This is a genomic window from Winogradskyella marina, from assembly GCF_015645385.1.
Taxonomy (GTDB): Bacteria; Bacteroidota; Bacteroidia; order Flavobacteriales; family Flavobacteriaceae; genus Winogradskyella; species Winogradskyella marina.
Genome location: NZ_JADOET010000020.1, coordinates 1 through 49406, shown reverse-complemented (window position 1 = coordinate 49406; position 49406 = coordinate 1). Strand labels below are relative to the sequence as shown.

Genomic DNA, 49406 nt, shown 5'->3' with positions numbered 1-49406 from the left:
AAAAAAAAAAAAAACTCTGAATATAACAAAAAAAGAGGCTGTCTAAAAAAGTTAATTCTATTGTCAATTTGAGCGTAGTCTAAAAACCTAATGCTCTAGATTTAAAGACATTTCGACGGCGCTCAATGTGACAAAAAGTAGTTTTTTAACTTTTTAGACAGCCTCTTTAACTATATAAAGGAAACTTATTTGTTATTTATCACTAACCTAAAGCCTTCTCCATGAATGTTTAAAATTTCAACATTTGGGTCTGGTTTTAAGTATTTACGTAATTTAGCAATATACACGTCCATACTTCGCGATGTAAAATAGTTGTCATCTCTCCATATTTTTGTTAATGCTAATTCTCTTGGCATTAAATCATTTTCGTGTAGTGCCAATAAACGCAATAATTCATTTTCTTTAGGTGATAATTTAGAAGGTTCTTCACCATCAAATTTAAGGAAACGCAGTTTAGAATTCAGATCGAAACGACCAATCTTAAATTCAAATTGTTTGCTATCTGCAACGGTATCTTTGGCTTTACGCTGCATAATCGCTTTTATTTTCATTAACAAAACTTCGCTATCAAAAGGTTTGTTGAGGTAATCGTCTGCTCCTACTTTATAACCTTTTAATACATCCTCTTTCATGGCTTTAGCCGTTAAGAATATAATTGGCACGTCTTCATTTTTTTCTCTGATCTCCTTAGCTAAAGTAAAACCATCTTTATAAGGCATCATGACATCTAAAATACATAGATCGAAGTCGTCCTTTTTGAACTTTTCAAAACCTTCCATCCCATTTTTAGCATGGACAACGTCGTAATCGTTCATCATTAAATAATCTTTTAAAACAGTTCCAAAATTTGGATCGTCTTCTACTAAAAGAATTTTTTTGTTTTGTTCTTCCATAATTCGTTTTTATGATATTAACGGCATCTTTATAATAAAAGTACTGCCTTTTCCTTTTTCACTTTCTACTGATATATGACCTTGATGGTCTTCTACTATTCTTTTTACATAAGCCAAACCTAGCCCATGACCTTTAACATTGTGTACGTTTCCAGTGTGTTCTCTATAAAATTTCTCGAACACCCTCTTGGCAACTGCCTTTGTCATTCCATTACCTTGATCTACCACTTTTATAAGAATATTGTTTCCTACGTTTTCGGTGTGTACATCTATTTTAGGTGCACCATCCGAGTATTTAATGGCATTATCTAATATGTTGACTATTACATTTGTAAAGTGCGTGTCGTTAGCTAAAATTGATGTTCTATCAGCATTTAAATGTGTTTTAACATACCCTTGTCTGTCTTCAACTATAAGTTCTACATGCGTTATGGCATCTTCTACCAAATCGTTTGTATCTAAGCGCTCTTTACTAATATTTAATTCGTTCTTTTCTAATTTTGAAATACGCAATACATTTTCTACTTGCGCATGCATACGTTTATTTTCATCTTTTATCATTCCTAAATAACGCAACACTTTCTCTTTATCGTTGATTATTTTTGGGTTTTTAATAGAATCTAAAGCCAAATTAATCGTCGCAATTGGTGTTTTAAATTCGTGCGTCATATTATTGATAAAATCCGTCTTAATTTGTGAAATTTGACGTTGTCTTATTAACTGATAAATGGCACTAGCATAAGCAATAATTATAATACCTGTAAAGATGATAGACAAAATTATCATCCATAAAACAGATTCTAACAAGAACTTTTTTCTATCAATAAAATCGATATAAAGTTTGTAACTGCTCTCGTTGTTATTATCTAAAAACACATAGACACCATAAGCTGTTTCATCTACTAATTCAAAATTCTCTGATCTTATTTTAGTTGCCAAATCATCATCGTAAATAGCAAATTCAAAATTAAGATCTATTCCTTCAGATCTGAGTTCTCGTCTAAGTAAGGTTTCAACTTGCTTTGCTGTAACACGTTTATAAACGGGTTTATCTTTTAACAATGTTTGAAATGTATCTTCATACGCCTGCCTATCTAAAGCAGATAAAGAAGAATACTCTCGCAATCGTGTTTCTGGATCCATACGTCTAATACCATCAATGCTGGTATTATTATAGGTTTCAGTAACGCGTTCGCTAGATAGTTTACTAATGTTAAAACTGTCTGCATCAATTTCAAAGAACAATGATGGCACTTTAAAACGCTCTTCTAAAATCGTGTTTCGGTGTATTATGGTTTTATCATTATCTTCTTCAGTAGCTATAAATAACTGTTTTATAATAGCAGAATCGGCCTTATTATCTTTTCTTAAATAAGGTTGAAGTTTCATAAAATAATCGCGATACTCGTAATCTTCAATAGCTTGAGATACTAAGCTTAGCGATCGTTTTACACTAAATGTAAAATTCTTCTTCTCGTTTTCTAAACTATTGTTTATAAAGAATAATTGTACAAAAATAATACCTATAAGAGATAAACTCATTAGTATTACCAATAACACGAATAGCTTTTTGCCCATCAGTCAAATTTAACATTTTAACATTTAGTATAAATTAGGTTTAACCTAACGTTAACAAAACAATGTCTATAATTAGTGTTTTAACTTTTTAAGTAGTGTATTGTGAATTTTAAGCGCTTGTTTTTTAGCATCTTCTAAATCATTATTAACAATAACAAAGTCAGATTGTTCTACCTTGTCGGCATCAGACCATTGATTATTAATTATAGACTTTACTTTTTCTTTTGAAACGTTATCGCGTTTCATAACGCGTTGAATTCGTAAGTCTTCATCTGCAACTACTGTGATTATATAGTCGTATTGGCTTTGAAGATTGTTTTCAAAAATAATCGCCACTTCTTTTATAACATATGCTGCATCTTGCTTATTTAACCAGCGTTTAAAATGTGATGCGACTTTTGGATGCACAATGGCATTCATTTTAGCAAGTAAGGTTTTATCACTAAAGATTTTAGACGATAAATAAGGCCTATTTAACACATTGTTTTCATAGGCTTTCTCACCAAACAAATGAATTAACTTACGTTTAATTACTTTAGAGCGATTCATTAAAGCTTTTGCTTCGTCATCAGCTATATACACAGGGATTCCGTATGACTTAAAGCACTTTAAAATAGTGGATTTACCACTTCCTATTCCGCCTGTTAAACCTATTACCATATTACAATTCGATAAAGTCTATTTGTTTTTGCCTGATATATATATGCTTTACAAATTCTGGCTTATTAACCACTTTTGGTACTAAAAACGTTTGATTTTCCTCCAATTCTGCATAGTTACATTCTACTCTAAAATCTATAGCTTTTACAGCGTTATAATTTTCTAAATCTACATAATACGAAAGCGCAACCGTTTTAGGAAAGTAATTAATTTCAACATTTTCTGGTTGATTCACAATAATAATTGGCACCTCAATTGTCCCTTCTGTAAAGCGAACAACATCTCCTGATACTTCTATTGTTTTAGGAAAAACATCAATATTGTCGTAAGCTGAGACATCTAATTTTACTGTATTTTTTATGTCACTATTTATGTCGTTTAAAACCAATTCCTTTGTGGATATCGAATTAATTTTGTTTACTTCCTCTTCGGAACCTACAACTTTTACACTATCAACATTAAGACTAAATTCTTCTTTTAAATCGTAACCTACGGCATAATTAACAGCACTTTTTAGCGTCACCGGAACTGACTTTGACGCTCTTTTAGAGTACGCAATTAAAAGCGTATCTGGCAGTATTGAAATTAAATCATATGCATTTCCCAGCTGATCCTCTATAAGGTATTGATGTTTTAAGACATCGAAAACAAAGCTATTTGGTGTTATAGTTACTTCATTTTGTGCGTTTACTTGAAGTTCCTTAGAATTGTTGAATACAAATGGAATTAATGAAAACCCTTTAGCTTCTACATAAGCTTGAAGATAGTTTGCCGAATCGTTTTTTATTAAAATTTCATCATCAATATTAACTAAGTTAACTTTTAAGTTTATAGTTTGTTTATAGTCATTAGAAAATTTAGAAAAAATTAAAAACACAAATGCTATTATAATGAATAGCATAAACCGCTTAACGTTTTTCTTTTTTAAATGGTCTAGTATGTTTAAATTCTTCTTTTGATTCATTTAAAATTTAAAAAAATAGTTGTGGAAATGCCTCTTCAGGATGCTTCCTTAGGATAACTAAATTAAATGTCGATTTTAAAAAGCCGTAACCATAGCCAAAAAACTGGATTACAATAGCCAATAACGCTTGAAACGCAACACTAAGACTTCGATTTGCTATTAAAGCTATTATAAAAGCTACAGCAAAATACAATCCGTAAACATATAATAATAAATTAATTTGAAAAACGGCTAATAGTATTGAAACAATACAACCTAAGCTAAATAATGTAGGAAACCAATACACTAAACTTTTTGAATTTGGATGCCATTGGTTAAGAATAGGCCTGACCATTCCAAATTTATGGACTTGCATATAAAATTTAGACCAAGAAATACGTCGTTTGTGATACACAATAGCATTTTGAATTAACGCTGTTTTAAAACCTAAATTTTGCAACCTTAAGGATAAATCGGGATCTTCACCAGGATGAATCTTACCAAATCCACCAGAAGCTTTAAAAGCTTTTTTAGATAAACCCATATTAAAACTTCTAGGTTGAAAGTCTTCTACCTTTTGTTTTCCACCTCGTATACCACCTGTGGTAATAAAAGACGTCATTGCAAAATTAATCGCTTTTTGAAGGTTTGAAAATGACCTATGTGCTGCATCTGGACCTCCAAAACAATCATAATATGACGTTGCTAAAAACCTGTTGACTTCTATCAAGTAATTTGAAGGTAGCAACACATCTGAATCTAAAATAATAAAGTAATTCCCTTTAGCCTTTTGCATGCCATAATTGCGAGAATCTCCAGGTCCAGAGTTTGGTTTAAAGTAATACGAAATATCTAATTGATTGTTAAATTGAGTAATAACTGCTTCAGATGTTTGGGTTGAACCATCTTCTACAATTACAATTTCATACGCGTGTTCCCCTTCAAAATTTAAAAAACTTTCTAATAGCTCTTTAATCTCGTCTGGTCTATTATAAACAGGGATAATAAATGAAAAATCAATGGCCTTCATATACCACAAAGGTAATTAAACCAATTACAACTTTTATAGAAACTATGGCTTATATAGATTCTGCAAAAAAATCCAATAGATGTTTACGTCGTCTTATTATTCATTTCAAATTAAAGCATAAAAAAAGCCGCTATAATTAGCGGCTTTTCTGTAATTAAAAAGTGTCTAAGATCTATTGCTTAATCACTCGTATTGTTTTAGTCACATTTGCAATAGTTACTTTAACAAAGTAAGTACCATTTTGTAAATGAGACATATCTAAATCACTATCAACAGTATTAGGAGTTGCTCTTAATACTTCTTGACCTAGCATATTATACATTGCCACTTGCTCTATAGTGTTTTGAGCATTTAACGATAATGTATTTTTCACTGGGTTTGGATAGTACGTAAAAGTAGCGTCGTTTTCAACATTACCTACGCTTAAAGTCACTTGATCAAAAACTTCAATACCAAATGTTCCTTCAGCAGCTGATCCCCATCTATCTACTTGAATATAATAGGTCTCTCCTTCGGTTAAATCAGTTAAAGATAAAACAGATAAAAAGTTACCAACAACTCCACCGTCTTGGTCACATCCTAACTCTGCTCCTATTGTGGTTGCATCTGCACAATCCGTTGGTGCTTCATAAACTGCTATCTCTGTATCCGTATGCGTACCACCTGCAATATCTGTACTTACTTGAACCTCACCAGAAGCTGGTGCTACAAAGGTAAACCATACTGAAGTATCAATACCTCCATTAAAACAACTTCCTTCTACTTCATCCAACTCACCTGTTGCTCCAATAGTAGTATAAGCATCACCTGTTGAACTAGCATCTACAGTTAAAGCAATAGCATCACAAATATCATCATTTGCAGGAGGACACGCTTCTTGTGTTATAGCATCACTTGTTTGCTCACAAGTTGCATCATTATCATCTGAAATTGTTATCATAACTTCCGTACCATTTACATAAGGGCCAAAAGTTAAAGTTGTCGCTTCCGTCGCTGCTTGAGCATCACTACCTTGATCATCAGTAATTGTAATATCTGTAGCTGTTCCCATATCTGTAATATCTACTTCAATGTTAAATCCACCACTAGTTTCACAATCACTAACGACACTGTATGTTGCCGTTGCATTAGTACATGTTGGAGGTGCCTCACAAGTAATTGCTAATTCAAATGTACCAGTACTAGTTAAATTATAACCTTCAACAGCAATATAATATTGCGTACCTGCTACTGAAGTAAAAGTAGTTTCTGCCTCGAAATCCAAAAAACCACCACACTCATCATAACCTGCAGCAACTGCATTTAAACTTCCAGAAGTTCCAGTAAACACAAATAATTCTGTATCAAAGTCTGTATTCATACAAGTAGACACAGTTACAATATCTCCTGTACCCATAAAACTATACCACACATTTGGTGAATCTATATCTGCATCCGTATCTATTTCAACATTAGCATCACCTTCATCCATAGTAGCATATGTCGTATCACCGCTAACAGTATCACCACATACTATAGCAATAGCGTTTGCAAAATCATCATTTGCCGGTGGCAAAGGAGCAGTGACTGTTAATACACCAGAAATGTTTGTAGTTCCATCCCAGGCACCACCATTACTTCCATCAGCCAAAATACCGCCATACATATATGGACCAGCATTTAAACTGAAGCGACTTGCATAATAATAGGTACCTTCCGATAAACCAAGATCAACCATGTTTACAGCATATTCGTCATTATTTCCTACTTCTGCTTCAAATGTCGCAACCTCCCAAGTCCAATCTTCTGTAGATGGATCTGTATCTGTAGTACTGTAACCAATCCAAACGTCTATACCTGCTGCAGCCTCTCCAACTGTGGTGTCAGTTAAACCCGCTTCGTAAGCTTGAGCATAAACCATCTGATCTGCCGCTTCAGTTTCAGCAAATGTTAACGTCGCTGGCCATTGTAAGTTGTAATAATCTAATGTATTTGCTGCATTAGGGCAAAAATCTAAAACTGAGTCTAACACTACATCACACGTATCTTCACTTTCATTTTCCAATGTTAAAACTACTGGTGTTCCTGTTGGAAATGGCCCAACAGTAACTTCCCCTGTAGCTGTAACTGTTGTAGAAGCAACACCTGCATCATTGGTAATTTCAAGATTAACAGAACTTCCTAAGTCGGTTACATCTACTAAAATTGAAAATTGTGAATTGTCACAATCGTCAACGGCAACTGCACTATCTATTTCAGCTGCATAACAAGACGGAATTGCATCATTTACAAACTCATCTACTGCGAGGTAAAATCTATCAGTATCAGTAGCAACTATAGCTACATAAATATCAGAACCAACATATGCAGACAAATCGTATTCATAAAACGTGTAGTCTCCACCTGCTGCTGAAGTTGCAGCCGTTTCACTAGCAATTAAATCAGTAAAGTCTGCAGCTGCAGTACCTGTCGTAGACACCTTTACTTCAAAAGTTTCTGTGAAGAAAGTACCATCGCTTCCTGCATAAAAACTAACGCGATCACTGATGCCACTTGTTACTGTAAACTGTGGAGTGATTAAATAATCTTCATGAGCTGCAGATTCCCAATGAATTCTTGCATGTCCCGCTCCTGCTTGTGGATAACTAGTTACATGTTCCCAAGTATAAGAACCACCATCTTCATTTAATACTGTCCATGTAGCTGGAATTTCTGTATCAAAGCTTTCGGTAAATTGCGCATTAGATTGCCAGCAAAAAGCAACCAATGCAAATAACATTAATGTAATTTTTTTCATAAAAAATATAATTTAGGTTAGTAATTCTTTAAAAATATGTTAATTCTATAGAAGATAGTGAGGTTTAACCCTCAAATCGCTGAAACGTATATAATGTCGACAAATAACAACAAATTTCCAATTTGTAAGAAAACCTAAACAAATTCTAAAGTTAAAACAGACAAAAGCCATTAAACAAACTGCTTAATGGCTTTTTGATAAGGTGATATTATGATTAACTATTGGTTATCTACGAAGGCTTCCAAAACTCCCTCACTGACTCCCATGTTGCTAAACCCTCCATCATTATATAAATTCTGTAATGTTACACGTTTGGTTAAATCACTAAATAAAGTGATTGTATAATTAGCACAGTCCATTGCCGTTGCATTTCCTAAAGGAGACATTTTTTCTGAATATGCTATGAAACCGTCAAACCCTTTAACTCCGCTACCAGCTGTTGTTGGCGTCGGTGATTGTGAAATGGTATTTACACGTACTTTTTTGTCTCTTCCAAAGAAATATCCAAAACTTCGTGCAATGCTTTCTAAATAGGCTTTGTTTTCTGCCATATCGTTATAATCCGGAAATACACGTTGTGCCGCCATATATGTTAAAGCTACAATACTTCCCCATTCATTCATAGCATCTGCTTTATAAAGGGTTTGCATCACTTTATGAAAAGACATGGCCGAAACATCTGTTCCTTTTTGAGTCCATGCATAATTTTGATCCGTATAGTGTTTTCCTTTTCTAACATTTATGGACATACCTATAGAATGTAACACAAAATCTATTTTACCTCCTAAAATCTCCATTGATTGTTCTACTAGCTTTTTAAGATCATCTTCTGAAGTTGCATCTGCAGGAATAATTTGAGAACCCGTTTTTTCTGCTAGTTCATCAATTTGTCCCATACGTATAGATACTGGTGCATTGGTTAAAACAAAGGTGCCTCCTTCTTCATGTACACGTAGTGCTGTTTTCCACGCAATAGAATTTTCATCTAAAGCTCCAAATATTATTCCTCTCTTTCCTTTTAGTAAATTATAAGACATATGGTTGTTGTTAGGTGTTAGTTATTAATTGTTAAAATTTAATTTTATTTTCTAGTGCTTCGATAATTTGATTTTTATCATTGATCCAGTGTCCGTTTCTGTACGAGATTATACCATAAACCTTATGGTAAAAGGTGTCTCCGTTTTTAGGAGCTACAGAATTGGGGTCCGGAAAAATATACGTTGGTACACATTCATCATTAACAATAATATGATCTACATCACATGGATCTTCCTTTTCTGCACAAGCTAGAATCAAAAAACTCCCTAAAATAAATACGATTACAATGTATGATTTCACCTTTTAAAATTAAACAATTAAATCAATTTAGCAATTGTTTAGCATGAGCCATAGCAGAATCTGTAATGTCTAAACCTCCAAGCATTTGAGCGATTTCTACAATACGCTCATCTTCTTTTAATTTTTTGAGTTGTGTATGTGTAACATCCTCTGCATCTATTTTAAATACCTTAAAATGTGAATTTCCTTTTGCTGCAATTTGCGGCAAATGGGTAATAGTAAACACTTGCATACTCTGACTCATTTGCTTCATAATTTCTCCCATTTTGTTAGAGATTTCACCAGAAACACCTGTATCTATCTCATCGAACATTATTGAAGGTAACTGAATGTATTCTGCCAAAATAGATTTTATTGCTAACATAATTCGCGATAATTCTCCACCTGAAGCAGATTTTTTAAGCTCATTAAAACTAGAGCCTTTATTCGCCATAAATAAAAACTGTAAGCCATCTTTTCCATTTTTAACAAATTGGTCTAAAGACTCTAATTCCACTTTAAATTTGGCATTTGGCATACCTAATTCTGATAAAAGTGTTTCTAGTTTTGAAACAAACGTCGGAATTATTTTTTTTCTTTTCTTATGAATTTTTAAGGCGGTTTGATTTAACTTTTCTATTGCCTTTTCAATCTCTTCCTCTTTATCAATAATACTTTGGTCTAAGCTTTCGGTATTATCAATCTTTAGTTTTAAATCGTTTTTAATTTGAATTAAATCTTCAATTTCTGAAACAGAATGTTTTTGGAACAAATTATTTACAACTTGAAGCGTGTTATTAATACGCTCTAATTCTTGCGGATCTGTGGTTAGATTTTCTTCAAGGTTATCTAGTTCTATAAGAATATCATCTAACTCAATTCCTATACTGACCATACGCTCTTTCAAGGATTCATATGGTTTTCCGAAATTTGCGATTTTAGACAGTTCTTGTTTTGTAGCATTAATTTGGTCTACCACACCAAGTTCTTCTGCGTTTAAAATGGCTTTGGTGCTACTTAGTTTCTCACCAATAATCTCAACATTATTTAGTTCTTCGTATTGCGTTTCTAGATCTTCAAGGTTAATCTTTTCTAAATTAACTTCATTTAATTCATTAGATAAAAAGAGATTGTAATCGTACTCTTTTATTAATTCGGCTTTAGACAATTTTAAACTTTCTAAAGCTTTTTGAAGTGTTTTAAATGTCGATAATTCTTTAGAAAAAGTCTCTAAATTTGATTTATTTTCTGCTAAGGCATCAATAACTTTAAACTGGTAATCGTCTTGTGTTAACTGCTGCGTTTGGTGTTGTGAATGAATATCTATAAGATAACCACTCAACGCTACTAAACTCTCTAAGGTTACAGGGGTATCGTTAATAAAGGCTCTAGATTTTCCGGAAGGTAAAATTTCTCTTCTAATAATGGTTTGCACATCATAATCTAAATCTAAGGTTACAAACAGTGATTTTAAATCGTAATTGGCAATATCAAAAATAGCTTCAATTATACATTTTTCGCCTGTATTTTTCACCTGACTTAAATCGGCTCGTTTCCCTAAAACTAAAGACAAACCACCTAGTAAGATGGATTTTCCAGCTCCTGTTTCACCAGTAATAATCGTTAAACCATTATTAAATGCAACGTTTAACTCATCGATGAGTGCGTAATTTTTTATGTAAAGAGATGTTAACAAGTGCTTATAATTATGTATTACAAAATTAAGATTTTAAGCCAAGTAGAGCGTCATTATTTTTTGAAATATATTAAAGCAACTAAAGAATGTCTACTTGTAGCATTATTCTTTTAAAAACCAGACAACTGAAAAAAGTCTAATACGTAATAGTCCTCCACTTTTGAGAGTGCATTGGAGCCACTCTGTTTAATATATCTACAGCGTTGGTAATATTAATCTTTGGTCCACCAGAAAGAATATCTAATATTTCATCGGCTTTGGCATCAAAAAACACACGCATTAAAAAAGAGTTTGGTCTAGCTCTGTGCACATTTTGCAAATCATCTAATACAGAAATTATTTGCGCCTTTCCGTTTTTTGTATCTGTATTCATAATATCTAAGGCATCTATGTGATATTTGTACAACGCTAACCTCATGTCTTTAAATGTTGGCGACATTAAATTATCAATTAAAGCAAAGCGCGATTGTAATCCATCTTCTAATTTCCAACCTTGACCATTAAGATGTTGAGAATAGCTAGCGATTGTTTGTGCTTGTTTAAAATACTGATCACCTCCATTAAGCTCAAAAGTATCCGCATCCATTCCTAAAATCATATATACATGAAACGCTAACACGGAAATTAAGTTAGATTCGAACTGGCTTTCGTTAAAAACCAAATTTTGAAATTCTAAATATTCAAAATTAAAATTCCTATCGTTATAATTATACACAGGCGAACTATATGTAGAATTAAAAATAGGCCTAGAAGAAGACACTTGTAGCGATGCTGAAATCATATTATTACTATGCTGAGACACATTAATAACCATACTACAATTAATACGCTCTTGCGGACTAAACGTTTGTCTTGTCCATTCTGTATTATTTACAAACTCAGTAAGTTGTTTTTCTAATGTTCTATATACAACATCATTTTCGTTTCCTGTTTGTTGTGCTATAACATTGACTGTACAGTTTAACTCTTGTGAAAACGATACAGCGGTCAATAAAAAAGCAAGTATAAATAATAGGTTACGCATGAGTTTGTTTTAAAATAAGGTGCATTAAATCTTGAGCAACGTCTGCTTTTGATTTTAATTCATTTTCTATAATATCGTTAGAAGACGTTATAAATGTAACTTTATTTGTTGACACACCAAAACCTGCTCCTTTATCTTGTAAAGAATTTAGCACAATAAGGTCTAAATTCTTAGACTTTAATTTGCCTTTAGCATGTTCTAATTCATTATTAGTTTCTAGAGCAAAACCAACTAAGAACTGATTTTTTTTAATCGCGCCTAACGACTTTAAAATATCTTTCGTTTTTTCTAACTCAATAGTTAACGTCGTTTCTTTCTTTTTTATTTTCTGAGTCGCTACATTCTTAGGTCTATAATCTGAAACTGCAGCAGAAAGAATAGCAATATCTGAAGTATTAAAATGCTTATGAACTTCGGTATACATATCTTCTGCACTGACTACAGATTTTACTGAAATAAAATTACTAGAGACGCTTTGCTGTGTTGGACCCGTAACTAAAATGACCTCAGCTCCTAATTTTGATGCTGCTTTGGCTATTGCAAAACCCATTTTTCCGCTAGAGTGATTTCCTATAAAACGTACAGGATCTATTGCTTCATAGGTTGGGCCAGCAGTAATTAAGACGCGTTTACCTCGCAATGGTAACTGCTCTAAAACATCATTTTGAATAAAAGCAACGATGTCTTCTGGTTCTGCCATTCGACCTTCACCGACTAATCCGCTAGCGAGTTCACCTGTTCCTGCAGGAATCATTTTATTGCCAAATGACGCTAACTTTTTAAATGACGTTGTGGTAGACTCATGCTTATACATATCTAAATCCATTGCTGGTGCAAAATACACTGGACATTTTGCAGAAAGATAAGTTGCTAAAAGCATGTTATCGCAAACACCATTTGCCATTTTAGCCATTGTATTGGCAGTGGCTGGAGCAATCACAAAGATATCTGCCCAAAGGCCTAAATCGACATGGTTATTCCATACTTGGTTATCATCTTCCTCGTCAACGAAAGAGGAATATACCGGATTTTTTGATAATGTAGAAAGCGTAAGTGGAGTTATAAACTCTTTAGAAGCAGGCGTCATAACGACTTTAACGTTAGCGCCTGCTTTTATAAATAATCTGACTAAGTTAGCAGATTTATATGCGGCAATGCCAGCAGTAATGCCCAATAAAATATTCTTATCCTTTAGAATAGACATCTAAGGCGTTTTGTTTATGGCTGAGGATCCTCAGTATTTCTGTGATAAATCTTATTATCTAACCACTCTTTTACTGCTAAAGCGTGTGGTTTTGGTAATTTTTCGTAAAACTTAGACACTTCAATTTGTTCTTTGTTTTCAAAAATTTCCTCAAGACTATCGTTATAAGTAGCAAACTCTTCTAGTTTGTCTATTAACTCGCGTCTAATGTCGGTATTAATTTGTTCTGCACGTCTAGAAATAACAGAGATTGCTTCATAGATATTATCTGTTGGAGCATCGATTTCGTTTCTGTTGTAAGTTACTGTACTTACTGGTGCGTCTGTCTTTTTTAAATCCATCGTTTAATGTTTAACTTTTAGTAGTAAACGTATTTAATTGTTGTTGTAATTCTTCTTCCATTAAATTAGCTGCTTCCAAATATTCTGAATTTGGATATGCTTTCTTTAAAGCATTATAATATCCTATAGCATCATTTAATCGGTCTTCTTTTAAGTACTCTACACTTAACACAGCTAAGTTGTAAGCTGAATCAAATCTGTAATAAAAAGCATCATTTCTTAAGGTTGCTCCTGGAAACTCAAGTAAAAAATTATTGAACGCTTTTATTGATGCTTTATACTCGTATATTTTGTTGTACTGCTTAGCTATTTCGTAAGCCTTCTTCTCCAATTTAAAGTCTAACTCTTTAACGAGTTGGTTAGCCTCACCTAAATATGATGATTCTGGATACTGGTTTACAAATAATTGTAATTTTTCTATAGCTTCAATCGTTTCTTTCTGTTCTTTAGAATACACTGGAGAGTTAAAATAATAACCTTTAGCCGCTAAAAATGCTGCTTCTTCAGCTTTCTCACTTTGCGGATAAATATCTGTAAATTTATCAAAGTGAAAACTAGCTTCATAATAACTTCCTAACTTATAAGAACACATCGCATGCATAAAGGTTAACTTTTCCGCTTGCGGTTTCCCTCTGTATTTCTGAAGGATTTGATCTAACAGTCTATATGACTTGTTCCACTTTTCAGCTTCAAACAATTCATTCGCCATTTCAAATTTTGCAGCAGTATCTTCGGACTTCAACGTTTTCTGAAAGTCACTACAAGAAACCAATAAGATGCTAATTAATAATATGTAAATTCCTCTTTTCATAATTTTAAACAGAATGCAAAAGTAAGCATTATTAACGGATTTAAAAAACAATTATTATCCGCTAAAATAAAGGTTGTATCTAAGCTGAATACCTATTTATATAAAGTTTAACTTTTTTCTAAAATTTCTATTTCAGATTTGATAGCTGCTTTTAAGCCATCAGTCGCTTCTACAAGAGGCAAACGCACATGCGATTTTGATATGTTTAAGGTATCTAAAACGGCTTTAACACCTGTTGGATTGTTTTCGGAAAAAATGAGTCTTGTAATAGGCATTAGTTTAAAATGAATATCGTAAGCCTCTTTTGCTTTACGTGCAATTCCAAGTCTAATCATTTCTGAAAACGCTTTAGGTAAAGCTTGTCCTAATACAGAGATAACACCAGAGCCTCCAGCTAATAAAACACCTAAAACTAAATCGTCATCTCCAGATAGTACTAAAAAATCTTTTGGCTTAGAACGCAATAATTCTAAATACTGATGCACATTGTTTCCGGCTTCTTTAACCGCAACAATGTTTGCAAAGTCTCTAGCTAATCGCAATGTCGTCTCTGGAGTCATATTTGTAGCTGTTCTTCCTGGGACATTGTATAAGATAATAGGTTTTGGAGACACTTCAGAAACAGCTTTAAAGTGCTGATAAATACCTTCTTGTGTCGGCTTACTATAATAAGGACATACCGACAATATACCGTCGATGGCAGAGAGATCAGTTGCTTTAATTTCAGCTACAACATTTGTAGTGTTATTACCTCCTATTCCTAAAACTAAAGGAATTCTACCATTATTTATTTTAACTATAAAGTTTATTAACTGCTTCTTCTCTTCTGGTGTAACTGTTGCGCTTTCACCAGTTGTACCACTGATCACTAAGTAATCGGTGCCATTGGCAATATTATACTCCACCAAACGCTCTAAAGCATCAAAATCAATGGTTAAATCTGCGTTAAAAGGTGTAATTAATGCAACACCAGTTCCTATAAATTTGGTCATTATAATTTATTTAAAATATTTAAGTATTTTTTTAATTCTTGTTTAAAAATATTGATATCCTTTAAGCTTACATCGATTATTAAATCGTAAAAACGTTCATCAATTCTAGATATTCCAACTTTAAATTTTGCTTTAGAAGCTGCAGCCATCATATTTAATTGTAAAACCTCGTTTTTATAAAAACAAATCAACATATCATAAGGTTCATCTATAAAAGCTTGTAAATCCTGATTTTTTATAGTGCCTTTCCACCCAAAGTCTTTTGGACTGAAATGCGTATTCCATTTATTATGTTCTAATTTATCGTCTAAGGTAAATGCTACTATTTTATGTTTTGGAGATGTTAAATTTAACTCTTTAAAATACACTCTAAACACTTCAAATTCATGAAATTCACTAGCATTTAAAAGCACTGCTACAGTTTTTATTTTATCATTATTAACGGCAGCCTGACGTGTTGCCAGTAAATTATTGACATATTTTCGATTAGATTTTTCTTTAAATGCTTTTAAAATCATTTACCTTTAGCCTTTGTGCAAATTTAATAAAAGCACTCACATTTTATTATAAACTTCTTATAAGTTATTCAATGACTATTAAACATATTTTAAAACTCTGTTTATTGTTGCTCATTTTTTCTTGTGCATCAACTCACATTTCTAAAATTGAAGGCAAACGAATAGATATCAATGACAGCTTAGCAACCAGTCAAACGATTGAAGATTTTATTTCTCCATATAGGACACATATCAATAAAAATATGGATAGTATAATTTCTTATGCTCCAAAAACCTATTCAAAAATGGATGGAGATTTAAATACAGCTATCGGTAATTTAATGGCAGATGCTGTATTTAGCGAATCAAATCCTGTATTTAATAAACGAACTCAAAAAAACATTGATTTTACACTACTCAATCATGGTGGTATTCGATCTATTATTTCAAAAGGAGATGTGACCATTAGATCTGCTTTTGGAGTGATGCCTTTTGAAAACTCTGTTGTAGTTGTGGCTATAAAAGGAACTCAGGTTAATGAAATGATGGAGTATCTCTCTAAAGCAAAACGCGCACATCCAATTTCTCATCAATTACAATTGACTTTAGATAAAAATTCTGCTGTTAGTTCAGCAAAGGTGCATGGGGAACCTATTGACGTTAATAGAACGTACTATATTGCAACCAACGACTACCTTTATAATGGTGGTGATGGAATGACGTTTTTTCGTCCCAACGAAGGAAAGTATGTTTTAAATTATAAAATTAGAGATGTATTAATTGATAATTTTAAAAAGAAGGACACCTTAAACCCTAAAATCGATCAACGTTTTATAAAATTAGAAGATTAAACTATGAAAAGAAGACATTTTATACAAAAATCTACAGCCGCAACCGTTTTAGCTAGTGTTGGCGGTCTTGGTTTGCAATCTTTTAGTCCTGCTAAAACGAAAAAAATCACCATTCTTCATACAAATGATGTGCATAGCCATATTGATCCCTTTGGACCAGAAGACGGAAGAAACGCCAACAAAGGTGGTGTTGCTAGACGCGCCTCTTTAATTGAATCTATTAGACAAGAAAACCCAAACACCTTATTATTAGACGCCGGAGATATCTTTCAAGGCACACCATATTTTAATTATTATGGAGGTGAATTAGAATTTAAGCTAATGAGTATGCTAAAGTATGATGTAGCTACTATTGGTAATCACGATTTTGATAATGGTATTGATGGATTATATGCACAGATTCCGCATGCAAAGTTTGAGTTTGTTTCCGCTAACTATGATTTTTCTAATACAGTTATGGATACACATGTAAACCCTTACAAAATCATTGTTAGGGACGGCATTAAAATCGGCATTTTTGGATTGGGAATTCAATTAGACGGTTTAGTTAACAAGGACATGTATAAGGAAACTGTATACCATGATCCTATTGAGATTGCACAAGACATGTCTCGTATTCTAAAAGAGGAACAGTCTTGCGATTTGGTCATCTGTTTATCTCATATTGGGTATTATTACAAAAATAATCCTGATAAAGTGAGTGATATTAACGTAGCGAGAGCGACTAAGGATATTGATTTAATTATTGGAGGACATACACATACATTTTTACCAAAACCTACTATTGAAAAAAATAGTATTGGTAAAAACGTATTAGTAAACCAAGTTGGATGCTTTGGTTTATATCTTGGTAAAGTTGATTTTTATTTTGAATCTGGAAAAGGTGTAAGCGCCGAAGGAGCTTCTATTATAGTTTAAAAGTCTCTCGATTTAGAATTATGCATCTAAAGGGTCATCTGTATAAGTAGGAGTTGGCTCGCTTACTTTGTGTTGGGACTGTAAGTAGTAAAAGATAAATGCAACAACTAAAAAGGAAGAATAAATATAACCTAAATTGGCATCATCATATAAAATATAGTAATACGCTAACTGAATAATCTCCGAGAACGCTATAAATATAGATCCTAATAAAAATAACATAGATTTATAATTATTTCGATACATATAGTTAATAAGTGCAACAGATAATAATATCATTACAACAGCATTATAAGTAAACTCTAAGGCATATTCATAAAAAGTAAACGCACCTTCCGTAGTACTAGATATTAATGTCACACAAAAGATATCTAAAACAATTAGTATTATTATAGGAACAGTTAATTGAGATAAAACTGTTTTTAATTTTAAGTAAATACACATTTTTATAATTAGTAGAGCATAAGAAACAATACTAAATGTATTTGCTATATAATATAAGTAATCTATTTGTCCTTCTGGAAGTTCTTCACGGTACCAACCCAATAAACCTAATATTTGGGCAGTGGTAAAAACTACTAAAAACAATGAGAATAATTTAGATTTGTGTTTAGTCCAACCCAAATAAAGCCATGTAAGTAAAACAAAAGCCGTAGCACTTACAATATCACCTTCTTGTTCTAAAGCAAACCCTTGAAGTATAATGTAACTTGCTCCTAAAAGCAATAATACGACCTTTAAAATTTTATTTACTAACATTAATTTATCCCTTAATTAACATCAGCAAATATAAACAATTATTTTACATTTCAACGCACATTTAATGCATTTCATCGAATTAACAATGCGTTTATTGTAGGAATTTACTTCATTTTTTCTAAAAACGCTACTTCTGTTAGGATTTCAATATTCAAATTTTCTGCTTTTGTTCGTTTACTTGGCCCCATTTTATCACCTGCCACAACATAAGATGTTTTAGACGAGATAGATGACGATACTTTCCCTCCATTATCTTCTATAAGTTTCTTAAGTTCGTTCCTAGATATGTTTTCAAAAACCCCTGAAACAACAATAGATTGCCCTTTTAGTTTTTCAGTTTGATTGGCTAATTTTTCTGCTGAGATTTCTAACTGAACTCCAAACTGCTTTAAACGTTCTATAGTTTGCTTATTTTCTTCTGAAGAGAAAAAATCAACCACACTTTCTGCAATACGCTCTCCTATTTCGTCTACGGTTACCAAATCTAAAAGTGAAGCATACATTAGGGCATCAATAGATTTATAATGCTTTGCCAGTTTTTTAGCTACAGTTTCTCCGACATAACGTATACCCAAACCAAATAAAACACGTTCAAAAGGAACTTGTTTAGACAACTCAATACCATTTATCATATTCTCCGCACTTTTTGCAGCCATACGTTCTAACGGAATTACTTGCTCAACGGTTAATTCATATAAATCTGAATAATTATTAATTAAACCTTCCTTAACTAATAACGCAACAGTTTCACCACCCAAACCATCAATATCCATAGCTTTTCGCGATATATAATGTTGAATTCTACCAACCACTTGAGGTGGACACGCTGAATCATTTGGACAGTAGTGCTTTGCTTCACCCTCTAACCTTACCAGTTCGGTGTTACATTCTGGACACAGTGTAATATATTGTGTAGGCTGGGAGTTTTCTGGACGCTTCGTTAAATCAACCGCAATAATCTTAGGTATAATCTCTCCCCCTTTTTCTACAAACACCTCATCTCCTTCTCTAATATCTAACTTTTCAATTTGATCTGCGTTATGTAACGAGGCTCGTTTTACAATAGTTCCTGCCAATTGCACAGGTTCTAAATTGGCAACTGGTGTAATGGCACCTGTTCTTCCAACCTGATATGTAATTTTGTTTAACCGTGTAGAAACTTGCTCGGCTTTAAACTTATAAGCCATAGCCCAACGCGGTGCTTTTGAGGTAAACCCTAATTCGTCTTGTTGGTATAGATTATTCACCTTAACCACTACTCCATCAATTTCGTACGGCAAATTGTGTCTGTGCTCGTCCCAATAATTAATATAGTCTAAAACCTCATCAATAGAATGTACCAGTTTTGCTTCTTGTGGCACTTTAAATCCCCAGGCTCTGGCTTTTTCTAAGCCTTCAAACTGAGATGAAATATTAAGATTGTCCCCTACGATACTATATAATAAACATTCCAATGGTCGTTTAGCAACCTCAGAGCTGTTTTGTAATTTTAAACTTCCTGAAGCTGTATTTCTTGGGTTTTTATAAGGTTCCTCTTCATTTGCAATGCGTTCTTCATTCATTTTTAAGAAACCTTCTATTGGTAAGACTATTTCGCCTCTAATGTCAAAACGGTCTGGAAAATCTCCTTTTAATTGCAGTGGAACTGTTTTAATGGTTTTAATATTCGCTGTTACTTCGTCGCCTTGCACACCATCTCCTCGTGTTACTGCTCGTAACAATTTACCATTTTCATAGGTTAAACTTATGGAAGCACCATCGTATTTTAACTCACAGGTATAACTTACATCACCATCAACCATTTTTTTAACTCGGGTTTCCCAATCCTGTAAGTCTTCTTTTGAATACGAATTATCCAAAGAATACATTCTTAAGTCGTGAACCGTTGTTTTAAAATTCTTTGTGATTGCTCCTCCAACGCGTTGCGTTGGCGAATTGGCATCGAAAAACTCTGGGTGCGCTTCTTCTAAAGCTTGAAGTTCTTTTAATTTTATATCAAAATCGTAATCACTAATTGTTGCGTCATCTAAAATGTAATAATTGTAGTTGTGCTGACGTAGTTCTTCTCTGAGGGCTTCTATTTTTTGTTTTATGTTCATTTTTAAGGGATGTAAATAATACGTTTTATATTTAATACTTCATCAATAAAGAAAGTAACTCTGTATCCTAAATAACCATCACTATTACTCATAACAATGATAATTTCTTTATCATAATAATAGGCTTCTATTAAATCTAAATTAGGCTCATACAAATCTTCATAGTAACGTTTGTCGATTTCAACATATTTGTTACTTAAGTGTAAATTTATTTTGGAAATATAGGTACTCGGAACACCTTCTACTCCAATAACATCGTGGTTATCAATTTGAATAATATTTAAACTATCAGTATCGTATTTGAGTTTTGCTTTAGATGTATCAAACTGAGATTTATGAATTACAACTTCAATATTTTTAGTATACAGACTAATAGAGTCCGAATTAATTCTTTTCGTAAATGGATCATAATCGAAAATGTAATTTAAATGCGTATCACTTTCTAAAAAATCTAAACCAACAATAGTGTCTTTTACTATTTCTGCATTAGAAAGTTTTATATGATAGTATCTTTCTTCTAATTTTTGAAGTTTCAACTTGACTAACTCGTCTTCTCTATCAATAGTAGGAAGTGTATCTATTTCAATTTTATCTTTAACAGTAAGAACAGATTCTTTTTCTTCTTTACAAGAAAAGCAAACCGCAATTATAAATAACAATGCTAAAGTTCTCATTCTATTTCTTTTTTAATTCAAATCCTTCATCAATCAGACAATTCAAAATCCACTATAATCAATAACGATTTTATTTTAAGAGGAAGTATAATCTAAACTCTTCGATTATTAAATCCCTAAGATTTTAAAAAACTTCGAGGACTTTACATCCTTTCAACATTCTATCGTTTCCGTTCAAATCCTTTAATAATTCAACCTTTTTAAATTGAGCATCAACTAATAGTTGTTTTGTTTCTTCACCGAGATATTGGTTAATTTCAAAATAAAGCTGTCCGTTTGGTTTTAATTTTTCAATAGCAAAATTGGTAATCGCTTTATAAAACAACAACGGATTATCATCCTCTACAAATAAGGCCAAATGCGGCTCATTTTCTAAGACATTGGGCAAAATCTCTCGTTTTTCTAATTCGCGTATGTAAGGTGGATTAGAAACGATGATATCAAAAGTGGATTCCGCATCAAGTGCGGAATGACAAGTCTCATCTAAAATACTAGCTTCAATAAAATTGATTTTAACGTTATTTAGGTCTGCGTTTTGTTTCGCTATTTTTAAAGCGTCTTTGCTAACATCTAAAGCATAAATCTTAGCGTTTGGAACATTTTTAGCCAGAGAAATCGCAATACAACCAGATCCTGTTCCGATATCTAAAATGGTAATTGGTTTGGTTTTTGGATCTTGATTTTTGACATTTTGAAGAATGAGAGCTACGAGTTCTTCAGTTTCTGGTCGTGGAATCAATACATTTTCATTCACTTTAAAGGGTAATCCAAAAAATTCGGTTTCGCCTAGTAAATACTGAATGGGTTTTTGTTGTTTTAGGTGTTCTAAAGCTTTAAAAAAGGTATCCGTTTCAGGCTTTGTAATGGCTAACTCTGGTTCTAAGGTCAACTGAATTCTTGGCACATTCAAATAATGTTCTGTGCACAAATAGAAAAAACTATCTACTTCGTGTTTACCGTAAATAGCATCTAATTCGATATGAAATATATTCTGAAGCTCTTTTAAAACCATGACTTACAAATCTTTTAGCATCCAAACAGTGCATGAATAATGTCCTGTGTTTCCCATTGGCTTCTCTAAACTTTTAAAGCCTACTTTTCTATAAAGTTTACGAGCATCAGTCATATAAGGTAATGTTTCTAAATAACACTGTTTAAATCCAGCTTGCTTAGCAAACTCCAGGCATGTTTTCATCATTTCAGCTCCCAAACCTTTTCCTCGAGCTTCTGACATAAAATACATTTTTTGAAGTTCGCAAACTTTGCCTTCATGGTTATCTAATGGTGAAATTCCTGCGCCTCCAATGATATCATCACCGTTTTCAACTACAAAATATGCTTTTTTCTTATCGCTATAGGTTTCCGTCATGCAATCGAGTGCTGCGTCTTCATAGGCTGTACCAACTTTTGGCGCACCCATTTCTATTAAAACCTCCCGTATGGCTTTCGCTATTTTAGGGTTGTCTTTAACTTCAATTTCTCGAATAACAATAGTATCTTTACGCACTTAATTATCTTTTTTTTTAGCAAAACCAAAAATACGTATAAAAACAATTTTATGTTTAAAAGACTCTTAATGTTTTCCCTAACTTTTACACTACTTTTCAACTGTTCTTTTACCAAAAAGCCAGAGTTTGTAAGATTAGAGAATTTTAAAGTTATAGACTCTAATTCAAAACACGTAACCATAAAAACAGAAGCGTTATTTTTAAATAAAAATGATGTTGGTGGCACTTTAAAAACAGACGATCTTAAGGTGTTTATTAATGATTTAGAGTTAGCTTCTGTAGTATCAGATGAGTTTGACGTTCCTAAACGAGAGAGATTCACTATTCCACTAACCGTTAAAGTTGCAACTGAGAGCCTTGTAAATGACAAGAATCTTGGAAGTCTTTTAGGAAGTTTAATTTCGCAAAGCCTAAAAGTGCATATCAAAGGCGATATAAAATATAAGATTATGGGATATTCCTCAACATATTCTGTAGATGAAATTCAAGATGTAAAAATTAAGTTCTAATTGAACACTCACGAAATCTACATATCACGCTGTTTGCAAATTGCCAAAAACGGATTGGGAACTACAAGACCAAATCCTATGGTTGGTGCTGTAATCGTTTATAACGATAGTATTATTGGTGAAGGGTTTACAAGCAAATATGGTGGTCACCATGCGGAAGTCAATGCCATAAATTCTGTAAAAGACAAGTCTCTTTTAACCAAAAGCACACTTTATGTAACGCTTGAGCCTTGCAGTCATTATGGAAAAACACCTCCTTGTAGCGATTTAATTGTTACACACAACATCCCAAATGTAGTTATTGGTTGTGTTGATGATAACCCGGAAGTAGCAGGAAAAGGCATTGCTAAACTAAAAGCTTCTGGCTGTAATGTCACTGTTGGAGTTCTGGAAGCAGAATGCAAAGCACATCACAAACGGTTTTTCACATTTCACAATAAAAAACGTCCTTATATTATATTAAAATGGGCAGAAACTAGTGATGGTTTTATCGCTCCTATGACTAAGAACAAAAAAGAACCCGTTTGGATTACGAATACATATTCGCGTCAATTAGTACATAAATGGCGTGCTGAAGAACAGGCTATATTGGTTGGAACCAATACAGTAATTGAAGACAATCCGAGTTTAACGGTTAGAGATTGGCCTGGCGCGCATCCGATTAGAGTCGTTTTAGATAAGCGTTCGAAGTTAGATTCTACCTATACTGTATTTAATGATGAGGCTAAAACCATTAGAGTTACAAATAAAAACATCGATTTTGAAAACCCGGTAGCAATTCAAATTATCGATTTATTATATCAACAAAACATTAATTCTATAATTATTGAAGGTGGTGCAAAAACGCTTCAAACCTTTATTAATGAAAACCTATGGGACGAAGCACGGGTTTTTATTGGTAATTCTGAATTTGAGAACGGTACAAAAGCACCAAAATTGAAAGGCCAATTAATTTCGGAACATGAGATTTTAGATGATAAACTAAAAATTCTCAAACCTATACAATAGATTTATCAGGTCTTAATAGCATATAAAGAATAGACAAACTTAATAAGTACAAAACTCACCTGTTCAATAGACAGGTACTCAATGTAACAAACGGCAAATGATTAAAACATTAATTTTCGATTTTGGTGATGTATTTATCAACTTAGATAAAAAAGGTGCCATGCAAAATGCTTTAGACATTTTTAATCTAGAGACTTTTGAAGATGATATGATAACTACTAATGAACACTATGAAGTTGGAAAAATTTCGACTGTAGAGTTTCTAGAGTTTTATAAAACTAAGTTTTCAACAATTAATGAAACCAAACTTATTGACACTTGGAACTATATTATAAAAGACTTCCCTCTGCATCGGTTAGAGTTTATTAAAAAGTTAGCAAATCAAAACGACTATAATCTCATTTTGTTGAGCAATACGAACGATATGCATATTGATTTTGTAAAAGAAACAGTCCCTTTTTTTGATGAATTTAAAAATTGTTTTGATGCCTTTTACTTATCGCAAGAAATTAACCTAAGAAAACCAAATACAGCTATTTTTGACTTTGTCCTAAAAGAAAACAACCTTACTGCTAGCGACTGTTTATTTGTTGACGATACTAAAGATAACACCGACACAGCTGATGCCATGGGTTTTTACACATGGAATATAGATGAAACCAAAGAAGATGTTGTAACACTCTTTGAAACTAAAAAATTGTTGTTTTGATTTATTTACTGATTAGTATTCTATCGTCTACAGCAATTTTTGTAGTCTTTAAACTCTTTAAAAAATATGAGATTAATATTCTTCAAGGTATTGTTGTTAATTACTTTACAGCTTCAACATTAGGGTTTTTACTTTATAAAGGATCAATTTCACCTACAGAAATCATAGCGTCTGGTTGGTTTATTCCTGCAATTGCTCTAGGGTTTCTATTCATTGCTATTTTTAATGTTTTAGGACTAACAGCACAGAAAAATGGTCTTTCAGTAGCTTCTGTGGCTAGCAAAATGAGCGTTATTATTCCCGTTATTTTTGGCATTATTGTATTTAATGAAAGTATTGGAGCTCAGAAAATAATCGGAATCATACTAGCTTTGATTGCTGTATATCTAACCGCTGTAAAACCAAAAGAAAACGTGGTGCTTACGCAATCCATTTATTTACCAATACTTTTGTTTTTAGGTTCTGGTATTATTGACACCTCAATAAATTATTTTGCACCAGATGATAAAATCGCACTATTTTCTTCAACAATCTTTACAATGGCAGCAATTATTGGTACCACACTTTTAATAGGAAAACGTATAAAGTCTAAAATAAAATTCAACTTTAAAAGCATTCCTTTAGGTATCGCTTTGGGTTTAGTAAATTATTGCTCCATTCATTTTTTGCTAATGGCATTGCGCTTAGAAAACACTGAAAGCTCAACCTTATTTACCATTAATCATATTGCGATTCTAGCCCTTTCAACATTAACTGGTCTTATACTATTTAAGGAGAAAATATTTAAGATGAATTGGGTAGGAATTATTTTAGCCTTAATTTCAATAGCCTTAGTAACTTTAGCATAATGGAAGAAGACGTATATAAAACTATAACAAACCCAGGACAAGGTGAATTATTTAAAGACAAGAATAGCAAGTTCTACGGATTCACTTTCCCTGTTACAAATGAAGACCAAATAAAACAACATCTAGACGATTTAAAAAAAGAACATTATGCCGCCAGACATTGGTGTTACGCCTACCAAATAGGTACAGAAAACATTCAATACAGAGCCAATGACGATGGAGAACCTAACAATTCTGCGGGAATGCCCATTTATGGTCAAATTCAATCTTTTGAAGTCACCAATATTTTAATCATAGTTATTAGATATTATGGAGGTGTAAAACTTGGTGTTGGTGGTTTAATAAATGCATACCGAACAGGAGCGCAATTAGCCTTAGAAGCTTCAAAAATTGTTGAAAAAACAATAAATAAAGAATTTCAACTCAAATTTGAGTATAAAAACATGAGCAAAGTGATGCGTTTATTGAAAGAAAATGACGTTGAAATCACAAATCAGATTTTAGAACTCGATTGTTTGCTAAAGATATCTGTCAGAAAAAACAACAGCTCTAAAGTATTTGATCTTTTTAGTCAATTTTACGGAGTTGACATCAAAGAATTATAACGAATAATCTTGCAGTTTATCTAAAAGATATTTTGGACAACGCGTAGGTCGGTTCCGTTCCGTATCAATAAATGCCAAAATTGTATTACCGGTAGCCAATAAAACATCAGATTCGTTTCTTAATTCATATTCAAATTCTATAGACGCAGTTGGCATTTTTTTTAATGATGTTTTTACTTTAAGCACATCATCATAACGTGCTGAATTTTTGTAATTTATAGTTAACGAAACCACAGGTAACATTATTCCATCGGCTTCCATTCCGCTGTAACTAAGACCAAATTCTCGTAACCACTCCGTTCTACCAACTTCAAAATACACAGCGTAGTTGCCATGATACACAACTCCCATCTGGTCAGTCTCTCCGTAACGAACTCTTATACTAGTTTCATTATAATTCATATATTAATGGTTTGATTTAGAAAAAATTTTGTAATTTTCAATTGTTTTAAACATGAGGAAAAAAATCTAAATAATCTATCTTATTTGATTTTTTTATTAAGAATTTTGTTCACATATTTGTCCTGTTGAAAACTACTAGAGAATTCCAATTCTCTTTTTTTTTGCTAATATAACTAACAACGAAAAATTTAACTTAACGAATGGAGATCACAGCGCAATCTGTATGGAGTAATTGTCTCGCTTTTATAAAAGATAATATACAACCACAAGCCTATAAAACCTGGTTTGAACCTATAGATGCTGTTAAACTTTCGGGTAATGCATTGAGTATTCAGGTTCCTAGTAAGTTTTTCTACGAGTGGCTAGAAGAACATTATGTGAAAATCTTAAAAGTTTCACTAACAAAAGAACTCGGTGAAGACGCTAAATTGGTGTACGTTATTAAAATGGAAAACACCTATGGCAACAAACAACCATTTACAGAAAAAATCCCAAGTGCTAACAGATCGGCTTTAAAATCGCAAGATGTTGATGTACCATTCAATAATAAAAGTCCTGAATTAAGAAATCCGTTTGTAATTCCTGGCATTAGAAATGTAAAGATAGAATCGCAACTCAACCCAAGTTATAGTTTTGAGAATTTCTTAGAAGGTGACTCTAATCGTTTGGCAAGAAACGCAGGTATTGCTGTTGCTAACAAACCTGGAGGAACATCTTTTAATCCTTTATTAATTTTTGGAGGTGTTGGTTTAGGTAAAACACATTTAGCACATGCTATTGGTGTTGATATTAAAGATAAATATCCTGAAAAAACAGTTTTATATATTTCTGCTGAAAAATTTACGCAACAATATATAGACTCTGTTAAAAAGAACAATAGAAACGATTTTATTCACTTCTATCAAATTATTGATGTTTTAATAATTGACGATGTACAGTTCTTATCTGGTAAAACGGGAACTCAAGATGTTTTCTTCCATATTTTCAATCATTTGCACCAAAACGGAAAGCAAGTTATTTTAACAAGTGACAAAGCTCCTGTAGACATGCAAGATATTGAGCAACGCTTATTATCGCGTTTTAAATGGGGACTTTCTGCAGAGTTACAAACTCCAGATTTTGAAACTAGAGTTTCAATTCTAAAGAATAAACTTTACAGAGATGGTGTTGAAATGCCAGAAGAAATTGTTGATTATGTTGCCAAACACATTAAATCAAATGTTAGAGAGCTTGAAGGTGCAATAATTTCATTAATCGCACAATCTTCGTTCAACAAAAAAGAAATCACAATTAATCTTGCCAAAGATATTGTAGAAAAGTTTGTTAAGAATACTAAGCGCGAAGTTTCTATTGATTACATTCAGAAAGTAGTTTCAGATTATTTCCAAATGGATGTGAACACACTACAGTCTAAAACACGAAAGCGTCATATTGTACAAGCGCGTCAGTTAGCTATGTTTTTCGCTAAGAAATACACTAAAGCGTCTTTAGCGAGTATTGGTTCACAAATAGGACAACGCGACCACGCTACTGTATTACATGCTTGTAAAACTGTAGATAACTTATCTTCAACAGATAAGCAATTCAGAAAGTACGTTGAAGACTTATCTAAAAAATTAGCACTTTAATTACACTTTTTTATGACTCGAATTTTAATGGTGTGTTTAGGTAATATTTGCCGTTCGCCATTAGCTCATGGCATAATGCAATCTAAACTACCAGAAGACCTTTTTTATTTGGATTCTGCTGGCACAGCGGCTTACCATATTGGCAATGCACCAGACAAACGCTCTATTGCTGTTGCTCAACAAAATGGTTTAGATATTAGTGGGCAAAGCGCGAGGCAGTTTAAAGTAACTGATTTTGATGCCTTTGATATCATCTACGCAATGGATCAATCAAACTATTCTAACATCATTAGTTTAGCTAGACATACTGATGATAAGAAAAAAGTGAAGCTATTTCTCGAAGCTAATTCTTCAGTTGAAAATAAGAATATGCCAGATCCATATTACGGCGAACAAGATGGCTTTAAATATGTTTTTAAACTCATTGATGAAACGTGTGATATTTTAGTTAAAGAACTAATTCACTAATACTTAACATTTTCAAATCTAATTAAAGGTCTTTTTTTTGTAAATTAGTAACTTAACCATTCATATAAATTGTGAGACCGACCATTACACTTTTCTTTATCGTATTTTTTTTCTTTGCGTACTCTAATGCTCAAGAGCTAGAATTAGAACTCATAGCATCTAATTTAGTAGATCCTTTAGGTATTAAACACGCAGGCGATGACCGATTGTTTATTGTTGAACAAAGCGGTGTAATAAAAATTATTGATGCTTCTGGCGAACTACAAGATACGCCTTTCTTAGATATAAATAGTCTCGTAATAGATAGCGGAAACGAAAGAGGACTGCTTGGTTTAGCGTTTCACCCAGACTATGCTGATAATGGGTACTTTTTTGTAAATTATATTAACAACTTTGGAGATACTGTTGTTTCCAGGTTTACGGTAGATGCTTCAAACTCTGATATAGCTAATCCTGATTCGGAATTATTAATACTTTCTTACGAACAACCGTATTCAAATCACAACGGAGGAGATTTAGCTTTTGGTTCTGATGGTTACCTTTATATATCCTCTGGAGACGGAGGTTCTGCTGGTGATCCTCAAAATCGCTCGCAAAACAAAATGAGCTTTTTAGGCAAAATATTAAGATTAGATATTGACACAACAACCGAAACTGAGAACTACGGCATTCCTTCTGATAATCCATTTGCTGAAGGCGCCAGTGCTTTACCTGAAATTTGGGCTTACGGACTAAGAAATCCTTGGAGATTTTCATTCGATCGTCTAAATGGTGATCAATGGATTGCTGATGTTGGCCAAAGTAATTATGAAGAAATTAATAGCGTATCTTCAGAAGATGCTTCAACAGGTATAAACTATGGTTGGAAATGCTATGAAGGTAACGATTCTTATCAATCATCTGGTTGCCCAGACCAAAGTACTTTTACCTTTCCGGTTAGCGGTTATAGCCACTTTGGTGATGGATCACCTAAATGTTCAATTACTGGTGGTTACAGGTATCGAGGCACTACTTACCCCAATTTTTATGGCTGGTACTTCTTTGCAGATCTATGTAGTCAGGAAATTGGATATTTAGTTTATGATGAAACGAATGACGTTTGGAACAAAAACTTTCAACAGTTTACAGGACAATGGTCATCATTTGGTGAAGATGTAAATGGCGACATTTATGTGTCAGATCTCGCTGGAGGTCATATTTATAAACTTACTGATACGACCTTAAGTAATCCCGATCATTTATTATCAGAAATAACCGTGTACCCAAACCCAACGAAGCATAGCTTTCAAATCAACTTTGGCACTAATGATAATCCAGATATTTTAACTGAAATTTCTGTTTATGATATACAAGGTAAACAAGTAAAAACAATTCATCGTACTGCCGAAAATATTCAAACCGTAAACACCTCAGATTTCTCTAGTGGTATTTATATTTTGAAAATCAATATTGAAAACAAAACGCAAAGTACACATAAACTAGTTATACATTAATGAGCGACACCAAAGGAAAATTATACCTCATACCTACCCGATTAGGTGATAGTCCACCTCTTGAAGTTTTACCAATTTCAATTAAAAAAATAGTTGAGAATCTTGATACATACATTGTTGAAAACGAAAAGACAGCACGTCGTTTTATAAAACGTATTTCACCTGGTAAATCACAACCGTCTTTAAAACTTCAAGTATTAAATAAATACACTACAGAAGAAGAACGAAACACGTTTTTAAATCCATGTTTAAATGGGATTTCAATGGGCTTACTCTCTGAGGCTGGTTGTCCTGCAATTGCAGATCCTGGAGCAGATATTGTAGCTTTAGCGCATCAAATGGATATAAAAGTGGTGCCACTTGTTGGACCTTCGTCTATAGTACTGGCCTTAATGGCTTCAGGAATGAATGGCCAAAGTTTTACATTTAATGGCTATTTACCAATAGATAGAAGTGAACGAAAATCAAAACTAAAGACTTTAGAACGCATATCTTTTGAACAAAATCAAGCTCAAATTTTTATTGAAACACCTTATAGAAATATGAAAATGCTTGAAGATTTAACCGCTACGTTACATCCAAATACAAGACTTTGTGTAGCCTGCGACATAACCTTACCAACAGAGTTTATTAAAACAAAAACGGCTAGTGATTGGAAACACAATAAAGAAGACTTACATAAACGGCCTGCTATATTTATTATTCAAAAGAGCTAATTAAACTGTTGTTGTAAACGTCTCAACCTTAAAGGATGATGTATCTATCCTGAAGCGCTAAAATCGAAAGTTTAACCAAATAAAAAAAATGAGATAATACACATTAAATTCAATGCGATATTATCTCATTTTTTTAGTTACTTCAATAGTTTATAACGTAACTCTAGCTTTTTTATCTGGTGTTATTGTAGACGTATCATAGCCTGAAAATCGTTTCATATAATACCTAACAGAAGATCCATAGGCATCAGACAGGTTATTAACTCCATAGCTACGTAAAAACTTCTTCACGTTTCCAGGGCCTGCTAAATGTGCAGCTGCTAAAATACCAGATTCTGTAATTTTAACACCTGAAATTAGCTTTCCTTCAAAACGCTCAATGTCTTTTCTAAGTACCCATTTGTTACGTTCAGCATTTGCAATAAACGCTTTCTCTTGTAACTCTGGATTGTATAGAAATTGATTTGGTGTATAAATACCTATTAACTTTAAGGTTTCTGCACCAAACTGATACTTTCCTAAATACCCCAAAGTATTTACCGTAAAATAATTTCCTCTAGATTCTTTAAAAGCTAATGCTTCCTTAAACCCTTCAAAAGATTTACCTAAATGTGGTGTAAACAAATTGTGTTTCACAGCATGATCTTGATTGACCATTGCTAAATCTTCAGAAATATTATAGTTGAGTTCTAATCCTTCCGTTGAATACGTCTCAGGATTAAGAGAAGAATCTGGGTACAAGGCTAATGCCATAAGTACACAAATTGAAAAAGGTATTACTATATTCTTAACGCTATCTTTAATCATAACAGCTAAATTTTTACAGTAAAATAGTTCCCCAAAACTATCTCACAAAATTCGCGTGCAAATATACAACATTTTTCCTATTCCTGAAAATCAACCGATTAAGTGTTAATTTTTTAACTTAAAAGTAGATGTGGTGCCATTTTATCCGACCATCGCCATTCAATTCTAACGTTGGAAATGGCAACTTAATAACGTTAAAAACGTCAAATAATGTTTTTAGTAGGTGAGAATTTGTTTTAATTCGGGTTAAATCAATATCTAAACTTAAGTAATATTGACGTGTTCTGTTTTGGTTTAAAAACAAAGGATCATAATCATCACCAGTGAGCATTCCATCTGCTCCATAACCGAAAGCTAGGTTTAACCAATTTGGAATCGATTCGGTTTTTAAAAAGGAATTAATATTAGCACTTAGCCAATAGGTCTGACCATTATAATCTTTTAAGAACTCTTCTGCCAAACCATTACCCAATTTATTTGGTCGCTGCTTTGCAAATTGTGTTCGGTGAAATGAATATTTTAAAACAATACGTTGTTCTTGCCATAGTAATTCTTGTCCTACATGCAGAGCAGTTCCTGCTGCGTTAGCTGCCATATCTGACCAAGAAAATCCCCATTCTTCAGAAAAGCCGTCCATAATTTCAACAGCTGTTAGAAATCCTAATCCTAAAGTCGAACCATATAATAATTGATCCTTTTTACTAACTCCTGCCCAATTTAATGTGTTAGCGCCTAACCTTCCTAATTGATACGATGAAAACACATGACCCATTTTATCCATTTGCAACCATTCACCACTATCGTTCAAGGTTTTAAAATTAGAACGTGGATAATCGGCATACCATAATTGATTGAGCCCTAATAATGTTGCCGTTGCCAATGACGCTTCAGAAATTACAACGGTATTTCTTCGCGACGTATTAAGTGTATCGCTAGGTTTTAAAAATTGGTTGAATTTAGATTGTGAAAAAAGTGAAGCACTTGTAGAAAAGAAAACTAATATATAAACAAACGCTACTTTCAAACCTTATTTATTAATCCCTTGAGAAGACAAATAACGATGATACTCTCTAGCATTATTATTATGTTGACGCAGTGTTTTTGCAAATTTATGATAACCAAGACGTTTAGCATCAGCAGCAAAATAGAGGTAACTATGAGTTTCAGGATTCAAAACAGCTTTTATTGCAGACAAATCTGGCATTGCTATAAGACCAGGAGGTAAACCTGTATTTTGATATGTATTATAAGGAGAGTTTATATCCTTATGAACATTTAATACACGTCTAATAATAGTGTTTTGATATTGCGGTAACTGGTATGCTGCAAATTTTAAAGTTGGATCTGCTTGTAAAGGCATTCCAATGCGTAATCTATTTAGATACACACCTGCAACTCGTGGTTGTTCGTCTGCTTGCTTAGATTCTTCATGTACAATTGAAGCTAAAGTAATGACCTCGTTAGGAGTTAAATTCAATTTCTGAGCTTTTGCTTTTCTGGCGTCTGTCCAAAACCGATTGTATTCTACTAACATTCTATCTCTAAACGTTTCAGCAGATGAATTCCAGAAAAACTCATAGCTATTTGGTAAGTACATGCCTAATGCTGTCGCTTTTGAAAATCCATTTTTAGCTAAAAACGATTCGTCCAACATTACTTTTTCTAAGGTTAAACTATCTGCTTCAATCTGCATACTTATTCTTCCGGCCAAGTCTTTTATACTATGTTGATTGTTAAATGCGATTTTAACAGGCAGGTTTTTACTTCTAATAGAGTTAATAATGTCATTATTACTCATCCCTTTTGAAATAGCAAAACGACCAGCCTTAATATTAGTGTTGTATTTTTTTTGTTTTGCCAAAGCATCAAAGGCCTCTATATCATCTAACAAGGGTTCTAATTGCGATCTTACTTCTGCATACCTCGCATTGGTTGGCACATAAATGAATGCGGTTTCATTCTCGAAATTGGTATTTGGAGAAAACATAGCTCCATATATATAATAAGCAATGGCGCCAAAGACTACTAAACCAATGAGAGCAACTGCCCAAAGAATCTTTTTAATGTACATAGTTAATCGTTAATTCGTTGTAAAATAAATTCGTTGGCATATTGTTCACCATCGAAACTCCAATCTTTTTTTAATCCTATTTTTTGAAAACCATTATTTTGAAACAGCTTTAAACTCGCTAAATTATGTTCAGAAATATTGGCATAGACCTGATGCAAATGCAAGGTTTTAAAACAGTAATTCACTAAAATTTCTAAAGCCTCTTTACCGTAACCTTTATTACGATTGCCTTCATCTTGAATTAGAATTCCAATTCCTGCTCGTTTATTTTTAACATCGAAATCAAACAGATCAATTAATCCAATAGTAGTATCGTTATAATCGCAAATGGCTAACCGAAGTTGTTTCGCTTCAAAAATATCTTGCTGCGCATTTTCGAGGTATTGTTTTATTAAAAATCTTGAATAAGGTGTTTGGGTATCACTTAATTCCCAAAGCGACGTATCATTTTCAATAGTAAAAACAAAATCGAGGTCTTCAGGCTCTAAAGCTCTTAAATATATATGATTTCCTTTAAGACTTACCATTCTATGTCTCCTTTAAAAACTTGTTGAGCTGGTCCTATAAGCCAAATAGTATTATAGCCTTTTGTATCCGAATGAAACGTTACTTTAAGTTCACCACCTTGTGTTTTTAAACGAATAGTTTCGTTTTGTGTTTTTTCACTGTTATGCATGGCTATTGCCACTGCTGTAACTCCCGTACCACAAGACAAAGTTTCATCCTCTACTCCACGCTCATAGGTTCTAACAGCAAAATGATTGTCGGAGATCTGTTCTACAAAATTCACATTACTACCAGCTTCATTGTAAGGTTGACCATATCTAATTCTAGAGCCATTCGATTTAACATCAAATGTATCTATATTTGTAACCAATTCTACATGATGTGGAGAACCTGTATCTAAAAATAAATGGTTTTCAAAAGATTCAATTTCTGAAACATCCTGCATTTCAAGGTGCACTAAACCGTCTTCAATCTTAGCTTTATGAAGGCCATCAATAGCTATAAATTCGGTTTCAGTTTCAATAATATTTAAAAACTGTGCAAACGCCACGATACAACGACCTCCATTACCACACATAGTACTTTCGTTGCCATCCGCATTATAATACACCATTCTAAAATCAACATTTTCAGCGTTCTCTAACAGAATAAAACCATCTGCACCTATGCCAAAACGTCGGTCGCAAATTTGCGCAATGCGTTTGGTATTATTTTTGTCTATAGTTTGTAAACGATTATCTACAATTACAAAGTCGTTACCAGTTCCTTGATATTTATAAAATGTCATAGTCTAAATTATGGCACAAATATAAGCATATTAGACTGTATTTTGTGGTGTTAATAGCTCGTTAAATTTGACGTTAAAAAGTCGTTAAATTTAAAATTGAAATCAATAAATTAATAATTTTAATCGTTAGTTAAAAAGAAAATAATAATTATAAAATAGTTAAACTTAAATCTGAAAATTATGAAGAAGATAATAACATTGGTGTTTGTTTCTGCATTAGGTGGTCTATTAACTTTAGGTGGTTACAAAGTTTTTGTTGAAGATGAAGCACAACCATTAGCTGTTGAACAATCATCCGAACTTCCTGTATTTGTCCCTACAAATTCTATGAATACGTACAACAAAGCCGTAAACACGCCAAATTTTGTGGAAGCAGCAGACAAATCTTTAGATGCCGTTGTTCACGTAAAAAATACTTCGGTAATTAGTGCACCAACAACGATGAGAGATTTATTCTTTGGTCGACAGTCGCAACGTGCGCAAGTTGGTACAGGAAGTGGTGTTGTTATTTCGCCAACAGGGTATATTGTAACCAACAACCACGTTATCAATAACGCTAACGAAATAAGTATTACCTTAAATAATAACAAGTCCTATATTGCAGAATTAATTGGTACTGATGAAGCCACAGATATTGCTTTACTTAAAATTGACACAGACGAAGACTTACCTTTTATGGCTTTTGGAGATTCTGATAACGCCAAAGTTGGAGAATGGGTTTTAGCTGTTGGTAATCCTTTTAATCTAAATTCTACGGTAACAGCAGGAATTATAAGTGCAAAATCTAGAGATTTAACAGGTCAACATTCTCAATCGTTTATTCAAACTGATGCTGCTGTAAACCCAGGAAACTCTGGTGGAGCTTTGGTGAATGTAAATGGTGATTTAATAGGAATTAATACGGCTATTTCTTCACAAACAGGTTCTTATATAGGTTACTCATTTGCTGTACCAAGTAATATTGCTCGTAAAATTGTAAATGACATTATAGAATATGGTAATGTACAAAATGGTATTTTAGGAGTTACAGGAGGCGCACTTAATAGTGAAGCTGCAGAACAACTTGGAACTACAGCTACAGAAGGTTTTTACGTCAATGAAGTGCAAGAAGATACTGGTGCCGAAAAAGCAGGTATAAAACCTGGTGATATCATTAACAAAATTGATAATGTACAAATTAATAAGTTCTCTGATTTAACGGGTTATTTAAAAACCAAGAGTCCAGAAGATGTGGTTAACGTTACACTTTTAAGAGATGGACGTGAGGAGGTCCTGCCTGTTACCTTATTAAAACCTACAGTTACCGTTATACAAACTATAGGGTTTGTAAAAAATGCTACTAAAAAAGAATTAAAGACTAACAATACGGATTATGGTGTAAAAATATCAAAATTCGCCGATGACAACTATAAAGCTGGTTGGAGTCGTGTTGGTGTTGAAGAAGGTAGTATTGTCACAAAAATAAACGGCAAAAAATTATACACTGTGGAGGATGCTCAAAATGCTATGAAAGCAAGAAATTTAAGAGAACCGCTTCAGATTGAAATTATAAATAATCAAGGCGAAAAAGTGGTGCATAGTTTTAGGTAGTTCCACGATTAATTGGATAGATTTAACCCTTCAAAATCATATTTTTTGAAGGGTTTTTATTTTCAGTAAAAGTTGCTACGAAAACGTTTGAAATATGTTACTTTTGCAAAAAATTAAACACCAATTTAATTCAAAAAACATGGGATTTAACGACACTTACGAAAAAGAGTTAGCGTTTCAAGCCGATCGTCGCAGAGCAACTGTCGAATTTATTAAAATTATAAGCGATTTATGGTATGACAAATCTATTGAGCTTGTTATATTCAGAAATCAATTAATAGACAGAAATGTAAGCGAAATTTTAAACTTGCATGAGTATGCAGGCGAATTTGTTCAAAAACCAATTTCAATTTTTGATTCGGTTGAAATTGCACAGGCCATTAGTACTTTAAACTTACCACCTGCCAAATTAGACATTGGCAAGTTAACTTATGAATTTCATTTAGAAGATCAAAAATATGGCAATGCTACGGCTTTTGTAGCTTCTAAATTAGGTAAAGCCAAAGACAACGAAGCCATTGAACCTAAAGATGTGGTCCTTTATGGTTTTGGAAGAATTGGACGTTTAGTTGCACGTGAATTAATGACACGAACAGGAAAAGGTACACAATTACGATTAAGAGCTATTGTTACGCGAGGAGACATCACTGAAACAGTTTTAAATAAACGTGCTTCTTTATTAAGAAACGATTCTGTACATGGTGTTTTTTCTGGAATTGTAAGTACTGATGTTAAAAATTCTGCATTAATTATTAATGGTACTACGGTAAATGTAATTTCTGCAAATGCGCCAGAAGACATTGATTATACATCTTACGGCATTAATAACGCTTTGGTTATTGACAATACGGGTGCATTCAGAGATAAAGAGGCACTTAGTAGACACCTAAAATCAAAAGGAGTCGAGAAAGTTTTATTGACTGCACCTGGAAAAGGCATACCTAACATTGTACATGGTGTTAATCATTTGGAGCATAATCCGGATAAAACTAATATATTTTCTGCCGCATCTTGCACAACAAATGCTATTACACCTATTTTAAAAGCCGTTGAAGATTCTTTCGGGATTAGCACTGGACATTTAGAAACGATACACGCTTATACTAACGATCAAAATTTAGTAGATAATTTTCATAGTAAATACAGACGTGGTCGTGCTGCAGCTTTAAATATGGTTATTACAGAAACTGGCGCTGGTAAAGCGGTAAGCAAAGCCTTACCAACTTTAGAAGGAAAGTTAACGTCTAATGCTATTAGAGTTCCTGTACCTAATGGCTCTCTAGCAATTCTGAATTTAGAATTAAAAAATAAAACTACCGTTGCTAGTATAAATACGATTATGAAAAAGTATGCACTAGAAGGGGATTTAGTAGAGCAAATTAAATACGAAATGAGTGATGAATTAGTTTCTAGCGACATTGTTGGTAGCTCTGCTCCTGCTATTTATGATAGTAAAGCAACTATTGTTAGAAAAGATGGTAAAAATGCAATACTATATATATGGTATGATAACGAATATGGCTACAGCCAACAAGTTATTCGTTTAGCAAAATATATTTCTAAAGTTAGACGCTATGCTTATTATTAGACTAAATTGAAGAAGGAAAATATAAAATCCTGTCCTATGCCAGGATTTTTTCTATCTTAAATTAGCTAACTTTCTGTTATTTATATACTAGGTAATTATAAAAATTATGATAACTTAAATAAGTTAACATCTAAAAACAATACTTCAGTCGTATATAAATTGCCTTAGTAAAATCTAAGGCTATTTGTTTTGTAATTGTGATATGAAATATTCATAAAATTATTATCTTGGCAACCAATTTAATCGAACACCACCAAAAATCACCTCTAAGATGAAGTTCTTAATAAAAGTTATTGTAATTCTTGTAGTTACATTTAGTTTTCAAACAACATTTGCACAATCTGACAACGACGAAGAAGATAAATTATCTCTTAAAAGTGGTACTATTGATAGTCAATTTGAATATGTATTTAGGAAATCTGGTAGCTTTAAAGGAACCAACGGACAAAATTATAAAGCAGTAAAATACGCTTGGCTTTTAACTTTAAAATCCAATGTTCTTGATTCTTTAAAAACAACATATACGAGTTTAGAAAATTCTGAAAATGTGGTTGGAAATCAAGTTAAAGAAATTGAAGATCTAAAAACTAAACTAGCAAATACACAAAGTAATTTAGAGCAAACAGATTCTGAAAAAAATAACATGGCTTTATTAGGTATGGAAACCAGTAAAACCAATTATAATGTCATTATGTGGTCTATCATTGCTGCTTTGTTAGCTTTATTATTAATCTTTATCTATAAATTTAAAGGGAGTAACTCGTCAACACGAGAAGCTAAACATAAATTAGACGAAGTAGAAACAGAGTTTGAAGAACACAGACGTAACGCTTTAGAGCGCGAACAAAAAGTTAGACGCCAATTACAAGACGAATTAAACAAGCACAAGTCTTAAATAGGTTTTTAAATTATAGTCATATAAATCCGTAATTTTAATTACGGATTTTTTTGTACTTATAAAACGACTCCATCAATCTTATCTCATAATTTTAAACCAACCTTACTATCCTCTAGTTAAAAAATTAAAGCAATTAAACATATCTTTGCAAACTATACTAAAACAAATTATGCGCATAGATATCATAACCGTACTGCCAGAACTTTTAAAAAGTCCTTTTGAAGCTTCAATTTTAAAACGAGCAATTGAAGCTGGTTTAGTCGAAGTTCACTTTCATAATTTAAGAGATTATGCAACAGGTGGCTATAAATCGGTAGATGATACGCAGTTTGGTGGAGGTGCAGGTATGGTAATGAGTATAGCTCCTATTGATAAGTGCATTTCAAAATTACAGAGTGAGCGCACTTATGATGAGATTATATATATGACTCCAGATGGTGAACAGCTTAATCAGAGTATCGCTAATCAAACCTCATTAAAAGAAAATATTATTATCCTTTGTGGCCATTACAAAGGAGTCGATCAACGCGTTCGCGATAAATTCATCACACGCGAAATATCTATCGGAGATTATGTGCTTTCTGGAGGTGAATTAGGAGCAGCCGTGTTATGCGATGCTGTAATACGATTAATTCCAGGTGTATTAGGAAATGAAACCTCTGCCCTAACCGACTCGTTTCAAGATGGATTATTAGCACCACCAATTTACACCAAACCAAGAGAATATGATGGTATGAAAGTCCCTGAAGTACTTTTTAGCGGTAACTTTGCTAAAATTGAAAAGTGGAGAGAAGAACAAGCGTATAAAAGAACCCAAGAAAGACGACCAGACTTACTTAAATAATAAACATAGCTCCATGAATAATTCTACAGAAATTCTATTTTATATCGGTCAAATTATTAGTGCCGTATCTATTGTTATAGTACTTATTGCTACAATTATTCTATTTATAAAGAAGCGAAGTCTAGCAACTTGGCTTATTTTAATCGGTTATGTACTTGTTGTAATAACATATGTAGCAAAATTGTTTGTTAGTGTTTTTGCGGGTAGAGAGGGTATGGACACTTTACTATTAACTCAAGGTATTTCATCAATCGTTCAAAATTTATCCTACCTAATTTTTGCTGTAGGCCTAATTATTTTTGCTATTTCAGAATTTACAACATATAAATCCAACACAAAACTTCCAAAAACTTAGACTATACACTAAAAATATAATAACAAACCATTGCAAATAAACAAAAAAGTACTACTTTTGCAAACCAATTTAGACCAACCTCTGGCGAAAATCGTGAATGTTGCTTTGAATCAATTATTATAAATAAAATAAAATGAGTGATTTAGTAAAATTTGTACAAGACGAATTTGTAACCCGTAAAGACTTTCCAGAATTTAGTGCTGGTGATACAATCACAGTATACTACGAAATTAAAGAGGGAAGTAAAACACGTACACAGTTCTTTAAGGGAGTTGTATTACAACGTAAAGGAAGCGGGTCTTCTGAAACGTTTACTATCCGTAAAATGTCAGGTACAATTGGCGTAGAACGTATCTTCCCAGTAAACTTACCTGCTTTACAAAAAGTAGAAGTTAACAAACGTGGTAAAGTACGTAGAGCTAGAATTTACTACTTTAGAGGTCTTACTGGTAAAAAAGCAAGAATCAAAGAAGTTAGAAGATAATTCCAACTTACATATTATAATTACAAGCCTTCTTTATCAGAAGGCTTTTTTCGTTATTAACAATTGTTAATAACACTGGTTTATAAAGTGTTGATATCTAAATTGTTAAAAAAATAGCAATACTCAAAATAATTGCGTAATTTAGTATAACAATTAACAACAAACCTAGTTTGGTTTTGAATTTTATTTCAAATTAATGTTAAATTGTTACTAGAGATTCGTTCTTTATGTATTGAGGTTGTTTTTTGAGATTGTATAGCAGCTTGCGTTAGTAAGTGTTTGTAAAAACGATCATGAAGCTTAATTGTATTAACATACGACGTAGGTTAGTATTATGACGTGAAAAGCTCTGAAAAAGTAATGGAATCGAAAGTGCACACGAAAAGAAAGAGCAATGTTTTAGACCTAACATTCATTAAATTGAAGATTATAGGAAAAACATCAAGAAAAACAAACCTAAGAAACATAGTAATATCAGGTCAATACATTTTGAAAGATATGAATTGTTTCGATTTGAAACGGAAACACTTGAACCGAAAAAGATGATGACATCTGTCATACAGCTGAGTTAGGTAAAACTAAATAGGTCACGTTAGTACTGTTTCTATGAAAGCCATGTCAACACAGATAATTCTGAGTGATATGGCTTTTTTTTATACAAAATCCTCTTATCAAGCTTAGTTATTTTCAACTACAAAACTTTAAACTACAACGCGATTACTCTATCCTAAATTAAATTACGTCTTTACAATCTCTCTTTTAAAATATCCTATAACTTTCGTATTCTTGTAAAATGAATCTACCGTTAATAGACCAACAAGACTTCAATGATAAGGATTACACAGTAAACCCACTTTTAAAAGCGGAATATACGGCGTGTACATTTACGAATTGTAATTTCGAAAATTCAGATATTTCAAACCTCATATTTCTAGAATGTGATTTTATAGAATGTAATTTCAGTAATGTGAATGTAATGCACACGTCTTTCAATGATGTGATATTTAAAAGTTGTAAATTACTCGGAGTTTTATTTCAGAATTGTAATACATTTCTATTGTCGTTTAAATTTATCGATTGTACGCTTAATTTAAGTAGTTTCTATCAATTAAAAATCAATCGTACAGTATTTTCAAATTGTATTATGCATCAAGTAGATTTCACTGAAACAGAAGCGAAGCATACAGTTTTCAAAGACTGCGACTTACACCAATCTACATTCAATCAAACCAATATAGAATATTCAGATTTTACATCAGCTAGCAATATTAATATCAACCCTACTACAAATAAAATTAAACACGCTTTTTTCTCTAATGCGAACATTTCTGGTTTATTAGTTTGCTTTAATATTAAGATAAAAGATTAAATTCAAAATTTTAAGTTATTATTTGTTAAATTCTTAAAATCAATACCGGTTTAGTAACAATCTTATACCTATTAAAATCAAACGTTTTCGTATATTCGCACAGCTCAATTTCGAGCGAAATTTTATTCATTTTATTTACAAGACATATGACAAAAACAGGAAAGATTGTTTATACAAAAACGGACGAAGCACCAGCTTTAGCAACGCGTTCATTTTTACCGATTGTTGAAGCATTTACGAAGTCTTCAGGTATTGTTATAGAGACAAAAGATATATCATTAGCGGCTAGAATTTTAGCTGTATTTCCAGACGTATTAACAGACGATCAAAAGGTTGCAGATGCATTGGCAGAATTAGGTGAGTTGGTAAAAAAGCCAGAAGCTAATATTATAAAATTACCAAATATTAGTGCGTCAGTGCCTCAACTTATCGCTGCCATTGAAGAATTACAAGCACAAGGATTTAAGATTCCTGATTACCCAGAGGAACCTAAGAATGAGGATGAAAAGGAAATTAAGTCGCGCTACGATAAAATTAAAGGAAGTGCTGTAAATCCTGTACTTAGAGAAGGAAATTCAGACAGACGTGCACCAAAAGCCGTTAAGAATTTCGCTAAGAGAAACCCACATAGTATGGGAGCTTGGGCATCTGATTCTAAAACACATGTTGCTACTATGGCAAAAGGAGATTTTGCTCACAATGAAAAGTCTGTAACATTAGATGAAGCTACTTCTGTAAGTATTGTGCATACAGATACAAAAGGAAATAAAACCAACTTAAAAAGCGATTTAGCCTTATTAAAAGGTGAAATTATCGATGCTACAATAATGAGCAAAACTGCTTTACTTGAGTTCTTAGAAGAGCAAGTAGAAGATGCTTTAGATAAAAGTGTATTGTTTTCTCTACATATGAAAGCAACGATGATGAAGGTTTCTGACCCAATCATTTTTGGTCATGCAGTGCGTATTTTCTTTAAAGATCTTTTTGATAAACATGGAAAAACATTCGATAAAATAGGCGTTGATGTTAACAACGGTTTTGGTAACTTATTAGAAAAATTAAGTGAACTTCCAGAAGACAAACGCGATGAAATTAGAGCTGATATTCGTTATGAACTACATCATGGTGCAGATTTAGCAATGGTAAATTCTGATAGAGGAATTACCAACCTACATGTACCAAGTGATGTTATTATTGATGCCTCTATGCCTGCCATGATTAGAACGTCTGGTCAAATGTGGAATGCAGAAGGTAAGCAACAAGATACCAAAGCAGTAATTCCAGATAGTAGTTATGCTGGTGTTTACAGTGCAACGATCGATTTCTGTAAAAAACATGGTGCTTTTGACCCAACAACAATGGGTACTGTACCAAACGTAGGACTTATGGCTCAAAAAGCTGAAGAATACGGTTCTCACGATAAAACTTTTGAAATCGCTTCAAAAGGTAAAGTTGAAGTTATTGATGCAGATGGTAATGTTCTTTTAACGCACAAAGTTGAAGAAGGAGATATCTGGAGAATGTGTCAGGCAAAAGATGCACCAATCCAAGACTGGGTTAAACTTGCAGTTACTAGAGCAAGAGCATCAGAAACACCTGCTGTGTTCTGGTTAGATAAGAAAAGAGCTCATGATGCAGAATTGATTAAAAAGGTGAACCTATATCTTAAAGATCATGATACTGAAGGCTTAGATATTAGAATTCTGTCTTTAGTAGACGCAACTAATTTTACATTAAAAAGAATTAAAGAAGGTAAAGACACAATTTCAGTTACAGGGAATGTACTTAGAGATTACCTAACAGATTTATTTCCAATTTTAGAAGTTGGTACTAGTGCAAAAATGTTATCTATTGTACCGTTAATGAATGGTGGTGGATTATTTGAAACTGGAGCTGGTGGATCTGCACCTAAACATGTTCAACAATTTATTTCTGAAGATCACCTACGTTGGGATTCTTTAGGCGAATTTTTAGCATTGGCTGTGTCTTTAGAACATTTCTCAGTCGCTAATAGTAATGAAAAAGCAAGTATCCTAGGAGAAGCTTTAGATGATGCTTCCGATAAATTGTTAGAAAACAGTAAAGGACCTTCAAGAAAAGTTAACGAATTAGATAATAGAGGAAGTCACTTTTATTTAGCACTTTATTGGGCAGAAGCATTAGCTAACCAAGATAAAGATGCTGATTTAAAAGCTGAATTTTCAAAAATATATGATGAGTTATCTTCAAATGAAGAGGCTATAGTAAAAGAGCTTATCGATTGTCAAGGAAAACCTGTAAATATCGAAGGATATTATCTTCCTAATGAAAAATTAATATCAAGCGCTATGCGTCCTAGTGAATTATTAAATTCTATTTTAGATTTTTAATAATATTCAGATCAATATTATGTTAAAAGCTTCCTTTGGGAAGCTTTTTTTATGCTTTTAAATTACTTTTAATGTAACAAAATACTAACCTAAACGTCAAAGGTTTAGATACGTTATAATATTTAGATAAAATCAACTATGATAATAAACCTTAGAAGTCTAATACTCTTCTTTCTATTTAGTCCTATTTATATTTTAGCGCAAGAAGATTACACTATAAGCGGTAATATATCAGACATCAATAGTAATGAATCACTTATTGGTGTCAACGTAATTCTGCCAGAACTACAAACTGGAGCTGTTACCAATGAGTATGGCTTCTACTCTATTACGTTACCAGAAGGCACTTATGTCATTCAAATTAGTTATTTAGGCTATAAAACAATTTCTGAAACGATAACACTTAACAGTAATTTGAATAAAAATTATAAGCTCAAAGAATCCGCAGAAAGTTTAGATGAAGTTGTTATTACCGAAGATATTGAAAAATTAAACATCAAAAAACCGCAAATGAGCGTCAATTCTTTATCTATAAAAACGATAAAGAATATGCCAGTTGTATTAGGTGAAGTCGATGTTATAAAATCTATCACACTTTTACCTGGTGTTACCAATGGTGGTGAAGGTGCTTCTGGTTTTAACGTAAGAGGTGGCGCTGCAGACCAAAACCTCATACTCTTGGATGAAGCTACAATCTTTAATTCATCTCATCTTTTTGGATTTTTTTCCGTCTTCAATCCAGATGCTATAAAAGATATAAAACTATATAAAGGAGGCATCCCTTCAAAATATGGAGGTCGTATCTCCTCCGTTTTAGATATTTATCAAAAGGAAGGAAACAGTAAATCCTTTCATATGAATGGTGGAATTGGACTAATTTCTAGTCGGTTGTTAGCAGAAGGTCCTATAAAAAAGGATAAAGGGTCTTTTTTAATTGGTGGTCGTAGTAGTTATGCGCATTTATTCTTACCCCTTTTTGACTTAGATAATACGGCTTATTTTTATGATTTAAACACAAAATTAAGTTACAACATCAACGATAATAACAATATTTATTTATCTGGTTATTTTGGTCGCGACGTGTTTAAAATATCTGATAGCTTCGAAAATTCATTCGGGAATTCTGTTCTCAATTTTAGATGGAATCATATTTTTTCTGATAAGATCTTCTCTAATCTGTCACTTATATATTCCGACTATTATTATGGACTTCAACTTGGATTTGTTGGCTTTGATTGGATTTCGGGAATAAGAAACTTCAACCTAAAGTATGATTTTAAACACTATGTAAATAATAACTTTAAACTAGATTACGGTTTAAATAGTATGTATTATAAATTCAATCCTGGAGATATTAAACCTATAAACGCTGAATCTGGAATTAATCCTTTTAAACTCATAGATAAGTATGCTTTTGAAAATGCCGTTTATATCGATGCTGAACATAAATTGAGTGATCGGTTGTCTATCAGTTATGGTGCACGTTTAAGTATGTTTCACAGGTTAGGACAAGATGAATTAAATCAATACGAAAACAACAGCCCTCTAACATTTAACGAAGCTTTTGGGATTTATGAAAAAGCAGAACCAATTGGTACAGATACATATAGCCGAAGTGATGTTATAGAATCGTTTGCAAATTTAGAACCACGCTTGGCAGTAGCTTATCAATTAAACGATAATTCTTCAGTAAAGGCAAGTTATAATCGCATGAGCCAATATTTACATTTATTATCTAACACAAGCTCACCAACTCCTTTAGATGTCTGGACACCAAGTGGAAAATACATAAAACCCCAATTATTAAATCAAGTCGCAATTGGATATTTTAAAACCTTTAAAAATAATGCCTATTCTATAGAAGTCGAAAGTTTTTATAAAACCATCCAAAACCGAATAGATTATATAGATGGTGCCGATCTCATTGCTAATGATGCCATAGAACAAGTTATCCTTAATGGTGAAGCTAGAGCCTACGGTTTAGAGGTACTTCTTAAAAAAAATGAAGGAAAGTTTACTGGTTGGTTAGCATATACACTTTCTAAATCAGAACAACGAACACCTGGAAGAACAGCTATTGAAACCGGAATTAATAATGGCGAATGGTACAACACACCTTACGATAAAACGCACGACATTTCAATAACCGGAAACTACGAATTAAACAATAAATGGTCCTTTAGTTCCAATTTAATCTTTCAAACAGGCCAACCGACAACGTTTCCTAATGGACAATATCAATATAATGACATTATTATTCCGAGTTATGAAGCCAGAAACTCGAGCAGATTACCAGCTTACCATCGCTTAGATTTAGCAGTTAATTACACTCCGAACCCAGAAAGTACTAAGAATTTTAAAGGAGAATGGGTCTTTGGACTCTATAATGTATATAACCGAAAAAATGCGGCGAGTATTTCCTTTAGTGAAAATAGAAATACTGGAATCAATGAAGCCACACGTTTAGCTATTTTTGGTATTGTACCATCATTCTCTTATAACTTTAAATTTTAAATCATGAAAAAATTATTACATATAAGTTTTTGTTTAATACTATTTTCAAGTTGCAAAAATGTTATTGATGTAGATTTAAATGATGCCGAACCTAAATTAGTAATCGAAGCTTCTATAAACTATTTTAAAAACACTTCTGGCAATGAACAAAGCATTAAGTTAAGCTTATCAGCACCATTTTTTGAAGATACTATTCCACCTGCTAATGATGCTACGGTTCAAATTTCGGATACGGTTGGTAACACGTTCAATTTTATAGAAGAAGATAATTCTGGTATATATTACAACAATTCATTTATTCCTGTGATAGATGCAGAATATACTTTAGCTATAATCTACAATGGAGAAACTTATACTGCTACCGAAACCTTAACATCCGTAGTTCCCATTGATTATGTAGAGCAAAATAATGAAGGCGGTTTTTCTGGCGAAGATATAGAACTCAAAGCCTTTTATACAGATCCTGAAGGTATTGATAATTATTATTTTTTTGAATTTATAAGCGATATTCCGGTGGTCCCAACATTAAGTGTTTACGACGATACCTTTACGGATGGCAATGAGATATTCGGATTTTACACTGAAGAAGACTTAGAGTCTGGAGATATAGTAACCATAAGAAATTACGGTATATCTAGCCAATTCTACGACTTTATGTTTATCCTTTTGCAACAAGGTGGTGATTCGGGAGGTGGCCCATTTGAAACACAACCTGCAACCATAAGAGGTAACTGCATCAATACCACTAATCCAGACAACTTTCCTTATGGGTATTTTAGATTATCAGAAGTTGATGAGCTTATTTATACAGTAGAATAAAAATGTGATTTGGGCATTACCCACCAAAAAGTGGGTCGCGTCATCCACTATATCTTTTTGCTTTTATATAAAGTGAATACTTTCAGACATTTTGGTCACTAATTATATTTATAATCATCTAAAACGAAACGAATTTAGCAAAAAGGATGCCGTTACTACCGCTAATGCAACACCTCCGCCAAAATTATTTCTTACCTTTAAGGCATGAATTTTATAAAAACAACAGAGCAAGACTCAAACTATAATAATCTCGAAAATATGTCTATTAGCGAGGTTATAAATGCTATAAACAAAGAAGATCAATCAGTTCCTTTTGCTGTAGAAAAAGCACTACCTCAAATAGAAAACCTTATTTCACAAGTCGTGAATAAACTGAAATCAGGAGGTCGACTCTTTTATATGGGCGCTGGTACAAGCGGACGATTAGGAATTTTAGATGCTTCAGAATGTCCACCTACTTTCGGTGTTCCTCACAATTTAGTCATAGGTATTATTGCAGGTGGTGATAATGCAATTAGAAAAGCGGTAGAAAATGCGGAAGACTCTACCACTCAAGGGTGGAAAGACTTAGAAGATTATAAGGTTTCAGAAAAAGATATAGTGATAGGTATTGCGGCATCTGGTACAACACCTTATGTTATTAGCGCGCTAGAAAAGTGTAATGAACAAAATATAATAACAGGTTGTATTACCTGTAATAAAAATAGCCCATTGTCGCTAACTGCACAATTTCCTATTGAAGTTATAGTTGGTCCAGAATTTTTAACAGGAAGTTCTAGAATGAAAGCCGGAACGGCACAAAAATTAGTTCTGAATATTATTACAACAACCGTAATGATTCAATTAGGTAAAGTCAAAGGAAATAAAATGGTAGATATGCAGCTCAGTAATGACAAATTAGTTAATAGAGCTGTAAACATGATTGTGAATGAATTAAACATTTCAAAATCTGAAGCAGCTGTGTTGTTAGAAAAACATAAAAACGTAAGAGATAGTATTACTCATGGAAGACGATAATAGAACAGACAAAGACATTTTAGTTAAAGGATTAAAACGCATGGGCATTTGTTTGGCCTTAATGTTCTTAGGGCCTACATTAGTTCACTTAGCCTTAGATAATAGCGAAAAACCACTTTACATACCTTTACTTATCATAGCCTTTATACTCTGTATAGGCGCTATTGTATTTCTATTTCTAGGGATCAACACTATTCTCGATAGTATTTTTAAAAAGAAGAAATAGACTATATCTACATCAGCATTGATCTACCTTAAATAGTTTTCTATTTAAAAGTAAGGGAATAATATCAATTTTATCCTTAGCTATTAGCTTGTTTTAAACTCGTAAAGTATATAAAAACAAAAAACCCTTACTAGTTATCTAGTAAGGGTTCTTAAAAAAGGCGGCGACCTACTCTTCCACAGTAAAGCAGTACCATCGGCGCAA

General features: G+C 32.8%; 49 protein-coding genes. 23 read left to right on the top strand and 26 right to left on the bottom strand.

The window, feature by feature from the left end:
- Positions 1–185: 185 nt before the first annotated feature.
- The 15 genes from ITJ86_RS16115 to ITJ86_RS16045 form a co-directional block, all read right to left on the bottom strand.
- On the bottom strand, positions 186–893 hold the full coding sequence (locus tag ITJ86_RS16115; protein WP_195872689.1) for a response regulator transcription factor: 708 nt from the start codon (positions 891–893) through the stop codon (positions 186–188).
- Positions 894–902: 9 nt separating this feature from the next.
- Complete coding sequence (locus tag ITJ86_RS16110) at positions 903–2435, bottom strand: sensor histidine kinase (protein WP_225036187.1); 1533 nt, start codon at positions 2433–2435, stop codon at positions 903–905.
- Between the two features lie 108 nt (positions 2436–2543).
- Complete coding sequence (gene coaE / locus ITJ86_RS16105; RefSeq protein ID WP_195872687.1) at positions 2544–3131, bottom strand: dephospho-CoA kinase; 588 nt, start codon at positions 3129–3131, stop codon at positions 2544–2546.
- A 1-nt stretch (position 3132) separates the two neighbouring features.
- On the bottom strand, positions 3133–4032 hold the full coding sequence (locus tag ITJ86_RS16100) for a YbbR-like domain-containing protein (protein ID WP_195872686.1): 900 nt from the start codon (positions 4030–4032) through the stop codon (positions 3133–3135).
- 70 nt (positions 4033–4102) lie between these two features.
- Entirely contained in the window at positions 4103–5104 is a 1002-nt protein-coding gene (locus ITJ86_RS16095; protein ID WP_195872685.1) for a glycosyltransferase, read from the bottom strand.
- A gap of 172 nt (positions 5105–5276) precedes the next feature.
- Positions 5277–7880 carry a T9SS-dependent choice-of-anchor J family protein gene (locus ITJ86_RS16090; RefSeq protein ID WP_195872684.1) on the bottom strand — a complete coding sequence of 868 codons (2604 nt, stop codon included), beginning with the start codon at positions 7878–7880 and terminating at the stop codon, positions 5277–5279.
- Positions 7881–8098: 218 nt separating this feature from the next.
- The gene (locus ITJ86_RS16085; protein WP_195872683.1) at positions 8099–8917 is read right to left on the bottom strand and encodes an enoyl-ACP reductase FabI; all 819 of its coding nucleotides are present in this window, start codon (positions 8915–8917) and stop codon (positions 8099–8101) included.
- Between the two features lie 31 nt (positions 8918–8948).
- A complete protein-coding gene (locus ITJ86_RS16080) occupies positions 8949–9218 on the bottom strand; it encodes a hypothetical protein (RefSeq protein WP_195872682.1) in 270 nt (89 codons plus the stop codon).
- Positions 9219–9240: 22 nt separating this feature from the next.
- A complete protein-coding gene (recN, locus tag ITJ86_RS16075) occupies positions 9241–10893 on the bottom strand; it encodes a DNA repair protein RecN (protein WP_195872681.1) in 1653 nt (550 codons plus the stop codon).
- 136 nt (positions 10894–11029) lie between these two features.
- The gene (gene porD / locus ITJ86_RS16070; RefSeq protein ID WP_195872680.1) at positions 11030–11917 is read right to left on the bottom strand and encodes a type IX secretion system protein PorD; all 888 of its coding nucleotides are present in this window, start codon (positions 11915–11917) and stop codon (positions 11030–11032) included.
- Positions 11910–13121, bottom strand: coding sequence for a bifunctional phosphopantothenoylcysteine decarboxylase/phosphopantothenate--cysteine ligase CoaBC (gene coaBC / locus ITJ86_RS16065; protein WP_195872679.1), 1212 nt, complete (start codon positions 13119–13121; stop codon positions 11910–11912). The genes porD and coaBC overlap by 8 nt, the downstream gene beginning before the upstream one ends.
- Positions 13122–13135: 14 nt before the next feature.
- Positions 13136–13462, bottom strand: coding sequence for a DNA-directed RNA polymerase subunit omega (locus ITJ86_RS16060; protein WP_179335555.1), 327 nt, complete (start codon positions 13460–13462; stop codon positions 13136–13138).
- A 10-nt stretch (positions 13463–13472) separates the two neighbouring features.
- The gene (locus tag ITJ86_RS16055; RefSeq protein ID WP_195872678.1) at positions 13473–14273 is read right to left on the bottom strand and encodes an outer membrane protein assembly factor BamD; all 801 of its coding nucleotides are present in this window, start codon (positions 14271–14273) and stop codon (positions 13473–13475) included.
- 107 nt (positions 14274–14380) lie between these two features.
- Positions 14381–15265, bottom strand: a complete 885-nt coding sequence (dapA, locus tag ITJ86_RS16050) for a 4-hydroxy-tetrahydrodipicolinate synthase (protein ID WP_195872677.1) — start codon at positions 15263–15265, stop codon at positions 14381–14383.
- Positions 15265–15783: a DUF6913 domain-containing protein gene (locus tag ITJ86_RS16045; protein WP_195872676.1), complete on the bottom strand. Its 519-nt coding sequence runs from the start codon at positions 15781–15783 to the stop codon at positions 15265–15267. The genes dapA and ITJ86_RS16045 overlap by 1 nt, the downstream gene beginning before the upstream one ends.
- A 71-nt stretch (positions 15784–15854) precedes the next feature.
- Between ITJ86_RS16045 and ITJ86_RS16040 the strand changes: the two genes are divergently transcribed.
- Together ITJ86_RS16040 and ITJ86_RS16035 are read left to right on the top strand one after the other, a co-directional pair.
- The gene (locus tag ITJ86_RS16040; RefSeq protein ID WP_195872675.1) at positions 15855–16613 is read left to right on the top strand and encodes a 5'-nucleotidase C-terminal domain-containing protein; all 759 of its coding nucleotides are present in this window, start codon (positions 15855–15857) and stop codon (positions 16611–16613) included.
- 3 nt (positions 16614–16616) lie between these two features.
- The gene (locus tag ITJ86_RS16035; protein WP_195872674.1) at positions 16617–17531 is read left to right on the top strand and encodes a bifunctional metallophosphatase/5'-nucleotidase; all 915 of its coding nucleotides are present in this window, start codon (positions 16617–16619) and stop codon (positions 17529–17531) included.
- 18 nt (positions 17532–17549) lie between these two features.
- On the opposite strand, the gene ITJ86_RS16030 is transcribed toward ITJ86_RS16035, so the two are convergent.
- The 5 genes from ITJ86_RS16030 to ITJ86_RS16010 all read right to left on the bottom strand — a co-directional run bounded on the left by ITJ86_RS16030 (position 17550) and on the right by ITJ86_RS16010 (position 22570).
- Complete coding sequence (locus ITJ86_RS16030; RefSeq protein WP_195872673.1) at positions 17550–18290, bottom strand: hypothetical protein; 741 nt, start codon at positions 18288–18290, stop codon at positions 17550–17552.
- A gap of 104 nt (positions 18291–18394) precedes the next feature.
- Positions 18395–20389 (bottom strand): NAD-dependent DNA ligase LigA, encoded by a 1995-nt coding sequence (ligA, locus tag ITJ86_RS16025; RefSeq protein WP_195872672.1) that lies wholly within the window; start codon positions 20387–20389, stop codon positions 18395–18397.
- A 2-nt stretch (positions 20390–20391) separates the two neighbouring features.
- Positions 20392–21063, bottom strand: a complete 672-nt coding sequence (locus ITJ86_RS16020; protein ID WP_195872671.1) for a hypothetical protein — start codon at positions 21061–21063, stop codon at positions 20392–20394.
- Between the two features lie 124 nt (positions 21064–21187).
- The gene (gene prmC / locus ITJ86_RS16015; protein WP_195872670.1) at positions 21188–22075 is read right to left on the bottom strand and encodes a peptide chain release factor N(5)-glutamine methyltransferase; all 888 of its coding nucleotides are present in this window, start codon (positions 22073–22075) and stop codon (positions 21188–21190) included.
- A 3-nt stretch (positions 22076–22078) separates the two neighbouring features.
- Entirely contained in the window at positions 22079–22570 is a 492-nt protein-coding gene (locus ITJ86_RS16010; RefSeq protein ID WP_195872669.1) for a GNAT family N-acetyltransferase, read from the bottom strand.
- Between the two features lie 69 nt (positions 22571–22639).
- Between ITJ86_RS16010 and ITJ86_RS16005 the strand changes: the two genes are divergently transcribed.
- From ITJ86_RS16005 to ITJ86_RS15985, 5 genes are all read left to right on the top strand, one after another.
- Positions 22640–23080 carry an LEA type 2 family protein gene (locus ITJ86_RS16005; RefSeq protein ID WP_230080328.1) on the top strand — a complete coding sequence of 147 codons (441 nt, stop codon included), beginning with the start codon at positions 22640–22642 and terminating at the stop codon, positions 23078–23080.
- Positions 23081–24088 (top strand): bifunctional diaminohydroxyphosphoribosylaminopyrimidine deaminase/5-amino-6-(5-phosphoribosylamino)uracil reductase RibD, encoded by a 1008-nt coding sequence (ribD, locus tag ITJ86_RS16000; RefSeq protein WP_195872667.1) that lies wholly within the window; start codon positions 23081–23083, stop codon positions 24086–24088.
- 97 nt (positions 24089–24185) lie between these two features.
- Complete coding sequence (locus tag ITJ86_RS15995) at positions 24186–24797, top strand: HAD-IA family hydrolase (RefSeq protein ID WP_195872666.1); 612 nt, start codon at positions 24186–24188, stop codon at positions 24795–24797.
- The gene (locus tag ITJ86_RS15990) at positions 24794–25645 is read left to right on the top strand and encodes an EamA/RhaT family transporter (protein ID WP_195872665.1); all 852 of its coding nucleotides are present in this window, start codon (positions 24794–24796) and stop codon (positions 25643–25645) included. The genes ITJ86_RS15995 and ITJ86_RS15990 overlap by 4 nt, the downstream gene beginning before the upstream one ends.
- Positions 25645–26250, top strand: coding sequence for an IMPACT family protein (locus tag ITJ86_RS15985; RefSeq protein ID WP_195872664.1), 606 nt, complete (start codon positions 25645–25647; stop codon positions 26248–26250). The genes ITJ86_RS15990 and ITJ86_RS15985 overlap by 1 nt, the downstream gene beginning before the upstream one ends.
- On the opposite strand, the gene ITJ86_RS15980 is transcribed toward ITJ86_RS15985, so the two are convergent.
- A complete protein-coding gene (locus tag ITJ86_RS15980) occupies positions 26245–26652 on the bottom strand; it encodes an acyl-CoA thioesterase (RefSeq protein WP_195872663.1) in 408 nt (135 codons plus the stop codon). The genes ITJ86_RS15985 and ITJ86_RS15980 overlap by 6 nt on opposite strands.
- Positions 26653–26852: 200 nt before the next feature.
- On the opposite strand from ITJ86_RS15980, the gene dnaA reads away from it, so the two are divergent.
- The 4 genes from dnaA (at position 26853) to ITJ86_RS15960 (ending at position 30957) form a co-directional block, all read left to right on the top strand.
- Entirely contained in the window at positions 26853–28280 is a 1428-nt protein-coding gene (gene dnaA / locus ITJ86_RS15975; RefSeq protein ID WP_195872662.1) for a chromosomal replication initiator protein DnaA, read from the top strand.
- A 12-nt stretch (positions 28281–28292) separates the two neighbouring features.
- Positions 28293–28748 carry a low molecular weight protein-tyrosine-phosphatase gene (locus tag ITJ86_RS15970; RefSeq protein WP_195872661.1) on the top strand — a complete coding sequence of 152 codons (456 nt, stop codon included), beginning with the start codon at positions 28293–28295 and terminating at the stop codon, positions 28746–28748.
- Positions 28749–28819: 71 nt separating this feature from the next.
- Positions 28820–30241 (top strand): PQQ-dependent sugar dehydrogenase, encoded by a 1422-nt coding sequence (locus tag ITJ86_RS15965; protein ID WP_317190642.1) that lies wholly within the window; start codon positions 28820–28822, stop codon positions 30239–30241.
- Positions 30241–30957, top strand: coding sequence for an SAM-dependent methyltransferase (locus ITJ86_RS15960; RefSeq protein WP_195872660.1), 717 nt, complete (start codon positions 30241–30243; stop codon positions 30955–30957). The genes ITJ86_RS15965 and ITJ86_RS15960 overlap by 1 nt, the downstream gene beginning before the upstream one ends.
- A gap of 150 nt (positions 30958–31107) precedes the next feature.
- Here the strand turns inward: ITJ86_RS15960 and ITJ86_RS15955 are convergent, their stop codons facing one another.
- The 5 genes from ITJ86_RS15955 to dapF all read right to left on the bottom strand — a co-directional run bounded on the left by ITJ86_RS15955 (position 31108) and on the right by dapF (position 35129).
- Positions 31108–31764: a peptidoglycan-binding protein LysM gene (locus ITJ86_RS15955; RefSeq protein ID WP_195872659.1), complete on the bottom strand. Its 657-nt coding sequence runs from the start codon at positions 31762–31764 to the stop codon at positions 31108–31110.
- A gap of 118 nt (positions 31765–31882) precedes the next feature.
- Positions 31883–32788 (bottom strand): DUF2279 domain-containing protein, encoded by a 906-nt coding sequence (locus ITJ86_RS15950; protein ID WP_195872658.1) that lies wholly within the window; start codon positions 32786–32788, stop codon positions 31883–31885.
- 3 nt (positions 32789–32791) lie between these two features.
- Positions 32792–33835, bottom strand: a complete 1044-nt coding sequence (gene mltG / locus ITJ86_RS15945; protein WP_195872657.1) for an endolytic transglycosylase MltG — start codon at positions 33833–33835, stop codon at positions 32792–32794.
- A gap of 2 nt (positions 33836–33837) precedes the next feature.
- Positions 33838–34362 (bottom strand): GNAT family N-acetyltransferase, encoded by a 525-nt coding sequence (locus ITJ86_RS15940; protein WP_195872656.1) that lies wholly within the window; start codon positions 34360–34362, stop codon positions 33838–33840.
- Positions 34356–35129, bottom strand: a complete 774-nt coding sequence (dapF, locus tag ITJ86_RS15935) for a diaminopimelate epimerase (RefSeq protein WP_195872655.1) — start codon at positions 35127–35129, stop codon at positions 34356–34358. Before dapF ends, ITJ86_RS15940 begins: the two co-directional genes overlap by 7 nt.
- Before the next feature lie 180 nt (positions 35130–35309).
- Here dapF and ITJ86_RS15930 point away from each other — a divergent pair, with 180 nt between their 5' ends.
- From ITJ86_RS15930 to ITJ86_RS15875, 12 genes are all read left to right on the top strand, one after another.
- A complete protein-coding gene (locus ITJ86_RS15930) occupies positions 35310–36719 on the top strand; it encodes a trypsin-like peptidase domain-containing protein (protein ID WP_195872654.1) in 1410 nt (469 codons plus the stop codon).
- Positions 36720–36858: 139 nt separating this feature from the next.
- Positions 36859–38307: a glyceraldehyde-3-phosphate dehydrogenase gene (locus tag ITJ86_RS15925; RefSeq protein ID WP_195872653.1), complete on the top strand. Its 1449-nt coding sequence runs from the start codon at positions 36859–36861 to the stop codon at positions 38305–38307.
- Positions 38308–38578: 271 nt separating this feature from the next.
- Positions 38579–39202: a tRNA (guanine-N1)-methyltransferase gene (locus tag ITJ86_RS15920; protein WP_195872652.1), complete on the top strand. Its 624-nt coding sequence runs from the start codon at positions 38579–38581 to the stop codon at positions 39200–39202.
- A 172-nt stretch (positions 39203–39374) separates the two neighbouring features.
- On the top strand, positions 39375–40049 hold the full coding sequence (gene trmD / locus ITJ86_RS15915) for a tRNA (guanosine(37)-N1)-methyltransferase TrmD (RefSeq protein WP_195872651.1): 675 nt from the start codon (positions 39375–39377) through the stop codon (positions 40047–40049).
- Positions 40050–40062: 13 nt separating this feature from the next.
- The gene (locus ITJ86_RS15910; RefSeq protein ID WP_195872650.1) at positions 40063–40404 is read left to right on the top strand and encodes a hypothetical protein; all 342 of its coding nucleotides are present in this window, start codon (positions 40063–40065) and stop codon (positions 40402–40404) included.
- A gap of 133 nt (positions 40405–40537) precedes the next feature.
- Positions 40538–40888 (top strand): 50S ribosomal protein L19, encoded by a 351-nt coding sequence (gene rplS, locus ITJ86_RS15905; RefSeq protein WP_195872649.1) that lies wholly within the window; start codon positions 40538–40540, stop codon positions 40886–40888.
- Positions 40889–41681: 793 nt separating this feature from the next.
- Positions 41682–42257, top strand: a complete 576-nt coding sequence (locus ITJ86_RS15900; RefSeq protein ID WP_195872648.1) for a pentapeptide repeat-containing protein — start codon at positions 41682–41684, stop codon at positions 42255–42257.
- Positions 42258–42403: 146 nt separating this feature from the next.
- Complete coding sequence (locus ITJ86_RS15895) at positions 42404–44626, top strand: NADP-dependent isocitrate dehydrogenase (RefSeq protein ID WP_195872647.1); 2223 nt, start codon at positions 42404–42406, stop codon at positions 44624–44626.
- 138 nt (positions 44627–44764) lie between these two features.
- Entirely contained in the window at positions 44765–47140 is a 2376-nt protein-coding gene (locus tag ITJ86_RS15890) for a TonB-dependent receptor (RefSeq protein WP_195872646.1), read from the top strand.
- A gap of 3 nt (positions 47141–47143) precedes the next feature.
- Positions 47144–47959 (top strand): DUF4249 domain-containing protein, encoded by an 816-nt coding sequence (locus ITJ86_RS15885; RefSeq protein WP_195872645.1) that lies wholly within the window; start codon positions 47144–47146, stop codon positions 47957–47959.
- A 204-nt stretch (positions 47960–48163) separates the two neighbouring features.
- Positions 48164–48976, top strand: coding sequence for an N-acetylmuramic acid 6-phosphate etherase (murQ, locus tag ITJ86_RS15880; protein ID WP_195872644.1), 813 nt, complete (start codon positions 48164–48166; stop codon positions 48974–48976).
- Positions 48963–49202 carry a DUF6095 family protein gene (locus ITJ86_RS15875; protein WP_195872643.1) on the top strand — a complete coding sequence of 80 codons (240 nt, stop codon included), beginning with the start codon at positions 48963–48965 and terminating at the stop codon, positions 49200–49202. The genes murQ and ITJ86_RS15875 overlap by 14 nt, the downstream gene beginning before the upstream one ends.
- Positions 49203–49406 lie beyond the last annotated feature (204 nt).

What these genes read in the sequence shown, in the direction of transcription:
- ITJ86_RS16095 (WP_195872685.1), bottom strand. Translation starts at nt 5,104, where the DNA reads ATGAAGGCCATTGATTTTTCATTTATTATCCCTGTTTATAATAGACCA.
- trmD (WP_195872651.1), top strand. Translation starts at nt 39,375, where the DNA reads ATGCGCATAGATATCATAACCGTACTGCCAGAACTTTTAAAAAGTCCT.
- ITJ86_RS16110 (WP_225036187.1), bottom strand. Translation starts at nt 2,435, where the DNA reads ATGAGTTTATCTCTTATAGGTATTATTTTTGTACAATTATTCTTTATA.
- ITJ86_RS16085 (WP_195872683.1), bottom strand. Translation starts at nt 8,917, where the DNA reads ATGTCTTATAATTTACTAAAAGGAAAGAGAGGAATAATATTTGGAGCT.
- ligA (WP_195872672.1), bottom strand. Translation starts at nt 20,389, where the DNA reads ATGAACATAAAACAAAAAATAGAAGCCCTCAGAGAAGAACTACGTCAG.
- ITJ86_RS15895 (WP_195872647.1), top strand. Translation starts at nt 42,404, where the DNA reads ATGACAAAAACAGGAAAGATTGTTTATACAAAAACGGACGAAGCACCA.
- ITJ86_RS15955 (WP_195872659.1), bottom strand. Translation starts at nt 31,764, where the DNA reads ATGATTAAAGATAGCGTTAAGAATATAGTAATACCTTTTTCAATTTGT.
- dapA (WP_195872677.1), bottom strand. Translation starts at nt 15,265, where the DNA reads ATGACCAAATTTATAGGAACTGGTGTTGCATTAATTACACCTTTTAAC.
- ITJ86_RS15885 (WP_195872645.1), top strand. Translation starts at nt 47,144, where the DNA reads ATGAAAAAATTATTACATATAAGTTTTTGTTTAATACTATTTTCAAGT.
- murQ (WP_195872644.1), top strand. Translation starts at nt 48,164, where the DNA reads ATGAATTTTATAAAAACAACAGAGCAAGACTCAAACTATAATAATCTC.
- ITJ86_RS15925 (WP_195872653.1), top strand. Translation starts at nt 36,859, where the DNA reads ATGGGATTTAACGACACTTACGAAAAAGAGTTAGCGTTTCAAGCCGAT.
- ITJ86_RS16055 (WP_195872678.1), bottom strand. Translation starts at nt 14,273, where the DNA reads ATGAAAAGAGGAATTTACATATTATTAATTAGCATCTTATTGGTTTCT.
- ITJ86_RS16090 (WP_195872684.1), bottom strand. Translation starts at nt 7,880, where the DNA reads ATGAAAAAAATTACATTAATGTTATTTGCATTGGTTGCTTTTTGCTGG.
- dapF (WP_195872655.1), bottom strand. Translation starts at nt 35,129, where the DNA reads ATGACATTTTATAAATATCAAGGAACTGGTAACGACTTTGTAATTGTA.
- ITJ86_RS16020 (WP_195872671.1), bottom strand. Translation starts at nt 21,063, where the DNA reads ATGAGAACTTTAGCATTGTTATTTATAATTGCGGTTTGCTTTTCTTGT.
- ITJ86_RS16005 (WP_230080328.1), top strand. Translation starts at nt 22,640, where the DNA reads ATGTTTTCCCTAACTTTTACACTACTTTTCAACTGTTCTTTTACCAAA.
- ITJ86_RS15985 (WP_195872664.1), top strand. Translation starts at nt 25,645, where the DNA reads ATGGAAGAAGACGTATATAAAACTATAACAAACCCAGGACAAGGTGAA.
- ITJ86_RS15930 (WP_195872654.1), top strand. Translation starts at nt 35,310, where the DNA reads ATGAAGAAGATAATAACATTGGTGTTTGTTTCTGCATTAGGTGGTCTA.
- ITJ86_RS16115 (WP_195872689.1), bottom strand. Translation starts at nt 893, where the DNA reads ATGGAAGAACAAAACAAAAAAATTCTTTTAGTAGAAGACGATCCAAAT.
- ITJ86_RS15900 (WP_195872648.1), top strand. Translation starts at nt 41,682, where the DNA reads ATGAATCTACCGTTAATAGACCAACAAGACTTCAATGATAAGGATTAC.
- ITJ86_RS15970 (WP_195872661.1), top strand. Translation starts at nt 28,293, where the DNA reads ATGACTCGAATTTTAATGGTGTGTTTAGGTAATATTTGCCGTTCGCCA.
- ITJ86_RS16100 (WP_195872686.1), bottom strand. Translation starts at nt 4,032, where the DNA reads ATGCTATTCATTATAATAGCATTTGTGTTTTTAATTTTTTCTAAATTT.
- ITJ86_RS15960 (WP_195872660.1), top strand. Translation starts at nt 30,241, where the DNA reads ATGAGCGACACCAAAGGAAAATTATACCTCATACCTACCCGATTAGGT.
- porD (WP_195872680.1), bottom strand. Translation starts at nt 11,917, where the DNA reads ATGCGTAACCTATTATTTATACTTGCTTTTTTATTGACCGCTGTATCG.
- ITJ86_RS15995 (WP_195872666.1), top strand. Translation starts at nt 24,186, where the DNA reads ATGATTAAAACATTAATTTTCGATTTTGGTGATGTATTTATCAACTTA.
- ITJ86_RS15940 (WP_195872656.1), bottom strand. Translation starts at nt 34,362, where the DNA reads ATGGTAAGTCTTAAAGGAAATCATATATATTTAAGAGCTTTAGAGCCT.
- prmC (WP_195872670.1), bottom strand. Translation starts at nt 22,075, where the DNA reads ATGGTTTTAAAAGAGCTTCAGAATATATTTCATATCGAATTAGATGCT.
- dnaA (WP_195872662.1), top strand. Translation starts at nt 26,853, where the DNA reads ATGGAGATCACAGCGCAATCTGTATGGAGTAATTGTCTCGCTTTTATA.
- ITJ86_RS16045 (WP_195872676.1), bottom strand. Translation starts at nt 15,783, where the DNA reads ATGATTTTAAAAGCATTTAAAGAAAAATCTAATCGAAAATATGTCAAT.
- coaBC (WP_195872679.1), bottom strand. Translation starts at nt 13,121, where the DNA reads ATGTCTATTCTAAAGGATAAGAATATTTTATTGGGCATTACTGCTGGC.
- coaE (WP_195872687.1), bottom strand. Translation starts at nt 3,131, where the DNA reads ATGGTAATAGGTTTAACAGGCGGAATAGGAAGTGGTAAATCCACTATT.
- ITJ86_RS16040 (WP_195872675.1), top strand. Translation starts at nt 15,855, where the DNA reads ATGACTATTAAACATATTTTAAAACTCTGTTTATTGTTGCTCATTTTT.
- mltG (WP_195872657.1), bottom strand. Translation starts at nt 33,835, where the DNA reads ATGTACATTAAAAAGATTCTTTGGGCAGTTGCTCTCATTGGTTTAGTA.
- rplS (WP_195872649.1), top strand. Translation starts at nt 40,538, where the DNA reads ATGAGTGATTTAGTAAAATTTGTACAAGACGAATTTGTAACCCGTAAA.
- ITJ86_RS15910 (WP_195872650.1), top strand. Translation starts at nt 40,063, where the DNA reads ATGAATAATTCTACAGAAATTCTATTTTATATCGGTCAAATTATTAGT.
- ITJ86_RS15920 (WP_195872652.1), top strand. Translation starts at nt 38,579, where the DNA reads ATGAAGTTCTTAATAAAAGTTATTGTAATTCTTGTAGTTACATTTAGT.
- ITJ86_RS15980 (WP_195872663.1), bottom strand. Translation starts at nt 26,652, where the DNA reads ATGAATTATAATGAAACTAGTATAAGAGTTCGTTACGGAGAGACTGAC.
- ITJ86_RS15890 (WP_195872646.1), top strand. Translation starts at nt 44,765, where the DNA reads ATGATAATAAACCTTAGAAGTCTAATACTCTTCTTTCTATTTAGTCCT.
- ITJ86_RS16035 (WP_195872674.1), top strand. Translation starts at nt 16,617, where the DNA reads ATGAAAAGAAGACATTTTATACAAAAATCTACAGCCGCAACCGTTTTA.
- ITJ86_RS15875 (WP_195872643.1), top strand. Translation starts at nt 48,963, where the DNA reads ATGGAAGACGATAATAGAACAGACAAAGACATTTTAGTTAAAGGATTA.
- ITJ86_RS16030 (WP_195872673.1), bottom strand. Translation starts at nt 18,290, where the DNA reads ATGTTAGTAAATAAAATTTTAAAGGTCGTATTATTGCTTTTAGGAGCA.
- ITJ86_RS16060 (WP_179335555.1), bottom strand. Translation starts at nt 13,462, where the DNA reads ATGGATTTAAAAAAGACAGACGCACCAGTAAGTACAGTAACTTACAAC.